We start from the raw sequence: 56,764 nt of genomic DNA on the forward strand, positions 1-56,764 counted from the left end.
GGGTGGCGGGGGGGGGGGTTGGGGTGGCGGGGGGGCCGGGGGGGGGGGGGGCCGGGGGGGGGGGTGTGCCCGGCGGGGCGCCCCCGGCGCGGGGGGCCGTGGGTGCCCGCTCGGGCACCTACGGCACCGCCCGGTCTCAGGTGCCGTAGGTGACCTTCACCTCCGTGAAGCCGAGCGAGCGCAGCAGGCCGTCGAGCATGGCGGTGGTGTTCTCCTCGGCCCGCGCCGTGAGGCGGCTGTCCTTCGCCGCCTCGCCGATGTGCCGGGCCGCGAGGCGCTGCACGGCCCGTTCGTCGTTCGGGTTGTCCGAGAAGACGTCACCGAGCCGGTCGAGGAGACCGCGCTGTTTGGAGACGGCGTAGGAGTGGTCGGGGTCGAGGGCGGGTCTGCCCAGTGCCGCGTGCGGCAGACGGAGCGTGGCCGACGTGCGGTCGTCGTCGACCGTCACGTCCTCCCGGCCGACGCGTCCGAGGTCCACGTAGGCGTCGACGGTGCCGGCCCCCACGTACAGGGTGCGGGTGCCGCGGATCGCGTCGGGCAGGTACTTCGCGTCCTTCTCCAGGTCCACGACCACCTGGAAGTTGCCCGAGGCGGCGTCGTAACGGCTCATGTCCTGGATGGATTCGAGCAGCGCAGGGCCCGAGTTGTCATGGGTCTCCGTGCCGAACACATCGCGCAGCCCCGGCAGAACGGCCAGCCGCAGCCCGGCGAACAGCACCACGAGCACCAGCGCGAAGGCGGAGACGACCTTCGCCCAGCCGGGCAGGCGTTTGATGGACGTCGTCATGTCGACGGTCCTCCTTTCGCCTGTCCGTCTACCCGCCGAGTCCCCTGACAGGCCGTCGGCCCGTGGCGTCCGGCGCGTGACCCCCCGGTGCGCGACGCGCGGGGCCCGCCGTCCGTCGCGGGGAGACCCGGTACGGTGCCGCCGCCGGGCGGATCCGAGGTCCGCCCGGCATCTCGCGGTCGGATCCGCAACCGGAAAATCCCCGGTCGAAGGCCCGAAAGGTGCCCAGTAGCATGAGGTGCGCACTCCGGGCCGATCTTGCGCCCGGCGACGCAATCCCCTTCGATCATGCGAGGAGCGGACGTGCGTGACATCGCCGTGTTCAGCGGTAGTGCCCATCCGGAGCTCGCGGCCGAGCTCTGTGCGCACCTCGGTGTGCCCCTCAGCCCGACCCGTGTCAGCCGGTTCGCCAACGACTGTCTGGAGGTCCAGCTCCAGGCCAACTGTCGCGAGCGTGATGTCTTCCTGGTGCAGCCCCTCGTCACTCCGGTGCAGGAACACCTGGTCGAGCTGCTGATGATGTGCGACGCGGCCCGTGGTGCCTCCGCCGGACGGATCACCGTGGTCATGCCGCATTATTCGTATGCGCGTTCGGACAAGAAGGACATGCCCCGGATCTCCCTGGGCGGCCGGCTCGTGGCGGACCTGCTGGTGGCGGCCGGTGCGGGCCGCGTCCTCGCGATGACGCTGCACTCCCCGCAGGTGCACGCCTTCTTCTCGGTGCCCGTCGACCACCTGCACGCCCTGAGGGAGCTCGCGGTGCACTTCCGGGCCAACGACCTGTCGCGTACGACGGTGGTCTCGCCCGACCTCGGCAACGCGAAGGAGGCCGCCGCGTTCGCGCGGCTGATCGGGGCCCAGGTGGCCGCCGGTGCCAAGCAGCGGTTCGCCGACGACCGGGTGAACATCAACTCGGTCATCGGCGAGGTCTCCGGGCGCGATGTCATCGTGCTGGACGACGAGATAGCCAAGGGCAGCACGGTCCTCGAACTCCTCGACAGGCTCCGCGAGTTGGGTCCGCGATCGATCCGGGTCGCCTGCACCCACGGGCTGTTCGCGGCGGGAGCGCTCAAGCGGCTCAGCGAACAGCCCGACGTGCTGGAGATCGTCTGCACGAACACCGTGCCGGTCCCGGTCGAGGAGCACACCGAGAAGCTGACCGTCCTGTCCATCGCCCCGGCGCTCGCCGAGGCGGTGCGGCGCATTCACAACGGTGAGTCCGTCAGCGCCCTGTTCGACGCGCCGCAGAACCAATAGACAGGAAGGAGCGGACCTTCCCTCCCCACCGCTCGGTCACCAGGAGCGGCTGCCGTGCCCGGCCGGGAAGCCGCGGAGCAACGCTCGGCGTCACCCAGGTGATCAGGAGGGCTCGCAGTGGCCAAGGCGAAATTCGAGCGGACCAAGCCGCACGTGAACATCGGCACCATCGGGCACATCGACCACGGCAAGACGACACTGACGGCGGCCGTCACCAAGGTGCTGCACGACCGCTTCCCCGACCTGAACCCGTTCACGCCGTTCGACCAGATCGACAAGGCGCCCGAGGAGCGGCAGCGCGGCATCACGATCTCGATCGCCCATGTCGAGTACCAGACGGAGAACCGGCACTACGCGCACGTGGACTGCCCGGGGCACGCGGACTACATCAAGAACATGATCACGGGGGCCGCGCAGATGGACGGCGCGATCCTCGTCGTCGCGGCGACCGACGGGCCGATGCCGCAGACGAAGGAACACGTCCTGCTGGCACGGCAGGTCGGCGTCCCGTACATCGTGGTCGCGCTCAACAAGACCGACATGGTGGACGACGAGGAGATCCTGGAACTCGTCGAACTCGAGGTGCGCGAACTGCTCACCGAGTACGAGTTCCCGGGCGACGACGTCCCGGTCGTCCGGGTCTCCGCGCTGAAGGCGCTGGAGGGCGACCCGGAGTGGAGCGCGACGGTCCTCGAACTCCTCGCGGCCGTCGACGCGTTCGTGCCGGAGCCGGTGCGCGATGTGGACCGGCCCTTCCTGCTGCCGATCGAGGACGTCTTCACCATCACGGGCCGGGGCACGGTCGTCACCGGCCGGATCGAGCGCGGGGTCCTGAAGGTCAACAGCGAGGTCGAGATCATCGGCATCCACGAGCGGAAGACCCGGACCACCGTCACCGGCGTCGAGATGTTCCGCAAGCTCCTCGACGAGGGCCGGGCGGGCGAGAACGTCGGGCTGTTGCTGCGGGGCGTGAAGCGCGAGGACGTCGAGCGGGGGCAGGTCGTCATCAAGCCGGGTTCGGTGACCCCGCACACCCGGTTCGAGACGCGTGCCTACATCCTCTCCAAGGACGAGGGCGGCCGGCACACGCCCTTCTTCGACAACTACCGCCCGCAGTTCTACTTCCGCACGACGGACGTGACCGGGGTCGTGACCCTGCCCAGGGGCACGGAGATGGTCATGCCGGGCGACAACGTGACCATGGAGGTGCAACTGATCCAGCCGATCGCCATGGAGGAAGGGCTGAAGTTCGCCATCCGGGAGGGCGGCCGGACGGTCGGCGCCGGACAGGTCACGAGGATCCGGGAGTAGGCACCGTGCTCGCGGGGCTCTCCGGCGGGTTCGCGACCGGGTCCGGGCGGCTCAGCGCCTCCTCCGTCGAGGCCGAGGGCGGCAGGAGGCGCGAGAGCCCCGTCAGCCGGAACATGCGGAGGGTCAGCGGGTGGGTGCAGACCAGGTGCAGCCGGCCGCCCCGGTCGAGGACGCGGCGTCTGGCGCGGTACAGCAGCCGCAGGCCCGAGCAGTCGAAGAACTCGACGCGCCGCAGGTCGATCACGACCCGCGGCGCGGGTTCCGAGGTCACCGCGTCCAGGAGCGGGGTTATCTCCGTCGTGGAGAGCAGATCGATCTCCCCGCGCAGTTCCAGCACCACATGACCGTGGTCATGGTGGATCCGCAGATGCCTGGTGCGCGGTGCGAAGTCGCTCGCCACGCGGACAACACCTCCAGCCGGCTGTCGGCCCGCTCCCCGTGACGGGGGAGCGGGCTCACCGGAGGCCGGGGCGACGACACGTCAGGCGATCACAGGGCACGACCCGGGCACCGGTTCGATGTGAAACCGTTTCCTGCCCTGCAAGCTACCCCCGTTGGGGTGAATCTCAGCATGTTCGATTGACATATGTCTTTGTCGTGGGTGCGGAGTTGGCCGGATGTGTTCCGACCGTCAGGCTTCCCGCCGCCCGGACCGCCGGGCGTCAGTCGACCACCAGCACGAGCTTCCCCGTGGTCCGGCCCGTGTCGCCCAGGGCGTGTGCCTTGGCGGCGTCGGCGAGCGGGAAGGTCTCGGCGACCGTGGCGCGCAGCGCGCCCCTCTCGACGAGATCCGCGACCGCCCGCATTCCCGCCCGGTCGGCGTCGACGAGCATCCGTACCGCCCGGACCCCGAGCCGTTCGGCCTCCTCGTGGAACGCGTCGGGCCCGATCGGCAGGATGGAGACGACGATGCCTCCGGGGCGCAGGACGCGCAGCGAGCGCAGCCCCGTCTCGCCGCCGATGGTGTCCAGGACGGCGTCGACGTCACGCACGGCCTCGGCGAAGTCGACGCTGGTGTAGTCGACCGGCTCGTCCACGCCGATGGACCGCAGGAAGTCGTGCTTGCCCGCGCTCGCGGTGCCGATCACGTACGCGCCGAGGGACTTCGCGATCTGGACGGCCACGTGGCCGACCCCGCCGGCCGCCGCGTGGATCAGCACCCGCTGTCCGGGCCGCACGCCGGCGCGCTCGGCCAGTGCCTGCCAGGCGGTCAGGGAGACCAGCGGGAGGGCCGCGGCCTGCGTGTGGTCGATCGCCGAGGGCTTGAGGGTGAAGGCGCGGGCCGGACCGGTCACGTACTCGGCGTGCGAGCCGTGGCCGTAGGGGTAGGGCAGCATGCCGAAGACCTCGTCCCCGGGCCGGAAGTCGGCGACGCCGATCCCGGTCGCCTCGACCACGCCGGAGACGTCCCAGCCGAGGACGAAGGGCGGCCGGCCGAGGAACCCCCCGGTCGCGCGGTGCTTCCAGTCGGTCGGGTTGACGCCCGCGGCCCGTACCCGGACCAGGATCTCGTTCGGCCGCGGCGAGGGCCGCTCCAGGGTCACTTCCTCAAGGACCTCGGGGCCGCCGAGGACGGTCTGGCTGATGGCTCGCATCGTGTTCACAGTGCTCATGGTGAACCAGCCTGCCCGGAGGAGTTCCGGCAGAAAATGGCACGATTGCCAACCTTCGATAGAATCGTGCCATGGATGAGACGGGGCATGAACCGGAGCGCGAGCCGGAACGGGAAACGGAACGAGCCGGGCGGGCGGACCACGTGGAGCGTGTCGTGGTTCTGGCGCTCGACGGCGTCTACCCCTTCGAACTGGGGATGCCCAGCCGGATCCTGGGCGCGGCGGACGGCCGCTACGAGGTGGTGACCTGCACCCTCGACGGAGGGCCGGTCCGCACCGCCGCCGACTTCTCCGTCACCGTCGACCACGGTCCAAAGGCCCTGGGCACGGCGGACACGGTGGTGGTCGCCGCGGTCACCCCGGCCGCGCTCCCCGTCGGCCGTCCCGACGAGGTCGCCGCGGCCCTCGCGCACATCCGTCCGGGCACGCGCATCGTCTCCATCTGCACGGGCGCGTTCGTGCTGGCCGCCGCCGGTCTGCTGGACGGACGCCCGGCGACCACGCACTGGTGCGTGGCCGACGAGTTCCGGCGCCTGTTCCCGCGGGTCCACCTGGACCCGGACGTCCTGTTCGTGGACGACGGCGACCTACTCACCTCCGCCGGAGCCGCGTCCGGCATCGACGTCTGCCTGCACATCGTCCGCCGCGACCACGGCAGCGAACTGGCCAACAAGGTGGCCCGGCGCTGCGTGGTCCCGCCGTTGCGCGAGGGCGGCCAGGCCCAGTTCATCGAACAGCCCGTCCCGGAGCCCTCGGTCGCGAGCACCGCCGCCACCCGGGACTGGGCGCTCACGCGCCTCGGCGACCCGCTGACCCTGACCGATCTCGCCGCCCACGCCGGAATGAGCCTGCGCACCTTCGCCCGCCGCTTCAACGACGAGGTGGGCCTCAGCCCCGGCCGCTGGCTCATCCAGCAGCGGCTCTCCCGGGCCCGCCATCTGCTGGAGGCCAGCGATCTGCCGGTGGACCGGATCGCGGGCGAGGTCGGCTTCGCGACGGGCGCCTCGCTGCGCCAGCACCTCCAGGCGACGATCGGCGTCTCGCCCCAGACGTACCGCCGGACCTTCCAGACCACGCGCTGACCGGCGAACGAACCTCCACGCCCGTGCGTCGTAGGAGCACGGACGACGGACGGAGGGACAGTGGTGGGCAAGCGCAGGGGGATCGTGGCCGCGGTGGTGCTGGCGGGGCTCGCGGCGGCGGGGTGCGGCGGGGGCGGGCACGACGGGGTGGTGGTGACCGGCGCGGCCCCCGTCACCCCGTACTCGGGGCGGCTGGACCTTCCGTACACGGTGGGGGACGAGGGGGACGCGGAGGAGAGCTCGGGCGCGGCCGGCCGGGCGCTGGAGTGCGACGGGGCGATCCGGGCGGGCGACGCGGGCGACCGGTGGAGCAAGGGCGACGGCGGGTCGACGCCCGAGGAGGGGCTGGAGGCGTACTTCGAGATCTACCAGCCTCAATTGCCGGAGCGGGGCTACCGGGTGGAGCGCGAGGAAGGGGGCCGCGTCCTGTTCTCGTACGACGTCAGGGGCAGGACCAAGGTCGCCGTCGTCGTCGCGAAGGACCAGCCGCGGCGGCCGGGCTGGGGTCCGGAGACCAGCGCGTCCTGCGACCCCTCCGAGTTCCCGGAGAGCTGGACGAAGACGAACGGGTACGAGATCTGGACGGACCGGGACGGCCGGCGCGTGCCGACCACCGAGGTGTCCAGCTCGGTCGGTGCCGAGCACTGCGACTGGCAGAGCGCGCACTTCCTCGACCTCGGCCGGTCCGGCCGCCTGTACGCGCGCGATCCCCGCGGGGTCCTGCCGCCCGGGGCCCTCGCCGCCGCGTACGACGGGGACGTCCGCATGCCCGCCGACGCGCGTGACACCGGCTACCGCTACGGCGACTGGAGGCTGTGGCTGACGCCGGACAGGTCCACGGCGTACGTCAGGACCTCCGACGGGGTGGAGGCGTGGCCGTCGACGGCATCGCGCTTCGGCTGCAAGTGAGGCGACCGGCCGGGCCGCCCGGCCCGGCGCGTCACCTGCTCGCGTGCAGGGCGACGAGGAGCTGCCAGACCTCGTCCGCGACGGTGTCCGGGGTGCCCTCCAGCAGGCCGTGCAGCCAGTCCGCGAGGACGCCCGCGAAGGTGGCGGCCACCGCGGAGGCGACGAGGGGGGCGTCCGGCGCCCCGGCCAGGGTGCGTTCGGCCAGGCTCCGGGCCCGCAGGTCGCGGTGGAGCACGAGGCCCAGCGGGCCGCCGCCGCCCGGACTCAGCAGCGCGCGGTAGAGGCCGGCGTGCGGGGCGAGCCCGGTGAAGAAGGCGCGCAGCGCGGGGGGCGCGGACACCGGGTCGGGCCGGCCGCGCCAGGCGTGCAGCGCCTCCACGGCCTCGCGTACGACATCGGCGCACGCGTCGACCGCCAGCGCCTCCAGGTCGGCGTAGTGCACGTAGAAGGTGGCCCGGCCGACCCCGGCCCGCCGCACCAGCGCGGCGACGCCGGTCTCCTCGAGGGAGTGCTCGGCGCACTCCTCCAGCAGTGCCTGCCGCAGCTTCGCGCGGGTCCGGGCGGCGCGCGGGTCGTCGGGCGTCATCCGGCGAGCAGGACGGCGGCCAGGGCGAGCGCCCCGGGCAGGGCCTGGGCGAAGAGGATGCGGCGGTTCGCGGTGACCGATCCGTACACGCCCGCGACCACGACGCAGCACAGGAAGAAGACCTGCGCGTCGTGTCCGGTCGGGTCCGCCGCGATCAGCCCCCACACCAGTCCCGCGGCGAGGAATCCGTTGTAGAGGCCCTGGTTCGCGGCGAGAGGCGCGGTCGCCCGTGCCATCGGCGCGTCGAACCCGTGGAGCCCCCGCCCGGGCTTCTTCTCCCACAGGAACATCTCCAGCACCAGGATGTACGCGTGCAGCGCGGCCACCAGGCCCACCAGCACGTTCGCGGCCGTTTCCATCGTCGGCGGGCTCCGATTCGTCTCGGCTTTTCTTGGACAGGTGTCCACTGTAGCTGGACACCTGTCCAAGAAGTAAGCCGTCAGCAGCTCAGGCAGCTCAGGCAGCTCAGGCGTCCGGTGCCGTGTACACGCGCTCCCCTCCGACGTAGGTGAGCGCGACCCGGGTCCCCCCGATCGCCTCCGGCGGGCCCGCGAAGGGGTCGCGGTCCAGGACGGCGAGATCCGCGAGGGCACCCGGCCGGACGGTCCCGGTGTCGTCGAGGTGGTTCACGTACGCCGATCCCGCGGTGTACGCCGTCAACGCGGCGGCCAGAGCGATGCGTTCGGCCGGCAGGAACACCGGCCCCGGCGCGTCCGGGCTCACCCGGTTGACCGCGACATGGACGCCCTGGAGCGGGTCGGGGCTGCTGACCGGCCAGTCGCTGCCCGCCGCCAGCCGCGCGCCGGAGCGCAGCAGGGACCCGAACGGGTACTGCCAGGAGGCCCGTTCGGGCCCGAGGAAGGGGATGGTCAGCTCGTCCATCTGCAGTTCGTGGACGGCCCACAGCGGCTGGACGTTCGCCGTGGCGCCGAGCGCCGCGAAGCGCGGGACGTCGTCGGGGTGCACGACCTGGAGGTGCGCCAGATGCGGCCGGGTGCCGCTCGGCCCGTTCGCCTTCCGCGCCGCCTCCACGGCGTCCAGGGCATGGCGTACGGCGCCGTCGCCGAGCGCGTGGAAGTGGCACTGGAACCCGAGCGCGTCCAGCTCGGTGACGTACGCGGGCAGACGGTCCGGGTCGATGAAGCTCTTGCCCCGGTTCGCCGTGGCGTGGCCGCACCTGTCGAGGTAGGGGCCGAGCAGCGCGGCGGTGCCGTTCTCCGCGATCCCGTCCAGCATCAGCTTCACGCCGGCGGCCCGGAACCTGCCGTGCCGCAACGCGGCCCGCCGCTCGATAAGTCCGGGGATCTGCTCGGCGCCCCGCTCACGGTCCCACCACAGCGCGCCGGCCACGCGCGCGGTCAGCGAACCCCCGCGGGCCGCCGTCATGTACGCCTCCGACGGATCGTCCATGCCGAGGTAGTCCCCGAGGATCGCGTCCTGCCAGGCGGTGATGCCCAGCGCGTGCAGATGACGCTGGGCGCGCAGCAGCGCGGCGACCCTGTCGGCGGGCGTGGCCGGGGGAACGAGCCGGCCCACCGACCGCGTGGCCCCCTCCTGCAGCATGCCGGTGGGCTCGCCCGACACGTCCCGCTCGAAGCGTCCGTCGGCGGGGTCGGGCGTGTCCCGGGTGACGCCGGCGAGTTCGAGGGCGCGGCTGTTGACCCAGGCGCCGTGATGGTCCCGGTTCGGCAGGTACACCGGCCGGTCCGGTACGACCGCGTCCAGGAGCTCCTTCGTCGGCGTACCGCCTGCGAAGGCGTCCAGGGACCAGCCGCCGCCCGTGATCCACTCCCGCTCGGGGTGGGCGTCGGCGTACGCGCGGACGGCGGCCACGGTGTCCTCCGCGGTCCTCGCGCCGGTCAGGTCGCACCGGGCGAGTTCCAGGCCCGCCGGGACCGGATGGACGTGCGCGTCCTGGAACCCGGGCAGCAGCAGCCGCCCGGCCAGGTCGACGACCTCGGTGCCCGGGCCGGCCAGGTCGTGGACCTCGGTGTTCCCGACGGCGGTGATCCGCCCGCCGGTGACGGCCACCGCGGTCGCGCCGCGGCCCTCGGGGGTGAACACCGGGCCGCCGGTGAAGAGAAGGTCGGCGTGCATGGTCCCGCTTCCTCGTCCGGGCGGCCGAGAACGTCCAGCCGAAAGCGTTCGGGCGGAAACGCTCGGCCGAAAGTGTCCGGGCGGAAACGCTCAGCAGGAGGGCACGGACCGCTCATGTGCCCGGGCCGCCGTCGTGTCGTCCGCGCGCCGCTCAGTCGCGGCCGGATTCGGTGGGGGAGGGCCACACACCCGTGGACCGTTCGATGGCCTTCGCACCCGAGCGGTCCACCGCGCTGCGGACGACGGCGAAGATCGCGCCCTGGAGGGCGGCGGCGAGCAGGATCTCGCCCCAGCCTCGGTCCCTGTCCAGGGCGTCGGGCGCGTCCTCCTCGTGGCGTATCGCCATCCAGGTCTTCTGGAAGGCGAGCCCGGCCAGGGCGCCCCCGGCCCAGCTCAGCACGAAGCCGACGGGCTTGTACGCCAGGGGCAGTTTGAGCTTCTTCTGTTTCCTGGACACCGAGGCTCCTTCTCGCTCACGAGGCCCGCCGACCCGCGCGGGCCTCCTCCGACCGGGTACGGGTGCCCTGTGTGCCGCCCGCGTACCCCTCGGTCCGATTCTCCCGGTCCGCCGGTGTGAGGCGCAGCCCCTGGGGAAACCGGCCGGGGTGAGCGGCGAAGAGACGAGGGAACCGGAGGGCCGCACCCCGGCGGCGCGGCAGCGGCCGAAGGAGAACGGTCCGGACGGCAGGACCAGGGTCACCGTGATGGTGGCGCTGGGCGCCAATCTGCTGATCGCCGTGGCCAAGGCGGTGGGCGGCCTGATCTCGGGATCGCCCGCTCTCCTCTCGGAGGCGGCCCACTCCGTGGCGGACAGCATGAACGAGGTGTTCCTGCTGGCGGCGCTGCGGCGCAGCCGCCGGCCCGCCGACCGGAGGCATCCGTTCGGCTACGGCAAGGAGCGGTTCTTCTGGTCCCTGCTCGCGGCCGTCGGCATCTTCGTCATGGGCGGCTGCTTCTCCTTCTTCCAGGGCTTCGAGGCGCTCCGCAACGGCGCCGACGAATCCTTCGGCGGCTATGTGACCGGGCTCGCCGTGCTCGGCGTGGCGCTGCTCGCGGAAGGCGCCTCGTTGCTGCGTGCCCTCTTCCAGGTCCGGGGCAAGGACGGCGACGGCATGCGCGATCCGGCCCTGCGGACGGTCGTCGCCGAGGACGGCACCGCGGTACTGGGCGTGAGCCTCGCGATCGTCGGCATGGCGCTCCACATGATCACGGGCCAGGTCGTGTGGGAGGCATGCGCCTCCTTCGCCATCGGACTGCTGCTCGTGTGCATCGCCTTCTGGCTCGGCAGCGACGCCCGCGAGCAGCTCATCGGGCGGGCGGTCGACGAGGAGCGGTGCGGCCGGATCCGCGAACTGTTGAAGGCACAGCCCGAGATCGACAGCGTCGAGGCGCTGCTGACCATGGAACTCGGCCTCGACTCGGCCCTGGTGGCCGCCCGGATCGACCTGGTCCCCGGGCTCGACAGCGAGGAGGTGGAGGAGGTCGCCGTCCGCATCAAGCGCTCGGTCGCCCACACCTTCCCCGAGGCCGGCCAGATCTTCCTCGACGTGACCGACGCCGGGGAGGCGGCGGCAGAGGACCCCACCACCGAGGGGAGCCCCGTCACGGAGGGAAGCCCCGCCGCGACGGGGGAGCGCGGCGGGGCCTGATGTGCGGGTGCCCGGCGTCCCCCGGGTTCATGCACGCCGGTACCGGGGAATTCCGGGTTCGGGTGGCCGGAGTCAGCCGGCCGGCTCCAGGACGAAGACGGGGATCACCCGGTCGGTCTTCTCCTGGTAGTCGGCGTACGGGGGGTACGCGGCGACCGCGCGCTCCCACCACACGTCCTTCTCCTCGCCGGTGACCTCCCGGGCGGTGAACTCCTTGCGCTCGGGGCCGTCCTGGAGCTCGACGTGGGGGTCGGAGGTGACGTTGTGGTACCAGACCGGGTGCCTGGGAGCGCCGCCGAGCGAGGCGACCGCGGCGTACCGCCCGTCGTGCTCGACACGCATCAGCGGGGTCTTGCGGATCTTGCCGCTCCTCGCGCCGCGTGTCGTGAGGATGATGACGGGCATGCCGGTGTCCATCAGGGTCGTCCCCTCGGTCCCACCGGAACCCTCGTACAACTCCACCTGCTCCCGGACCCACCGGGTGGGGCTGGGCTCGTACTCGCCCTCAAGAGGCATGGCTTCCGTCCCGTCGTCGCGTCGGACTGGTCGTGTTCCGGCATGATTCAACACCGGTGCGCACGCGAATCTTCCGTACCGCGGCCCGCGTGGCCCCCGGTCGGGCGGCTCCCCCTGTGGGGTGTGCCGGGCACACACGGTCCAGGGGGCCGGGCCCTCATGACGGGGCCGCCAGCACACGTACGGCCAACAGCATGATCACGCCGCTCGACGCGAGTCCCGTCACCAGCCGTCCCCGGTGACCCGTCAGGGTCCGGCCCAGCAGGGCGCCGCCCCCGGCGATCATGAGCTGCCAGCTCGCGGACGCGGCGAACGCGGCGAGCACGAACACCCCCTGGTCCAGCGGACGTACGGCCTCGGCCGTCCGGCTGCCGAGCACCAGAGCGGTGAAGTAGACGACGGTCGTGGGGTTGAGCAGGGTGATCCCCAGCAGCGTCAGGTAGGCGCGGACGGGACGCGGGGGGTCCTGTCCGGTCCGCTCGGCGAGCCGGCGCTCGCGGTACCGGCGGACCGCGCCGACCGCGCCGTGGACCGCCAGGGCGGCCAGGACCAGCGCGGAGACCCGGCTCAGCGGGAGCATCACCGGCTGGAGCGCGGCGGCGAGCACCGTACCGCCGAGGGTGGCGGCCAGGGCGTACAGCCCGTCGGCGGTCGCGACGCCGAGCGCGGCCGAGGCGCCGATCCGCAGGGACGTACGAGCGGTGAGGGAGACGAGGTAGGTCGCGACCGCTCCGACGGGCATGGCGATGCCGTAGCCCGCGAGGAGCCCCGCGACGAGCGCGGCCGTCACGACCGGGGAAGCCCGGGCCTCCGGGGTCGGCCGGGCTGCTGCTGGACCCGCACCGGACGGTCGGCGGCGGAGGTCGGCGGCAGGAAGGCTTCGATCGTGGACATGGGGCAGATGTTCGGGCCACCGGACGCAGCCGCGCAAGCCCTTTTCGCCGAGGGGCGCCCTGCCCCGCGGTCTCGCGCCGATGCCGACCGCGCCGATGCCGGGCCGCGCGGAGGCGAGGTCGCACGGACGGAGGTGGCCCGGCGCGGGGAGAAGGGCTACGGGCCTGCCGGGTCCGCTCCGTCACGATGGCGGAGCACACCGGGTGAACCCGTGGCCCGACCCCTACCCGTCCGCCTCCAGCAGGAGCCGTGCGGCGGCGCGCGCCTGCGCGGCGGGTTCGGCGCTCCCGTCGACGCCCGCCGTGACCATGGCGCCCTCGGCGAGGAGGAAGAGCTGGTCACCCAGGGCGGGCGGTCGCCCCGCCGCGCTCACGAGTCCAGCCAGGTACGCCCGGAACGCGGCTTTGTGCGCACGGGCCCGTGCGGCCACCCGTTCCGAGCCGGCACCGAGTTCGCCGTACGCGTTGATCCACGCGCAGCCGCGGAAGCCGGGCTCCGTGAACCACAGGCCCAGCCAGTCGAAGACGGCGAGGACTCTCTCCCCGGGGTCCCGTCTGGTGTCGACGTGCTCGGCCAGCCGTGCCCGCCAGCGGATGTCACGCCGTTCCAGGTAGGCGTCCACCAGGTGTTCCTTCGCCGGGAAGAGCTGGTAGAGCCGCTTGAGCGAGACCTGCGAGGCGGTCCGGATGTCGTCCATCCCCACGGCCTGGATCCCGCGGCCGTAGAACAGGTGCTCGGCGGCGTCGAGCGCCTGTTCGCGGGCGAGAGCGAGGGCCTGGTCCCGGCTCGGGGAGGGGGGCCGGTCCCGGGCGGTCGTGCTGTCCATGCGGTGGGCTCCTTGACGCGAGAACGAACGTTCTCTACGTTAGCGGCCGGAATGGGAGAACGTACGTTCTCCCATTGCTCTCGCCCGGGTCCGTGCCCGTGTTCCTGTGTCTGTTCCTGTTCGCGTGCCGAGGAGTCCTCATGGCCGACCGTCCGCCCCTGCCGCCCTTCACCCGCGAGACCGCGCTCCAGAAGGTCCAGGCCGCAGAGGACGCCTGGAACACCCGTGACCCGCACAAGGTCTCGCTCGCCTATTCCGAGGACTCGGTCTGGCGCAACCGGGACACCTTCGTCAGGGGTCGCGCGGAGATCGTCGAGTTCCTCACCGGCAAGTGGGCCCGGGAGCACGAGTACGCCCTGCGCAAGGACCTGTGGGCCTTCGACGGCAACCGCATCGCGGTCCGTTTCCAGTACGAGTCACGGGACGCCGACGGCCGGTGGTGGCGCTCGTACGGCAACGAACTGTGGGAGTTCGACGAGCACGGGCTGATGGCCAGGCGGGAGGCGTCCATCGACGACGTGCCGATCGAGGAGGCGGAGCGCCGGATCCTCGGCCCGCGCCCGGGGTCCGAACGCGGACAGGGCTTCCCGCTCCGGTAGGGCGGACCGGAGAACCGCCCCCGCCCGGAGGGGAGCGCCCGGCGTCGGGACGGGGCGAAGGTCGCCCGCTGTGGACAGCCCTTAGGGTTCGCGTGTGAGCGAACCCAGCGGAAAACCCTTCCTCTACGTCGTCGTCTGCGCGGCGGGGGTGGCCGAGGGCGTCGGCACGTTGATCGGCGCGGCCCGGGAACGGGGCTGGGAGGTCGGCGTCATCGCCACGCCCCAGGGCCTCGGCTTCATCGACGCGGCGGCGGTCGAGGCGCAGACCGGCCGTCCGATCCGTTCCGCCTGGCGGGCCCCCGGCGACCCCCGCCCCTTTCCCGCCCCGGACGCGGTGGCCCTCGCTCCGGCCACCTTCAACACCGTCAACAAGTGGGCGGCCGGAATATCCGACACCCTCGCCCTCGGAACACTGTGCGAGGCATGCGGACTTGGCGTCCCCGTCGCCGTACTGCCCTGCGTGAACGAGGCGTTGGCGGCCCACCCCGCCTACCGGGCCAGTGTCGAACGACTCCGCGAGATGGGCGTCCGCTTCGGCGACCCGTACGCCGGTGACGGCCAACAGGACGGCGGGCGCGGGGACTTCCGCTGGGAACGGGTGCTGGACCTGCTGACACCCGAGGCGGGCGCCGGTCTGTCGTAGGTCCGCCCTGGACGTGGGGTGCGGCGGCGGGCGCCACACGGTCGGGCGGGCGCCCCGTCCCGCTGTCCGCACATGACCGCAAGGGAGTTGAACATGTTCAAATTCGCTGGCAGGATGGCGGGCGCGTGATCGGCACCCGGCCGAACCGCAGCCATGGGTGGCTCCGCCACGGAAGGCCGGATCGTGAAGAACGACTCGCTCGGCCCGGCAGGGCGGATCGCGGCCCTCGTCGCCTGTCTGCTCCTCCTGGTGGGGTGTAATCCGCACATGTACGACGAGGTGCCCGCCGTACGTGACGCGAAGCGGGCGGAGATCGTGGACTCGTGGCGTTCCGTCGACGGCACGGAGGTCACCCTCCGCGCCGACGGAACGGCCGGCATCCGTCTCCTGGACGGGCAGGAGTTCGACTTCGACGACGGATGGCGGGTGTCGGGGACGGGAACGTGGAAGCTGACCGGCGAGCGCGCCGGGTGGAACGACGGCCAGCACGTCCGGCTGACCCTCACCTCGCGCACGGCGTCGACCACGCGCACCCCCGGCCCCGGTGAGCGCGCCGACCCACCGGACGGACTCCGGCCGGCACCCGACACCTACACGTGGACCTTCGAGCTGCAGCGGAACGACAAGAAGCGGTTGCTGCTGTACTTCTTCTTCGGCGACCCCGACTCCCGCAGCGCCTACGTCCTGGAGCGGGCGTAGGCGGGTCCGGCGGCCGCCTCACGGCCTGCGGAACACGGTGATCGAGTGGCCGACCTCGTCGATCCGTCTGCTCGTCGCGAGCAGCGCCCGCAAGCGGGCGTCGGCCTTGTCGATCGCGGTGTCGGAGACGACGAGGAGTCCGTGCACCCGGGCCGCGGGCACCGTGCGGGGGTCGGCCGCCTCGATGCCGTAGGCGGACGGTACGCCGGCGCCCTTGTAGACGAGCCACACCTCGTCGTGCGGGTAGTGCCTCCTCAGCCGGCCGGCCAGGCGGCCGAGGTCCTGGCCCCAGTCGACGTTCGAGTCGTGCAGCCGCAGATGGGTCTTCTCCGGCCCGCCGAACGCCTCGTTCGAGTACGGCAGGTAGTACGGGTACGTGAGCAGCGAACTGACGGCGACGAACAGGACCAGCCCCGCCGCCCCGGTCCCCGCCCACCCCGGCCGCCCTCGCCGCACGGTCCCCGCCCACCCCGGCCGGCCCCGCCGCACGGCCCCCGCCCGCTCCGGCCGGCGCCCGCGCGCGGTGACGGCGCAGCCCGCCGCGACCGCGAGGAACACCGGCACGAACAGGGCGTAGCGCACGCCGAGATCGCGGGAGCCGGTCATCGCCGAGGCCAGCAGCAGCGCCGGGGGGACCAGCAGGTAGGGGGCCGCGGGCCGCAGGCGGCGTACGGCCACGAGGGCGGCCGAACCGGCCGTCCACAGTGCCGTCGCGCCGAGCGGTGTCTTCACCAGCAGCGCGGCCGGCAGGTAGTACCAGAGCGAACCCCGGTAGAGCCGGCCGAACAGGAAGCCCTGCCAGGCCGTGTCCTCGAAACCGAACTGGACCCGCATGCCGTCCCGGTAGGGCCGGGGCAGGGGCAGGTGGTCCACGAGCAGCGCGCGCGGTCCGCGCAGGGCCGGGAGATCCGCGGGCGCCGTCCAGCGCAGCCGGGGATCGACGGCCAGGTACGTCGCCCACACCACGGCGACGGCCACCAAGGCCGTCCCTGCGGCGGCCGCGAAGGCGAGCCCGAGCAGCCGGGCCCTCGGCCACGCCCTGGCCCGCGCGCCGCCCGCCGGTGCCGTGTCCCGGCCGGTGCGGACCGCGTGCCGCACGGACGCCGTCGCGAGCAGCAGCACCACGGGAACGGCCGGCAGCATGCTCATCCTGGTCGCCACCGCCGCGCCGAGCGCCACGGCCGAGAGCGGCAGGTACGGGAACGGCCGCAGCCGGGCCCGCCACACCAGCCACACCGACGTCAGCAGGAAACCCGACGCCGGCGCGTCGAGCGTGGCCAGCGAGCCGTGCGCGATCACGTCGGGCGAGAACGCGTAGAGCGCGAGGGCCACCAGAGCGCCCGTACGGCCCGCGAGTTCACGGGCGAACGCGAGGACGACCAGGCCGGACAGCAGTGTCAGGGCGATCACCGGTAACCGCGCCCACAGCATCACCCGCCAGGGATCGTTCCCGGACTCGTACAGCACGTGCCGCCCCAGCTCGGCCTGGTCGCCCTCGAAGGCGGGGTCGAGGTGCGGGTGCGCGAACAGCAGCCCGGCCCCGATGACCAGCTTGCCCAGTGGCGGATGCTCGGGGTTGTGGCGCAGGTCGTGCCGCTGGACGTAGACCGTCGCGGTGCCCACGTACACGGGCTCGTCGATTGTCGGGGTCTGTTCCACGGCCGTGGTGACCATGGCGACCGCCATCTGGACCAGCAGCAGGGCCGCGGCCACGACGAACACGGCCCCTCGGCGCAGCCGCAGCCGCCCGGGGAGCGTGGGCGGCGGCACCGCGTTGTTCACCGGCACACGCCCATCGTGCCCTTCGCACGGTTCGGTGCCCCGCGGGCGCGGAGTGCCGGGCACCCGGCGTGTCGCCGGGCACCCGGCGTGTCCGGGCCGCTTCGGCCCCGTCCCTCCTCAGTACGGGGAGGCGGGGTCACGCGGTTCGGCGGAGAGCGCCCGGCGCAGGGCGGCCCGCCACGCGAAGGCGAGCGCGAGTTCGACGAGACCGATCAGCACCATCCACAGACCGAGCAGCCGGGTCAGGGCGCGGGCCGACTCGGTCGGCAGGGCCAGGACGACGATGCCCGCGATGATGCCGATCGCCGCCCCGCACAGGACGAAGCCGCGGTGCGGCAGGTCCTTCGTGGCGAGGGCGGTGTACGCGGTCAGCACGCCGGACACCAGCCAGACGACGCCGACGATCAGGGAGAGCGCGGCGATGGTCTGCAACGGGTTGCGCAGGCACAGGACGCCGGCCAGCACGTAGAGCACCGCGATCAGCAGCGTGGCGAACCGGCTTCCCTGCTCCCGGTGCCCGAACACGGACACGAAGCGGAACACGCCGATGACCAGCAGGTAGAGGCCGAGGAGGACCGCGAGGACGTGCAGGGTCTCCTCCGGCCAGACCAGGACCAGGATGCCGGGGACCAGCGTCGCGACGGCCGAGCCGAGGAGCCAGGTCCAGGAGGCGCCGACGCGGTCGAGGAGCACCACGGGGTCGCCCGGGGGCTCGGTGGCCGGACGGCCGGGCCCGGGCTCCGGCCCGGTGTGCGGTGCCGAACCGTACGGTTCCGTCATGGTCCCTCCTCACGCGGTCGAGCGGACCGGTCGCGGGCCGCCGACGGGACGGTGGGTGGATTCCCGTCGTCCACGCTCCCGTGCGACGGGTTCCGGCGGCTCACCCCCGGCGGGTGATCCTCACGGTCCCCCGGGCAGTTGGCGCATCTCCACGACGCGCAGGCCGAGCGACCGGCAGCGGGCCAGCAGCCCGTACAGGTGCGCCTCGTCGACGACCGGGCCGAACAGGATGGTCTGGCCCGAGATCAGCACGTGGTCCATCTCCGGGAACGCCTCGGAAAGCGTCTCCGAAAGATGTCCCTCGACACGGATCTCGTACTGCATGCGGGGCTCCCCGCGGCGGGCGGCCTGGGGCGGGCGGACGGCGCCCTTCCCCACGATCATCCGGCACCCCGCCCCGCCCGCCCTCACCCGCAGAAGGTGAACCTGGGCCCGGGGAACGCTCCGGAGCGCTCGCGCGGGGCGGGGGCGCCTTCGAGCCCAGCGCGGTCATGCCCGTACGGGCCCCGCGCGTCACGCCTGTCCGAGGGGGACGGCCGGGCTGCCCGGGCCGGGTTCCTTCCCGCGTCCCGCCCGTCCGGTCGGCAGATGCGTCGTGACCAGGAAGCTCGCCAGCGTGATGCCGCCGGCCGTGAGGATCCCCGCCTTCAGGCCGTTCAGCTGTGCCGTCGCGTAGGAGTCCGTGACGGCGTCGACCTCGGCCGGCGACAGCCCGGCCTGTTCGGCCGCCGAACGCACCTGGTCGGTGGGGACGAAGCTGATGCCCGCCTCCAGCGCGACGCCGGTCTTATCGCGTGCCTCCTGCGACACGTCCGGATGACTCGCCACCTGGGTGAGGAAGGCCTGTGCCAGGGCGCCGACGAGGATCGACCCGATCAGCGCCGTACCGAGCGCGGAACCCAGGTTCTGGGCGGTGAACTGGAGCCCGCCGACCTCGCTGCGCTCCTCCTCGCCGGCGCTGGACTGCACCACGTTGCCGAGCTGTGAGGCGAGCAGGCCCATGCCGACCCCCAGCAGGGCCATGGCCCCGGCGAACTGGGCGTCGTCGATGACCGGCTCGATGGTGGCCAGCAGCCATGTGATGGCTCCGAGCAGCGTCAGCAGGGCCAGTCTGACCACACGGCGCGGCCCCATCACCCGCCCCAGCCGGGAGGCCAGCACGGAGGCCACCAGCATGGTGACGGACACCGGGAGCAGCCGCAGCCCCGTCTGGAACGCGTCGAACCCCTGCACCACCTGGAGGTACAGCGGGATGGCGAAGAACAGCCCCAGCAGGATGAGGTTCTGGCTGACCAGCGTCAGCAGACCGGAGCGCAGGGGCGGCCGGTGCAGCAGCGACAGATGGACCAGCGGGTCGGTGCCGTGCGCCTCCCTGCGGCGCTCCCACTTGGCGAAGGCGGCCAGGACGAGCACACCGGCGGAGACGACGAACAGCGTCGGGGCGAAACCGAGGACGGTGAAGGGCGGGTTGCGGGGCTGCACCCACCCCCAGGTGCCGCTCTGGAGGACACCCAGCACGCCCAGTCCGAGCCCTGCCGCCGACAGGAAGGCGCCCACGCCGTCCAGCCGGGGGCGGGACTCCGGCCGGGGCCTGTCGGGGATCGCCCGGTGGAAGCACAGCATCGCGACGACGACCACGACCTCGCCCGCGAAGACCAGCCGCCAGGTGAGGTACGTCGTCACCCAGCCGCCCAGCAGCGGTCCGACCGCGATGCCGGCGCCGGCGAGCCCGCCGATGACGCCGTACGCGACGGCACGGTCCCGCCCGCTGTAGGACTCCGCCACGAGGGCCGCCATCGCCGGCAGCACCAGCGCGGCCCCGAGCCCCTCGACGACCGACCAGCCGAGCGCGAGCATCCACAGGGTGGGGGCCACCGCGGTCAGGCCCGACCCCACGCCGTAGACGACGAGTCCGACGAGGAACAGCCGACGGCGTCCGAGGATGTCGCCGAGCCGTCCGCCGGTGGCCATGAAGGCGGCCATGACCAGCGCGTAGAGCGTGATGACGGCCTGGATGGCGGTGACCTCGGTGTCGAAGTCCTCCACGAGCTGGCTGATGGAGACGTTCATGACGGACGTGTCCAGGACCATCAGGAACTGGGCCGTCCCGAGCACGGCCAGAGCGCGCCAGTGTTTCACCGGTGACCACCTCGTCGATTCGGCCCGCGCCGCCGTCGCGCCGGACGGCGGTGTCCGGTCCGGCCCCGCAGCCGCGGCACATCCATGGCACCCGGAGCTCCGCCTCCGCGCCATTCGGGGAGTCCGCTCCCATGGCACCCGAGGCGGACGCCTCGCGCCTCACCCGCGGCGGGGGAGCGGGGCCTGCCTTGCGGCATTCGGGGCATCGGGTGACGATCAGTGTGAAAAGGTCGCATTGGGGAGGGAGCCGTGGGCCCGGACCACATCGGATCCGACGCGTCGCCGTCGCCGTCGCCGAGACAACACGGAGGCAGGACCTCATGGCCGGGCTGCTGACCCCGGGCGGTGACCCCCTGCTCGCCGTCCGGTTCACCGTTCCGGACCTGACGGAGACCTTCGTGCGCAGGCCGAGGCTGGTCGGACGCCTCGACGAGGGTGTGCGGGGTCCCCTCACGCTGGTCAACGGGCCCGCGGGCGCGGGGAAGACGCTCCTGGTCGCCCACTGGATCTCCACGCGGGACCGTCCGGACGACGTGGCCTGGCTGACCGTGGAGCACGAGGACACCGGCCCCGGCATCTTCTGGACGTACGTCCTCGAATCCCTGCGGCGGCACGGAGCGGCCGTACCGGACGGCATCGGCAGCCCGTCGAGCCCGGGCGACGTGGACCACTCCCTGCTCACCCGGCTGGCGGCCTGGCTGAGCGAGCGCCCGGAACCCGTGATCCTGGTGCTCGACGAGTTCGACCGGGTGGGAGCCTCGACGGAGGTCGCCGACGAGCTCCAGTTCGTCCTGCGCCACGCGGGCGGCGGTCTGCGCCTGGTCGTCGTCAGCCGTACGGAGCCACAGCTCCCGCTGCACCGTTACCGCGCCGCCGGAGCGGTCGCCGAGGTCCGGGGCGCCGACCTGGCGTTCGTCCCGGGCGAGACGGCCGCCCTGCTGCACCGTCACGACATCCGCCTCTCGGACGACGGCGCCCGGTCGCTGACGGAGTGGACCGGGGGCTGGGCGGCCGGACTGCGCCTGTGCATCCTCGCGGCCCAGAACGTCGACGACCCGGACACCTTCATCAAGAACTTCGAGGCGGGCCAGAGCACGCTCGCGGACTTCCTGCTGGCCGAGGTCCTGGAGGCACAGGAGGAGGAGACCCAGGACCTGCTCCTGCGGTCGAGCGTCCTCGACCAGATCCACCCGGACCTGGCCAACGCCCTGACGGGCCGGGACGACGCGGACGCCATCCTGGCCGGGCTCCAGCACGCCAACGCCTTCGTCGAGGCGATCGGCCACTCGTGGTACCGGCTGCACCCCTTGTTCGCGGAGATCCTGCGGGTCCACCTGCGGGTCAGGCTTCCGGGTCTCGAACCGGAGCTGCACCGGCGGGCCGCCCGCTGGCTGAGCGAGCAGGGCCTGCTGGCGGAGGCCCTGCCGCACGCGGCGGGGGCGGGCGAGTGGGAGCTCGCGGCGGACCGGTTCGTCGACGAGCTGGCCATCGGCGAACTGCTGACGGGACTCGACGCCGAGCGCCTCGACGGACTCTTCGCCGCGATGCCCCCGGACGCGGCCGGGCCCGCCGCGTGTCTGGTGCGCGCCGCCCGCGAACTCGTCCGCCACGACGTCGACCGGGGCCTTGGGTATCTGCGCCGGGCGGGCGAGCACCTGGAGGGCGAGGGGGCCGACACGGCGGCCCTGCGGCTGAGCCACGCCCTGCTGAGGGTGTTCGCGGCCCGGCTGACCGGCTCGGCCGACCGGGCGCAGGCGGCCGCCGAGGACATGACGGCGGCCGAGCTGTCCCTTCCGGCCGAGCGGCTCGAACGGCACCCGGAGCTGCCGGCCCTGATGCTCACCGGCCTCGGTTCGGCCCAGCTCTGGGCAGGGCGGCTCGACGCGGCCCGGATCTCGCTGTCCGCCGCCGCACAGGTCGACGACGGACCCTCCACCGCCTCCCCCCGGCACGAATCCCTCGGCAGGCTCGCCCTGATCGACCTCCTGTGCGGGCGGCCGGGCCGCGCGGAGTCGCACGCGCGGGCGGCGGTCGCCGGGGCGGAGCGCTCCGGCCTGCCGCCCCCAGCCCGGACGGGCGTCGCCCAGCTCGTCCTGGCGGCGGTCGCCGTCGACCGCGACGATCTCGCCGCGGCGCAGACCCACCTGGACCAGGCGACCGTCTCCGGCGCGGCCGCGCACGATCCCGTCGCGACGGCGGGCCTGGCCCTGGTACGCGCCCGGACGCTGCTGGCCAAGGGCCATCCCAAGGAGGCGTTGCGCGTCCTTCGGGAACTGAGGCGCACGCCGCTCGGGGCCGAACCCTCGCCGTGGGTGAGCGACCGGGCCGCGGTGGCCATGGCCACCGCGTACCTGGCCCTGGGCGAACCGCTCGCCGCGGTGGACGTGCTGGCGCAGGAGGGGGCGGCCGGGCCGGAGGCCACGGCGGCCGCCGTCCGCGCCCGGCTCGCGACCGGCGACCGGGAGGCGGCGCGCGCCCTGCTCGGCGCGCTGTCCGCCGAGGTGGACGAGGGGCCGGCCGTCGCCGTCCGGGTGCTGCTCGCGCGGGCGCAGACCGCCGACGCGCTGGGCGACGACTCCACCGCCCAGCGGCTGGTGGCGCGGGCCCTGCGGACGGCCAGGCCGGAGCGTCTGAGACGGCCGTTCCTGGAGGCCGGGCCGTGGCTGCGGGGCTTCGTGCGGCACCGGCCCGTGCTGGCCCAGGGCCACGAGTGGCTTCCGGAGACGGCCGCGGTCCGGGGGACGGGCCCGGCCCGGGGGGCGGACCCGGAACCGGTGGCCGAGCCGGTGGTCGAACCGCTCAGCGAGCGCGAGCGCGAGGTGCTGGAGCGTCTGGCGCAGATGATGTCGAGGGACGAGATCGCCGCCGACATGCATCTGTCGGTCAACACGGTCAAGACCCACCTCAAGAGCGTCTACCGCAAGCTCGCCGCGACCCGCCGGGGCGAGGCCGTACGACGGGCCCGCGACCTGCACCTGCTGTGAGCCGCGGACCCGTCGTGCCGGATGCCGGCCGGTCCGGTCGGACCGGTCCGGCTCCGGCGTCGCCTGCGGACAGGTCCTAGGGCGTGTCCGTGTCCGACCGGGCCACGCAGAGAGCCCAGATGACGAATCCGTACAGGGCTATCAGCGTCAGCGACCAGACGGGGTAGTACGGGATGTCGAGGAAGTTGGCGATGATCAGCAGCGAGGCGATGCCCACGCCGATGACCCGTGCCCAGGTGGCCGCCGTGAACAGGCCGAGGCTCACGACCACGGCGAGCGCGCCGAGCGTCAGGTGGATCCAGCCCCAGCTGGTCAGGTCGAACTTGAAGACGTAGTTCTGGCCGGTGACGAAGACGTCGTCCTCGGCGATGGCCATGACACCCCGCAGGATGTCCAGGACGCCGGAGACGAACAGCATCACCGAGGCGAAGATCATCAGGCCGCTCGCGGCCGTCATCGTGGCTTTGGAGCGGGTGTGATGCTGGGTGGTTGCCATGGCGAGACCTCCGTTGCACGGCTGCGACCGCAGCCACTCACCACCGAGCCTGAGGCACCCGGGCCCCACCGGCCTCACCCCCTAAGGGTGACGGTGAACGGACATCCGCCCCCGCCCGGGCGGCCCGGAAGCCTCCTCCCGGGGCCGTGCCGGGGCTCGGCGGCCACTCGGCGCCGGTGCTCACGCCGTCTTCGTCAGCGCGTCCTGCGGACGTAGCCGGGGCTGTCGGGCGTCGAGACCTTCACGTCCCTGCGCACGATGCTCAGCCGGTCCCCGAACGCCGAACGCGCCTTGCGCAGACCGCTGTCGGTGTACTCGATCACCACCACCCGGTCGTCGAAGGCCTTCGCGTACTCACCGCACTCGTCGTACTCGCCGCACTCCTCCGCCACCGCGAAGTCCAGCCCGGTCCGCGACCTGAGTCCCGCCAGCTCGACGGTGTTCTTCTGCCCGATCGCCAGGTGCCGGGCGTGCGCGTGACGCGACAGCAGCGTGATGAACGCGGTGGCGTCGTCCGGGGTCAGCAGCTCCTCGGAGCGGGTGTAGCTGTCGTAGTTGTCGGGCTCGACCGCGTCGAACCCCTTGTCGGCGCACTCGTCGATCCACCGGCCGACCCGCTCGGCCACCCGTCTGCGCTTGTCGGGCGTCCGGATGTCCAGCAGCGCCTCGTTCCAGTCCCGGTCGACGACGACCTCGCCGTCCGCGTCCCGCAGCAGCAGGTCGGCGGGCCACTGCCCGCGTTCCCCGGGCTGGGCCTGGAAGGCGTTGACGTAGCAGATGTTGTACAGGCCGCGGGCCGGCGGGGACGAGCGGTCGCGGCTCACGACGCGGACGTCGGCGGCCGGGGGGTAGGCGCCGCCGATCTGGTAGTCGAACCCCGCGTGGAGCGGGGGCAGCCGGACGGCGGTCGCCGTCCGGCCCGGGCGGGGCGGTTTCGGCGAGGCGCTCGTGTCCCGGACCGCGTCACAGCCCACGAGGGCCAGGAGAACGGCCAGGGCCGTGCCCGTCACCGCGGTGCGCGGGGCACGTCCGAGGGGAGGCATGTCCGCTCCAACGATCGCGAGTACGTCCCCGCCTCGGACGCCTCGGCGGTCCTGGCGACTCTGGCCGGACTTGGACCTGGTCCGTCACCGGCTGGGCGCACCTCTGCGTGCCGGGTCGCGCCACGGCACGCAGAGGATCAAATCGCGCGTGCCCGACTTCGTCAAGTCGCGGCCCCCGCCGGGGACGGCGCCGGTACGCTGCCCCGCGCACCACTGATGTCCGGGCCCCGCCCCGCCCCGACCGAGGTCCCGACTCCCTTGTGGTGAGGCCGACTTGACCGGCCGGGTTCCGCCGGGCCGCGTTCAGTGCGGACCGGCCGCCGATGCGCCGGATGGAGCGGCCGACGCAGTGACCGATGAAGGAGCGGCGGAAACGGTCACGGCTGCGGTCGGGTCCGGAGCCGTGGACCAGGCTGCCGTCGAAGAACAGGACGTCACCCGGCTCCGTGTCGACGGGCACGGCGGTCAGACCGGCCGGCGGCGGCACGTACTCACGGGCGAAGGACAGCGCGGGGTCCGCCTCGTGCGGGCGGAACAGGTCCGTCCGATGGGTGCCGGGCACGACCTCGAGGCCGCCGTTCTCCCGGTCGATGACGTCGCAGGCGGTCCACGCGGCCACACAGGTGCCGGGTTCGACGCGGAGGTGGAAGCCGTCCTGGTGCAACGCCTGGCCGCGGGCCCCGGGCGGCTCGAAGCAGAACATGCTCCGGGCGGCCAGGACCTCTTCCCCCAGCAGGGTTTCGAGGACCTCCCGCACCCGCGGGTCGAGCAGCAGCCGCGGCGACGGGGCGTTGACCCGGTGCGGGTGCACGAAGCGGGGGAAGGCGTGCAGCGGGTCGGCCGGGGCGCCGGTCCCGATGCCGCCGGGCTCCGTGGCGCCGGTCCTCGGCACCCGCGGTGCGAAGTGCCCGGGGACCGGCCCGGCCGCGTGCAGCGCCGCGAACTCCGCGCACAGCGCGTCCGTCTCGCCCGGGGCGAACAGCCCGCGCAGCACGACGAAGCCGTCCTCCTCGAACCTCCCGAGCCCTCTTCCGTCCGTGACCGCCGTACGACCGTCTCCTCCCGGCGGGCCCGTCCCGCCTCCCCGGGGCGGTTACCCCGTACGGGGACTCGCCACCGCCGTCGGGCCGGTCGGTCCCGCGACGGCACGCGGCCCGGCCGGACGGCAGCCGAAGGCGTGCCCTCAGGGGCGCGGGTGGTCCGGACGGTCCGGGTGGTGCGGTGGGTGCGGGGGCGGGGGCGGCAACGTCGTGACGTCCGGTGCCGGTTCGGGCCACACGAGCAGCACCGGACAGGGGGCGTGGTCGACGACGAAGCGGCCGGCCGGCCCCAGGCTGTGCGGGCCGAGCCGGCCGCGGTCGCCGTCGCGGGCCAGGACGAGCAGTCCGGCGCCCTCGGCCGCCGCGACCACCTCCCGCTCCACCCGGCCGGTGCGCTCCACGAGGGTCGCCGGGCCTTCGAGCCGCCGGGCCGCCGCGTCGAGGAGCTCGGCCGCGGAGACCGTGCCGAGGGTCTCCAGGAGGTCGCCCGGATCGGGCTCGGCGCGTGCGCGTCCGAGGAGCCCCGCGAAGGCGCCGTGCGCGAGACCGGGCACGGCGGGGTCCGTGACGTGCAGCAGCACCACGTCCGTCGCGCCGGGAGCGTGCGTCCGTACGGCTTCCACGCACGCGGGCCATGTCCCCTCGACCAGCCAGACGACCACCCGCATGCCCATCAGCCTCCGATGACGTGGAGCGAGACCCACAGCGCCAGTACGGCGGGGACCAGCGCCGCGGGTACGGCGATCAGGCCCAGCCGGGTGAACTCCTTCAGGTCGACGCCGTGTTCGTGCTGATGCACGATACGCCGCCACAGCAGCGTCGCCAGCGAACCCGCGTACGTGAGATTGGGTCCGATGTTGACGCCGATCAGGACGGCCAGCACCGCGCCCGCGCCCGACTCGGCGGCCGGCGGCAGCAGCACGAGGACCGCGGGCAGGTTGTTGATCAGGTTGGCCAGGACCGCGGCGACCGCGGCGACACCGAGCAGCGCCGGCAGCGAACCGCCCTCCGGGAGGAGGCCGTCGAGGACGTCGGCCAGACCGTTGTCGACCACCGCGCGGACGACGATGCCGAGCGCGAGCACGAAGGCGAGGAAGGACGGCGCGGCGGCGCGCACGACGGTGAGCGGGGTGGCGCGACGGCGCAGGAGCGCCCGGCCGGCCAGGACGAGGGCCCCCGCGGCGGCGGACCAGGCCGGGTCGATCCCGACGGCCGAGGCGAGGACGAAACCGGCCAGGGTGCAGCCCACGGTGACCAGGGCGAACAGTGGCACGTCCGGCGGTTCCTCCGCGCGCCGGGAGGACGCGCCGACCGCGAGGTCACGGGCGAAGAACCGCCGGAAGACCAGGTACTCGGCGCCGATCGCGACCAGCCAGGGCAGCGTCATCAGCGCGGCGAACCGGGTGAAGCTCAGACCGCTGGCGGTGAACGCGAGCAGGTTGGTGAGGTTGGAGACCGGCAGGAGCAGCGAGGCGGTGTTCGACAGGTGGGTGCACGCGTACACGTGCGGCTTCGGGCGGGCTCCCATGCGTGCCGCCGTCGCGAACACGACGGGGGTGAGCAGGACGATCGTGGCGTCCAGGCTGAGCACCGCCGTGATCGCCGAGGCGAGCGCGAACACCGCGGTCAGCAGCCGGCCGGGCCGGTCCGCGGCCCAGCGGGCCGTCCAGGCGCCGCACGCCTGGAAGAGCCCTTCGTCGTCGCAGAACCTGGCCAGGACGAGGACCGCCGCCAGGAAGCCGATCACCGGACCCAGGTGGGCCGCCTCCGCGAGGGCGTGGTCCCAGGAGATCGCTCCGGTGGCCAGGACCAGTCCCGCGGCGGGCACGGCCACGACCGCCTCGGGCCAGTCGAACGGCCGGACGACCGCGGCCACGAGGACGGCGGCGAGCAGGGCGACGGACAGCGTCTCGGCGAGCGGGCCGCCGAGCGCGGCGGCTACGGGCACGGGGCACCGCCGGGGTGCGGCGAGGGGAGGCGGGCGCCGGGTCCGGCGGAGAGGACCTCGGCGGGCCGGTCGCCGGGTCCGGCGGAGAGCGTCCCGGCGAGCCGGGTACCGGCCGCTCCGGGGGCGCCTTGGACGAGCGGGCTGTTCGGGATGGTGTCCTCCGGGCGGTGATGGCGGCGCCCTCCATCTCATCAGACCCGGCCCCCCGCCCCGCGGACGCCCTCCCTCGCGCCGCCGTCCCGCCGCGTGGTCCGGACGACGGGCACCGGTCCCCGCGGGGGCCGTCACTCCTCGCCGGGGAGGGACAGCTCGGCCCAGATGGTCTTGCCCTCCGGGGTGTGCCGGCTGCCCCAGCGCCGGGTGAGCTGGGCGACCAGGAGCAGCCCGCGCCCGCCCTCGTCGAAGGTCTTCGCGCGGCGCGGGTGCGGCGCGGTGTGGCTGCTGTCCGAGACCTCGCAGATCAGGGTCTCGGCGTCGTGGACGAGCCGCAGCCGGATGGGCGGTTCGCCGTAGCGGATGGCGTTGGTGACCAGTTCGCTGACCACCAGTTCGGCCGTGAAGGCGGCCGCGGTCAGACCCCAGACCTCCAGCCGGCCGGTGACCTGTCTGCGGACCGGCGCGACGAGGGCGGGGTCGGCGGGGATGTCCCAGGTCGCCACGTCGGACGCCGCGAGGCCCTGGGTGCGGGCGAGCAGCAGCGCCACGTCGTCCGGCGCGCCGCCCGGCGGGAGCAGCGCCTGGAGGATCGCGTGGGCCGCCCCCTCCAGGTGCCCCGACGACTCCTGGAGGGCCCGGCAGAGCAGCCGTACCCCGGCCTCGGCGTCCCGGTCGTGGTTCTCCAGCAGACCGTCGGTGTACAGCGCGAGCACCGTGCCCTCGGCCAGGTCGAGTTCGACCGACTCGAAGGGCAGCCCGCCCAGGCCGAGCGCCGGACCGGGCGGCACGTCGATCTGCCGGGGCGGTCCGTCCGGCGGCAGGACGACGGGCGGCGGATGGCCCGCGCTGGCGAGCGCGCACCGCCGGGAGACCGGGTCGTACACCGCGTAGACGCAGGTGGCGCCCACCTCTCCGGTGGTCCCCTCGGTCCCGGCCTCGGCGGACAGCCGTACGACGAGGTCGTCGAGGTGGGTGAGCAGCTCGTCCGGGGCCAGGTCGATGTCGGCGAGCGTACGGACGGCGGTGCGCAGTCGGCCCATGGTCGCCGAGGCCTGGACGCCGTTGCCGATGACGTCGCCGACGACCAGGGCGACCCGCATCCCGGACAGCGGGATCACGTCGAACCAGTCGCCGCCGACCCCGGCGCGCGCCGCGGGCAGATAGCGCGACGCCGCCTCCAGGGCCGCCGTCCGGGGGAGGGACCGGGGCAGGAGGCTGCGCTGCAGGGCGAGCGCGGTCCGCCGCTCGCGGGAGAAGCGGCGGGCGTTGTCGATGCAGAGGGCGGCCCTGGCGGTGACCTCCTCGGCGAGCAGCACGTCGTCTGCGGTGAAGGGTTCGGGCCGCCGGAACCGGCTGAGGACGACGACCCCGAGGGTCCGGCCGCGGGCCCGGACGGGTACCGACAGGGTGGTGCGGACGCCGTGCCCGTCGCCCCGGCCCGGCCGTTCCTCCGGGGTGCCGGTCCCGTCCGGCGCGACGAGGGACCGCCCGGCGAGCAGCGAGCCGGCCTGTGGCGAGGACGCGGGATAGACGCCGACGCCGCCGGGTTCGACGACCGTCTCCGGGCCGTCCGCGCTCACGGACCGGTGGGCGGCGCGGCGGAGCGTGACCGGCGCGGCCAGCGGCCCGACGGCGTACTCGTCGCCGTTCTCCGGGGGGTCCAGCAGGTCGACGCTGACGAAGTCGGCGAGGGCGGGGACGCAGACGTCGGCCAGTTCCTGGGCCGTCCGGGTGACGTCGAGGGTGGTGCCGACGCGCACGCTCGCCTCGTTGACCAGCTGGAGCCGGCGGCGGGCACGGTACTGCTCGGTGACGTCGTGCGCGGCCACGCACACGCCGATCGTGCGGCCGTGGGTGTCGGTGAGCGGGGCGATCCGCGCGAGCCAGTGGCGCGCCCGGTCCCCGCCGCCGCGCGCGTACGTCTCCACGGAACGCGCCCGGCCGGTGGCGAGGGCCTCGGCCATCTCGCGCTCGAGCGGCTCGCCGTTCCGCGGGGAGACGGTCTCGGAGACCCGCAGGCCCCGGACGCGGTCCTCCGGGAGGCCGATCACCTCGGCCATCGCGTCGTTGAGGCCGTACAGCCGCAGCCGCTCGTCGTAGACGGCCATGGCGCAGGGCGCCTGCGCGAGGAAGGCACGGAGCAGCGGGTCCTCCGGGGCGCGCGGCTCCCGGACCTCCAGCGGGGTGAGTACGAGCCAGTCCCCGTCCCGCTCCAGGCGGTGGGCGAGCAGCCACACGGTGAGGACCCGGCCGTCGCGGTGGCGCAGGGCGAGCACTCCGCTCCGGCGGTCGCCGTCGGCCTCCGGGAGCGGGCCCGTGCTTCCGGAGGCCAGGAGATCCGCCGCCGGGCGGCCCTCGACCTCCTCGGAGGTGTGGCCGAGGAGCCGGCGGGCCCCCTCGTTCCAGTGGATCAGGGTGCCGTTCCCGTCGATGACCGCCCGCGCGGTGGCGGCCTCGTCGAGAGGGTGGACCGGGCTCATCGTCGCCGCTTTCCCTCGTGCGCACACTCACAGTGAACGAGCGTGCCGTCCGGGTTCCAGACTAGTGGCAGGCCGTCCCGCGCACCCTCGAACGAGGAAGGCCCGGACGGCCCGTGCGTACGGGGCGGTCCCGCGCGTGCCCGGACGGGCCGGGGGGTCCGTGCGCGGGGAACGTGCGTGAGGACCCGGTGGATGCGCGCGGTTCGCGCGGGGGCGCGCGGACCGGCGGACGCCGGGTGCGGCCCCGCCGGGCGGCCGATCGTTTTTGACATGTTTTCAATAAGGCTGATCTCGATCGTGCGCCTTGTTGGTGACGAGTGTGGTGTGCGAGGGTGAGCGTCCCGCGCTTGGTCAAGGGCCGGGTCTGAATCGCTGTTCGCCATCCCCGGCTGTCGACGAGCCCAACAGGCTCCCTGAGCGACGGTCGCCGCACGGCCTTCGTCCCCGGCCGTTCTCCCGGCGCTCCGTCAAAAGGTCCACACCAATCGGGATTCCCTTTCGACGGACAAGCACGTCCTGTGTGCCGCCTTGCACCTCGGAAGGAACCCGCTTTCGTGCGCACCCCCCACCCGCCGCTGCCCGACCGTCCGCCCGGCGGATACTTCGGCGAGTCCGACGACGAACTCGCCGCCGTGCTCAGAGGCGGGGCGGAGGCCGACGCCTCGCGCCCCGTCGCCCTGCTGACAGCCCGGCACTGGCGGCCGGCGTACGACTACGCGGTGATCTGCCTCGCCACGTCCTCACGGGTCGCCTCCATGGTCACCGAGGCGTCCTTCCAGCACGTCCTCGACCGTCTCGGCGAGGGCGAGCAGGCCCTCGCGCTGCGGCCCGAACTCCTCGTGACGGTGAGGGACACCGTCCGTGCCTGGGCGGCGGACGACCGGATGACCGAAGCCCTGCCGGCCCTGCGGAAACCCGCGGGGGGCCGCGGGATGCGCGCGGCGAAGTCCATGACGGCCGAGAACCGCAAGCTCGCCGAACACGCTTTCCTCGGTCTTCCGGGCGCCGCCCGGTGCCTGTTGTGGCACACCGAGGTGGAGGACGAGTCGCTGTCCGTTCCCGCCGGTCTCCTGGGCATGGACGAGCCCGTCGCGGTCGCCGCCTGGCAGCAGGCCCGTGAGCAGTTCCGCCAGGCCTGTCTGCGGGCCCATCTGGAACTCGCCCCGACCAGGGAATGCCGTTTCCACAACCGGCTCCTCGACACCCCGGGCCGGAGCGGCGGCGCCCTGCTGCCGGATGTCCAGCAGCATCTGTCGGAGTGCTCCTACTGCCGGCACGCGGCGGCTCAACTCAGCCATTTCGAGGGTGGGTTGGGGGTGCTGATAGCCGAGTCCGTGCTCGGCTGGGGCGCCCGTCGCTACTTCGACTCCCGTCGGTCGCGCGCACGGCAGGTGCTGCGGCAGCGAAGCGTCTCCCCGTTCCGCGGCGGGCGGCGGCGCGGCGGTGAGGCTTCCGGGAAGAGCGGACGCCTCAAGGGCCGGGGACGTCCGGCGGACGGTGAGCCGACCGGGAAGGACGCGCGCCCCGAGGACGAGGCGCGCGCGGAGAGCGGCGGGATCCCGGCGGGCGGTGAGCGGCGGTCCGGTTCCGGCGGACGCCCCGGCGGCAAGGGACGTCTCGGCGGCAAGAAGCGCCTCGAAGGCGGTACGGGCCCTGCGGGCGGCGGACGCCCGCAGGGCAAGGGGCGCCCCGACGGCGGCACGAGTCAGGCCGGTGGCGGGCGCCGCGGCACGGGCGGCCGGCGCCGTCCGCAGCCCCTGTTCGCGTCGACGGGACGCCGGGCCGCCCGGTCGGCGGAAGGGTCCCAGCAGGCACTGATCACCGGGGCCGGCCTGTCGGCCGCCCTGCTGGCGACCGTCCTCGCGGTCAGCCTGTGGCCGAACGAGGAGAGCGGCCCCGACTCCGCCGCCGCCATCGGAGCCAGCAGCAGCCGGTCGCTGTCGCCGGACCGGGACTCCACGGCCCCGCCCGTGTCCACGCCGTCCGCCGCGGTCGAACTCTCCGCCAGGGGCGAGCGGACCCGGCTGCGCAACGTGGACGCCGACCTGTGCCTCGATGTACGGGACGCCCGGGCCGTGGAGGGCGCCGAGGCCACGCTGGAGGCGTGCTCGTCCGCCCGGACCCAGCAGTGGGTGCACGAGCGGGAGGGACTGCTGCGCAGCGTCGCCGGTTCCGGGCTCTGCCTCGACGCGCGTGCCGACGACGGCGTCCTCCTCCTCGGCCGCTGCGCCGGCGGGGACGCGGAGCGGCGCGAGGACGTGCGCTACGACCTCACCGAGGAGGGCGAGCTGCTGTCCCGCGGGCGCGACGGACTGGCCGTCGCACCCGCGTCCCCGGAGCGCGGCGCCGACATCGTGGTCAAGGTCCGCGACCACTCCGCAGGCCAGCGCTGGCGGACCGAACGCCCCTAGGCAGACGGGGATTTGACGACAGGGCCCAGACGGGGCGGGACTTCCCGCGTGCAGGGATCCGTCGTCGCCCGTCGTCCCGCTACGAGACGACGTCCGTGGGCGGCTTGCCCTCGATGAAGTCCGCCGCGTTCCGGACCGCGGCCAGGGCTATCCGCACGAGGGTCTCGCGGGTGACACCGGCGACGTGCGGGGAGAGCACGACGTTCGGGGCCTTGAGCAACCGCAGGGCCGGGGTGGGCGGTTCGGGGTCGAAGACGTCGAGGCCCGCCCCGGCGAGGGCGCCCGCGTGCAGCGCGTCCGCGAGGGCTTCCTGGTCGATCAGGGCGCCCCGCGAGGTGTTGACGACGAACGCGGTCGGCTTGAGCAGCGCGAGCCGTTCGGCGTCCAGGAGGTGGCGGGTCGCGTCGGTCAGCGGCGCGTGCAGGCTCACGTAGTCCGACACGCGCAGCAGTTCCTCCAGTTCGACGTGGCGGGCGCCGAGCCGGTCCTCCGTCTCGGTGGACGCGCGCGTGGGACCGGCGTACACGACGTTCATGTCGAACGCGACCGCGCGCCGCGCGACCTCCTCGCCGATGTGGCCGAGCCCCACGATGCCGAGCGTCTTGCCGGACAGCTCCGTGATCGACTGCTGGAGCCGGGGCAGCGCCCAGTCCGCCTCCGTCAACGCGGTGTGGGCGGGCACCAGTTGCTTGGCCAGGGCGAGCATGAGGGCGAAGGTCTGCTCGGCCACGTTCTGCTTCTCGGCCCCGCTGGAGCCGATGTTGCACACCGGCACGCCCCGCTCGCGCGCCGCGTCCAGGTCGACGTAGTCGAAGCCGTGGCTCGCGCACTGGATGAGTTCCAACCCGGGTGCGGCCGCTATGTGTCCGGCGGTCACCGGGCCGAGGCCGGTCACCACGACGTGGGCCTCGCGCAGCGCGGCGGGGTCCTCGTCCGTGGTCTCGACGACGGTGACGCGGGCCTGCCCCGGGAAGAGCGTGGCGAGCGCCGCTCCGGCCGTACGGCCGCCCACGTGCGGGGAGACGACGGCGAGCACGTTCTTCGGGACGGTCATGCGGTCTCCTCGATGAGGTCGTCGGGGCCGAGCGAGGCCGGGCGGGAGTGTCCGGACAGGGCGAGGGTCAGGTCGAACTCGGCGAGCAGACAGCGGACGACGTGTTCGACGCCCGCCTGCCCGTCGAGGGCGAGACCGTAGGCGTAGGGACGCCCGACGAGCACCGCCCGCGCCCCGAGGGCGAGCGCCTTGAAGACGTCGTCGCCGGTCCGGACACCGCTGTCGAAGAGCACGGTGAGCCTCTCGCCCACCGCCGCCGCGACCCGGGGCAGCGCGTCGGCCGCCGCGACGGAGCCCGCCACCTGCCGGCCGCCGTGGTTGGAGACCACCACGCCGTCCATCCCGGCCTCGGCGGCCTCGCGGGCGTCGTCCGGGTGCAGGATGCCCTTGAGGACGATCGGCCCGTCCCAGTTCTCCCGCAGGAAGGCCAGGTCCGGCCAGGTCTTGCCGGGGTCCGCGAACATGCTCACGAAGTGCATAACGGCCGCGTTCGGGTCCTCGTGCACGGGCTTGGCGAGCCCCGCCCGGAACGCCGGGTCGGAGAAGTAGTTGGCGGTCCCCACGCCGTGCAGGAACGGCAGGTACGCCTGGTCGAGGTCGCGCGGGCGCCACGCCAGCAGGGGGGTGTCGAGCGTGACGAACAGCGCCGTGAACCCGGCCGCCTTCGCCCGCTCCAGGAAGCTGCGGGTGACCTCGCGGTCCTTCGCCCAGTACAGCTGGAACCAGCGCTCGCCGTCGCCCATGGCCTCGGCGACCTGCTCCATCGGGGTGCTGGAGGCGGAGGACAGGACGTACGGGACGCCCTGCGCGGCGGCGGCCCGCGCCGCGGCGCACTCCGCGTCCGGATGCATGATCGACAGCACGCCGATCGGGGCGAGCGCGAGCGGCGCGGGCAGCGGGCGCCCCAGCACCTCGACGGACAGGTCCCGCTCGTGGACGTCACGCAGCATGCGCGGCACGATCCGGCGCCGTGCGAGGGCCGCGCGATTGGCGCGCGCCGTGCTGCCGTCGCCCGCGCTCCCCGCCACGTAGCCGACCGGACCGGGGCCGAGCCGCCGCTCGGTCAGCTCCTCCAGCCGCGTCAGATCCGTGGGCAGCCGCGGCACGGCGCCCGTCATCCCGTTCAGGTAGATCTCGTACTGGAAGTCGGCCCAGTGCTTCGCCATCCGTACGTCCCGCCTCTCGTCCCCGTGACTCTCGTCCCCGCGACCGCGCTGTACGAGGCCGATCCTTGCGAGGGTGACAAGTCCCGTCCACCGGGGTGCGCACAACGTGCGGCTGGAATCATCACCCTGTGACAAACAAGCCGTCCGAGGACCGGGAACGCGTCCGGCAGGAGATAGCCGCCGACCCGCGGGTGGTGGAGGCGATCGTCGCGGCGGTGCACGAACAGGTCCCGGTGTACGCCGCGCTCGACGACAGCCGGCTGCCCGAGGTACGGGCCATCGCGGCCTGGGGCCTGGAGCGGCTGCTCCACCTGTGGGCCACCGACGGCGCCCTGGGACCGGCGGACCTGAGGCGTTTCCGGGGCATCGCGTCGGCCCGCGCGGCGGACGGGCGCCCGGTGCGGGCGGTGCTGCGCGCCTACCGGGTCGCCGGAACCGTCCTGACGGACGAGGTCGCCGCCCGCGCGCCCGGCCTCGGCGCCGCCGACGCCTTCGCGCTGGCCCGCATGCTCCTCGTCAGCCTCGACACCCTCTCCGAGGAGATGGCCACCGCCTACGCGGCCACCAGCGAGGACCTGGCCGGCGACCGGAGCCGGGCGCTGCGGCTGCTGCTCGACGACCTGATCGCCGGGCGGCACGCCTCGGTGGGCGCGCTGGCCGACCGTTCCGCCCGGCTGGCCGTCCGGCTTCCGGACCCCTGTGCCCTGCTGGTGGCCGAACCGGTCGCCGCGGACCGGCCGGATCCCGCCCATGGGACGGCCACGGACCTGCTCGACGCGCTGGCCGGCCCCGGCGGTGAGGTGACCTCCCTGGCGACGGTGCGGGGCTCACGGGCCGTCCTGCTGCTGCCGCTCGCCGCGTCGGCGCGGGTGGGGGCGGTCCTCGGCGAACGGTCCTGGCGAGGCTGTGTCATCACCGGCGAGGGCCTGGACCGGATCGCCCTCGCGCACCGGCTCGCCGCCGACGCGCTCGACACCGCCCCGGACCGTGCCCACCGGTCCGGGCACGTGCTGACCGACGCCGACGCGCAGGTCCTCGCCCTGCTCGCCGGGCGCCCGGCCGCCGCGCCCGACCACATCGCGCGGCTGGTGCTCGGGCCGCTCGCCGAAGCCGCGCGGCGGCATCTGCTGGACGCCCTCACGGCGTACATCGACTCGGGCTCGGCGAATGCCGCGGCGCGGGCGCTGCACCTCCATCCGCAGTCCCTGCGCTACCGCCTGCGCCGCGTGCGCGAGCTGACCGGCCGCGACCCCCGCGACCCCTGGCACCGGCTCACCCTGGACATCGCCCGGACGATCCGCGACTGAGGTTCCGGGGTGCAGCCGCGGTCGCCGAGGGGGCCTTCGGCGGCGCGGAGCGAGGCGGCGTGCCGGTTCAAGCGGAATGTTTCAAGCCTATTGCTGAGCCGTGTCTTTCCGGCCACCCGGCCGCCCGCGGTCATCGGCGGGCGCCCAGTCATGGGCCTCACGCGTTCGAATTCCGTGACTTCGAGCCACTGATTCAATACTCAAAGTTACTGAAATGTGTGGGGTCGATGTGTGTTTCCTGTGCGTTCTCGGCAGACTCGCGCTCGCCGAACCGGCACCGACCGAGCCGGTATCGCATTCGATCGAGCGGAAGGATGCACACAATGCCGAACACCGCGCGTTGGGCAGCGACTCTCACCCTGACGGCCACCGCCGTCTGCAGCCCCCTCGCCGGGTCCGCCCAAGCGGCCCCCTCCGGGCTCTACGCCCCCTCCGCCCTGGTGCTCACCACGGGCCACGGCCAGGCCGCCGCCGCCGCGACTCCGGAACGCGCGGTCACGCTCAACTGCGCCCCGACGGCCTCCGGGACCCATCCCGCCGCGGCCGACGCCTGCGCCGAACTGCGCGCGGCCGAGGGCGATCCCGCCGCGCTGACGCCGAGGAGCGACACCTTCTGTACCAGGCAGTACGACCCCGTGGTCGTCACGGTCGAAGGCGTCTGGCAGGGCAAGCGCCTCTCGTACGAGCACACCTTCGCCAACGAGTGCGTGAAGAACTCCTACGGGATGACGGTCTTCGCGTTCTGAGAGACCGGGATCGCGTGGCCGTCGTGGACATGGACCGGGATCCGTAGCTGGGGAGTGCGGACTCCGTCACGAGGTGCCATGTGATTTCGCACCGAGGGCCGGTCAGACGGAGTGGGGCCGTCGACCGGCCCTCGGCATGTCCGCGTGCGGCCGCCCGCTCGACGGCGGTGCGGGCGTCCCCCGCCGGAAGGCGCCGCCGCGGGCGCCCGTCCCGGGCCCGTGCCGTACCGGGACGGGACGGTCCGTGCGCCTCGCGGCCCACCGGCGTCACCGTTCCGGGGGACCCGGGATGCGGGAGTGCCCGGAGTGGGGTAGCGGTGGACCATGGGTGCACTCCTCGACTGGGACCAGCGGCTGTTCACACGGGTGGCCACCGCACGGGTGCCGGCAGCAGATCCGGCGCTGCGGCGGCTGAGCCACGCGGCCAACCACGGCCGCCTGTGGTTCGGCGCGGCCGCGGGGATCGGCCTCGTCGGAGGACCGGCCGGACGCCGGGCGGCGCTGCGGGGGATCGGCTCGCTGGCGCTGGCCTCGTTCACCGTCAACACGCTGCTGAAGTGGAGCACCCGGCGCCCCCGCCCGCTCCTCGAAGGCGTTCCCGCGATCCGGCACCTGACCCGTCAGCCGCACACCACCTCCTTCCCCTCGGGCCACTCCGCCTCCGCGGCGGCCTTCGCCACCGCCGTCGCCCTGGAGTCCAGGCGCTACGGACTGCTGGTCGCGCCCGTGGCCGCCGCCGTCGCCTTCTCCCGCGTCTACGTGGGTGTCCACTACCCGGGAGACGTCCTCGCCGGTGTGGCCATCGGCGCGGGCGCGGCCGCCCTCACCTGCCGCTGGTGGCCGCCGCGCCCCGTCCTGCCGGAGCGGGAGCGGCCCGCCGCGCGGGCGCCCGCACTGCCCCTCGGCAAAGGGCTGGTCGTCGTGGTCGACGCCCCGGCCGGTGCCGCGGCGCCCGGGGCACCGCTGTCGGCCGCCCGGCGGCTGAGCGCCCTGCTGCCCGAGGCCGAGGTGATCGAGCGGGGCCCCGACGACGACTTCACGGAACTGCTCGCCGCGGCCGCCGACCGGGCGGCGGAGACCGGCGGCGCGCTCGGCGTCCGGGGCGGTGACGCCGAGACCGGCGCCGCGGCCCGCGCGGCCGCCGAACGGGGGCTGGCGCTGGCCGTGTTCCCCGTCGGCGCCGCGGGCCGCTTCGCGCGGGACGTGGGCGTGGCGGACGCCGAGGACACCGCCCTGGCCCTCGCCCGCGGCGAGGCGGTGTCGGTGGACATCGGCGTCGCCCGTCCGGGGACGGGAGAGGACGTCTGGTTCCTCAACGAGTTCAGCGTCGGCCCCTACCCCGAACTCCTGCGGCTGCGGGAGCGGTCGGCGCGGCGACGGCCCGCCGCGCCGGCGACGGCCCTCGCCCTGCTCCGGGCGCTCGGCACCGCCCGCCCGGTCGAGGTGACCGTCAACGGCCGGTCCCGCCTCCTGTGGCTGCTGCTCGCGGGCAACGGCCGTTACGTGCCGGAGGGAGTGGCCCCGGCCTTCCGGCCGCGCCTGGACGACGACCTGCTCGATGTGCGCATGCTCGACGCGGGCCGTCGTCTCGCCCGCACCCGTGCCGTCGCCGCCACGGCCCTCGGGACCCTGGAGCACTCGCGGGTCTACGAGGCCGAGCGGGTTCCCTGGGTGGAGCTGGAGGGCGTCCTCGGCGCGGACGCCCTCGCGTCCGACGGTGAACCGCGCCCGCACGCGGCCGGGTTGAGGCTGGAGAAGAAGTACCGGGCGCTCGTCGTGTACCGGCCGGTCCGGGGGAGGGACGAGCCCGTCCGGGAGGTGCCCGGGACCGCCCGCCGCCGGACCGGGTGAGGGGCCGTCCTCCTGCGGACGGCGGCCCCTCGGCCTGACGGCGACCGGACCGGCGACCGGTCGTACCCGGACGTCGGACGCGGCGTCCGGGTCCTGGGCCGGCCGGCCGCGGCGGTGATGGCGGTGCGGCTCCCGACCGCCGGCCGGACCGGGGACCGGCCCCCGGTCCGCGGTGCCCCCGGTGGGAGCGGGCCGTGCGGAATTCCCGGATCCGGGATTGCGCCGCTCGTCGACAGGGCGCCACCCGACGGTCGGGTTCCGCGCCGGGTGCGAGGGCGGTGCCGGCGCCGCCCGGCCGGGCTCAGCCGAGGACCGCGTACACCGTGCTCGCCCGCGCGGCGATCTCCGCGGACCCCTCGGCGGTCATCGTGATGTCCGCGAAGGCCATGCGGCGGCCCAGCTTGGTGAGGACCGTCTCGACCAGCACGTCCGCGTCCGTCACCGCCCGCTGGAAACTGGTGGACTGCTGAACCGTCGTCATGGGGACGAAGGCGCCGCGGGCGGCCGAGACCGCGATCACCGTCGCCGTGTCCGCGGCGGCCATCAGGGCCTGGCCCGACAGGGATCCGCCCTCCCTGGCCAGTCGCGCGGACCACGGCAGCCGCAGGACCGCGCGGCGGTCGTCCAGCTCCACCACGGACAGGCCGAGATCGAGCACCCAGGGGGCGAAGTTGTCGGCGAGGATCTTGTCGGCTTCGACGAGGGTCAGTGTCATACGGCGCATTGTTCCCCCTCGGACCGCCGGATCCCTCGCGCGCCGGACCGCCGGATCCCCTCGTGCGACGGGCTCCCCACGAAGGAAATGGCCCGGTTGTCTCCGCAATCGACGCCTTTGGCGAAGTCAACTTCAGCAATTTGCAATGGCAGTTGAACACCCCTGGCGGCACACGCGTATCAACGGGCAAGCAGGCGCCCCCTAGTCAGCTGCCGGACGCGGCATCGACCCCGTCCCCAGGAGGTCAAGAGTTGAGTCACAAACGGATACCCAAGCGCAAGGCCGCCATCGCGGTAGGCGGTGTGGCGGCGCTCGGAGCGGCGGCCCTGCTGCTGCCCAGCGCCAACGCGTCGCAGTCGAACGGGGACGCCGCCACTCCGAGAACCTTCAAGTCGGGCGACGTCTCGAACGTCGCCTCCATGCTGGCCTCCCAGCTGGGTGAGGCGTTCGCCGGCTCGTACTACGACGCGGCGAACAAGCAGCTCGTCATCAACGTCGTCGGTAACAACAGCAACGTCGTCAACCAGATCGAACGGGCCGGTGCGGTGGCCCACCAGGTGCAGAACAGCACCGCCGAGCTGGAGGCCGCCGCCAAGACGCTCAAGGCCGACGCGACGATCCCGGGCACCGCGTGGTCCGTCGACCCGAAGACCAACGAGATCCGCGTGACCGCGGACTCCACCGTCACGGGCGACAAGTGGAACACCGTGGAGTCGACCGTCGAGAAACTCGGTTCCGACGTGGCGACCCTCAAGAAGTCCGCCGGCACCCTCAAGACCTTCGTCGACGGCGGTGACGCCATCTTCGGCGGCAACGCCCGCTGTTCGCTCGGCTTCAACGTCACGGCGGGCGACGGCAGCCCCGCCTTCCTCACCGCGGGCCACTGCGGTGTCGCGGTCGCCCAGTGGTCGGACTCGCAGGGCGGCGCCCCCATCGCCACCGTCGACCAGGCCACCTTCCCCGGCGACGGAGACTTCGCCCTCGTCAAGTACGACGACCCGGCCACGCAGACGAACAGCGCCGTCAACGTCGGCAACGGGCAGAGCGTCCAGATCAACCAGGTCGTCGAGGCCGCCGTGGGCCAGCAGGTCTTCCGGATGGGCAGCACCACGGGTCTGAACGACGGCAACGTGACCGGTCTCAACGCCACCGTGAACTACCCGGAGGGCACGGTCACGGGCCTCATCCAGACCGATGTGTGCGCCGAGCCGGGCGACAGCGGCGGCTCCCTGTTCACCCAGGACGGCGGCGCGGTCGGCCTGACCTCCGGCGGCAGCGGTGACTGCACGGCCGGCGGCGAGACCTTCTTCCAGCCCGTCACCACCGCGCTGGCGGCGACCGGCGCGACGCTGGGCGCCGGTGACGCCGGTGACGCCGGTGCGGGTGACGCGGGCGCGGGTGACGCCGGTGCCGGTGACGCGGGTGCCGGTGCGGGCGACGCGGGTGCCGGTGACGCGGGTGACGCCGGTGCGGGTGCGGGCGACGCGGGTGCCGGCGAAGCGGTGGACCCGAGCGAGAGCGCCGCGGACCCGGGCGCCGGTGAGGCGGCGGACGCGGGCGCCGGCCAGCAGGAGGGGACGCACCACAAGTCCCGCAAGAGGCACCAGTAGTCCGGTGCCGCGGCCGGGCAGCCGGCCGCGGCGACGGGTGACGGCCCGGACCTCGTGTCCATGCCGTACAGCCGGTGAATCCGGCGACCAGGGACCACCGACCGGCCAACGGAACAGGGAATTCCGGCCGGCGGTGGACAGGTCCGGCCCTCCGGCGGGAGGGCCGGACCGTTCCTCATGCGGCGCCGGTCCCGCCGTGCGGCCGTACCCGCAGCAGGAGCAGGGCGACGTCGTCCGGCCGCTCCCGCGTGGTCTCGCCGTCCTGCCGGAGCAGCGTGTCGGCCAGCTCGTCCAGGGGCTGGTGCCCGTTCGCGGCGAGCCGTCGCGCGAGGGCGGCGAGCGCGTCCTCGATGTCGACACCGGGGGATTCGATCAGACCGTCGGTGTACAGGGCGAGCACGGAACCGGGGACGAGCGGGACCTCGGTCGTCGGGTAGACGGCGTGGACGTCGATCCCCAGCAGCGGCCCGCCCGCCAGGTCGAGCGCCTTGACCTTGCCGTCCGGCCTGAGCAGCAGCGGCGGCGGATGCCCCGCCCGGGCCATCACGGCGACCCCGCGCGCCGGGTCCAGGCGCAGGTACAGACAACTGGCGAACAGCTCGGCGCCCAGGTCGAGCAGGAGCCGGTTGGTGCTCCCCATCACCTCCTCCGGCGCCTGGCCGACCGCCGTGTAGGCGCGTACCGCGGTACGGATCTGCCCCATCAGCCCCGCCGCCGTCACGTTGTGCCCCTGCACGTCCCCGATGACCGCCGCCGCCCGGCCGTTCGAGGTCACCATGTCGTAGAAGTCCCCGCCGATGTCCATTCCCTGGGTCGCCGGCAGATAGCGCGCGGCCGCCTCCACCGAGGCCAGCGGCGGCAGCGAGGCGGGCAGCAGCGCGGCCTGCAGGCCCTGGGCGAGCTGGAGCTTGGCGTCGTAGAGCAGGGCGCGCTCCAGCGCCTGGGCGATCAGCCCGCTCAGACTGGTCAGCACCGCCCGCTCGTCGGCCGCGAAGTGGTGGGACTGCGCGTACCCGAGGACGCAGGTGCCCACCGGCCGCCCGGAGGCCACCAGCGGCAGGTACGCCCACGCGCCCATGCCGTCGGGTGTGGCGTTCCGCGCCGGGTACAGCCGCTCCAGCTGCTCGCGCGAGTCGAAGAACGCGGGCACCCCGGTGTTCAGCGCCTGGGTGCCCGGGGTCTGCTCGCTCAGCGGCAGTCCGTTGAAGCGCTCCACGACGTGCGCGTCCGGATAGCCGCGGTGCCCGAGGACGTGCATGCGCCCGCCCCGGCTGGCGAGGACGACCAGCGACTGGCTGCCGACGGCGGGCGCGATCTCGTCCGCCACGAGCTGCACCACGTCCTGCACGCCCGCCGCCTCCGTCAGCGCGCTCGCCAGGCTCAGCACGTGGGAGATCGTCACCAGGCGGGGGCTGCCGTCGCGCCGCTGAGGTCCCGCCCGGGTCATCTCGGACACCGGCCGGGCCCGCGAGATCCGCACGCTCAGCCCGTTCGTGCTCGGGTACAGCCGGAACGACAGCCAGTCGCCGGGCGGGCGCAGCGCGACGAAGGAGGTCACGTGCTGGCTGATCAGCGCCGCCCGGTAGCGGTCCTCGTAGACCGGGTCGTTCAGCCAGGGCACGGCCGCCCACAGCTGCGTGCCCAGCAGACCGCTCACGGGCACCCCCAGCAGTTCGGCCGTCGCCGCGTTGGCGAACCCGACCCGCCCGTGCAGGTCCAGCGAGCACAGCCCGTACGGCAGCCTCCCCACCATCCGCGCGGCCTCCACCGAGCCGAGCGTGCCGCCGGGCGCCGCCGCGGACGGCGTGAGCAGATCCGGCTCGGGGCGCAGCGGGCGGTTCTCCGCGGCGGCCCGCTCCAGACGCAGCGCGAGCCGGTCGCAGGCCGCGGTGAGGCGGTCGCGTTCCCGGTCGGAGAGGTCCGGGGGGTGCGAGCCGGGCCAGGTCACGTAGACGGCGCCGTACACGGTGGCCGCCGTCGCCACCGGGAGCGCGGCGAGGGCGAAGGGGTACGGGAGCACCACCGCGATCCGGGGGAACCTGCGGGCCATCTCGTGCTCGCCCCCCACCCAGACCAGCCGCCGCTCCCGTACCGCCTCGGCGACCGGGATCGGCGCGCTGAGCCCCACGCGTTCCCACGGCGCGGCGAAGGCCCGGGGCAGCCCGGCGGAGACCGTCATCTCCAGCACCGGTTCCTGGGAGGCCAGCAGGTAGACGGCTCCCGAGTGGGCGTGCACGTCGTCCATCATGGAGGCCAGCGCCAGCGACAGCAGCGGACGTCCCACGGGGGTCGGCCCGCCGGCCGGCGCCTGCGCGGTCTCCTGTCCCTCGGACACGGCGACCACCTCCTCGCGGGGCCGTCCACGACCTGCGTACTTCCAGGGGACAAGGCTCCTCCCTGCGGGCCGATCACGCACGGCGAGCGGGCCCGCCCACGGCCCCGGGACCCGATGTCCCGGCCGGTCACGACACGAACCGTCACTTTCTGTCATGAGAGCACTGTGTGAAGCCCATGGACTACAACGGATCCGATTCCGTTCGATCGGCCGTCCCGCACGGACTTCACCGCAGGCCCGACGCGTTCGGAGCGGTCACAGGGGCTGCGCCCGAGCCCGGGAAGCGCTGTAATGACGGCGTGGTCAGTGAGGGTGCTGCGGAACGCGGAACGAGAACGTCGCGTGCCGAACTCGCCCTGAAGACGCTCACCGCGGATCTCGACCCGCGCGAACGGCTGCACCGCCTGCTGGAGCAGGCTCTCGTCTTCACCGGTGCGACCGTGGCCGCCGTGTACTCACCGAGTGCGAGCGGCGGTGAACTGCACCTGGCCGAGTCCGCGGGGGTGCCCAGGACGCTGTACGGGCTCCGCGACGGCTACCCCCTGTCCGGCGGCTCCCCGGCCGCCGAGGCCCTGCGCTCGGGACGGCCCCGCTGGCTCGGCCCCGAGGAGCTCGCCCGCTGCGCCGACGCGGGCCGGCCGGCCTTCCAGGGCTTCTCGCTGGCCGCACTGCCCCTGCGGGACGACGGCTGCCTGGTCGCCGTCAGCGAGAGCCCCGCCGGCTTCGGCACCGAGGACCGGGCCTGCCTCGGGCTGATCGCCGACGCCGTCGTCTGTCCGCCCCCGTCGCCGGACGCGCCGGCGGACCTGCCCGCCAACCGCTTCAGCCTCGCCATGGACACCGGGCACGTCGAGGTCGACCACGAGGTGCTCGACCTGTTCGGACTGTCCCCCACCGCCTTCGACGGCAAGGTCGAGACCCTGCTGTCGATGGCCGTGCCCGAGGACCTCCCGGCGCTGATGTCCGCGGTCGAACCGGACCACACGTCCGTCGGCGACCGCGAACTGGAGTTCCGCATCCTCCAGCCGTCCGGCGGACACAAGTGGCTCCGGCTGCGCGCCCGGCTGCTGCCCTCCGCGGAGGGCAGGCCCGCACGGCTCGTGGGCACCGTCTCCGACGCCTCCAAGCTGCGCTCCGGCCTGAACGACGTGGGCCGCGTCCAGCGCCTCGCCGCCTCCCTCGCCACCGCCGGCACCGTCCGCGACGTCGGCCAGGCCGTCGTCGCCGCCCTGCGCAAGCCCCTCCAGGCCGACCGGATCGCCGTCGCCGAGCTGGAGGGCGACCGGCTCGTCGTCACGCTCCTGGACCCGCCGGAGCCCGAGTTCTGGCCCGAGCTGTGGCGCAGCGAGTGGCGCTCGGAGTGGCCCGACGCGCCCGTCCGGGCCATGCCCACGCTCGCCGCGGCCCTCAACGAGGGGCGGCCCGCCATCTGGCCCGCCGGCGCGGACCTGGAACCCGCGCTCGCCGAGGTCGGCCCCGGGGGGCTCGCCGTCCTGCCGCTGCCCGCGGGCGGCCGCATGGCGGGCGCCTGCCTGATCGGCTGGGACACCCCGCACGAGTTCGGCCCCGAGGAGCGAGCGCTGCTCACCGCCTCCGCCGGTCTCGCCGGCCAGGCGCTGGTGCGCGCCCACGCCTTCGACGCCGAGCACGAACTGATCAGCATGCTCCAGCGGACCCTGCTCCCGCGCCGGCTGCCCGGGCTGCCCGGCGCGGCCGCCGTCGCCCGCTATCTGCCCACCACCTCGGGCCTCGACGTCGGCGGCGACTGGTACGACGTCATCCCGCTGCCCGACAACCACGTCGCCCTCGTCATCGGTGACGTCCAGGGGCACAACGCCTCGGCCGCGACCGTCATGGGCCAGATGCGCACCGCCCTGCGCGCCTACGCCGTCGAGGGCCACCCGCCGGACGTGGTGGTGTCGCACGCCAACCGGCTCCTGCTCGACATGGAGACCGACCTCTTCGCCACCTGCTGCTACGTCGACGTCGACATGGAGGAAGGGGCCGCCTGGTACGTGCGGGCCGGACACATCCCGCCCGTGCTGCGTCACGCGAACGGCCGAACGGAGGTTCCCGAGTCGGAGACCGGGCCGCCCCTCGGCGTCATCCGGCAGACCGACTTCCCCATGAGCTCGCTGAGGCTCCAGCCCGGCACCATCGTCGCGCTGACCACCGACGGCCTGGTCGAGTCCGTCGAGGTCGACGTGGAGGACGGTCTGAAGCGGCTCGCCGAGGGCCTGGCCGGGGCCGACCCCGCCCACCTCGGTCTCGTCGCCGACGAACTGCTCACGGGGGCCAACCGCAGCGACGACGTGGCCCTCCTGCTGATGCGCTACGACGGCATGGACGTGCTGCCGCTCCGCGAGAGCTGGACCGTCTGGCGGGTCCCCGAGGCGGTGCGGCACGCCCGCCGCTACACCCGGCGCGCCCTGCGCAGCTGGGGCGTCGGCCAGTACACGGACGCCGCCCTGCTGATCGTCTCGGAGCTCGTCACCAACGCCCTGGTGCACACCGACGGCCAGGTCAGGCTCGACCTCACCCTCGTCAACCACCGCCTGCGCATCGCGGTCGCCGACAACTCGCCCCGTACGCCGATCAAGCCCACCAGCATCGGCTGGGAGGCCACCGGGGGCCGGGGCATCCTGCTAGTCGAGGCGATGTCGGCGACCTGGGGCACGGTGCCGGTGAGCGGCGGGAAGCAGGTCTGGAGCGAGATCACGCTCGACTGACGGGGCGAAGCCGCCGCTCGTGGTGCGGGCCCGTCGAACGGGGGCGCGTCGCCGGCCCCCGTGCGGCGGCGGGTGAAACGAGAAACTTACTCATGAGTCAGAGGTGTTGACGGCTCCGGACACCGGCAGGACTGTTGTGGACATGCCAAAGTTACGTGCGCGTCTGCTCGGCGTCCTCGTACTCCTCACCGGTTTCCTCACGACGACGGGCACCCGGCCCGCCGCCGCGGACGGACTCCCCGACTCCCTCTGGTTCGACCAGCCGGCCGCGGCCCTCACGGTCGCGAACGGCCGCTTCACCGACGGTCTCGGCCGAGAGGTCGTCCTGCGCGGCTACAACGTCTCCGGCGAGACCAAGCTGGAGGAGAACGGCGGACTTCCCTTCGCCTCGGCCGCCGACGCGACGAAGTCCGCGACCGCGCTGCGCGCCCTCGGCGGCGGCAACTCCGTGCGCTTCCTGCTGTCCTGGGCACACGCCGAGCCGGTCCGCGGCCAGGTCGACACCGCCTACCTCGCCGCGGTCACCGACCAGATGCGCGCCTTCCTCGACGTGGGGATCCGCGTCTTCCCCGACTTCCACCAGGACCTCCACTCCCGGTACCTCTTCAACTCGGGAAGCTGGTACTCGGGCGACGGCGCCCCCGAGTGGGCGGTGGCCGCGGGCGGTTACCCGCAGGAGTCCTGCGGCATCTGCCTCTTCTGGGGCCAGAACATCACCCAGAACAACGCCGTCAAGGCCGCGCAGTACGACTTCTGGCACAACTCCCACGGGCTCCAGGACGCCTTCCTCGTCACGGCCCAGGCCGTCATGACGTACGTCCGGCAGCACCTCACCGCGGCCGAGTTCGCGGGCGTCGTCGGCTTCGACCCGTACAACGAGCCCTACGCGGGCAGTTACGACTCCGGCCAGACCAGCCGCACCTGGGAGCGCGACCTGCTCTGGCCGTTCTACGGGAAGTTCCGCGCCCGCATGGACGCGGCCGGCTGGCAGGACAAGCCCGCCTTCGTGGAGCCGAACCTCTTCTGGAACGCCAACATCGCCTCCCAGAGACAGGAGGGCGGACTGCTCGACGCGGGCACCCTCGGCCCGCGCTACGTGTTCAACACCCACTTCTACGACCAGAAGGCCATCTCGGGCGTCCTCATGTGGGGCAAGGCGTCGGACGGCCAGTACACGAGCGACTTCGCGGCCGTCCGGGACCGGGCCTCGGCCGCCGGGACCGCGGCGGTCGTCGGCGAGTTCGGCCACCCGCTCTCCGGCACGGTCTCGGACAAGGCCCCGACCGTGGACAAGGCGATGTACCAGGCCCTCGACTCCCGCCTGAAGGGCTCCGGTTGGTGGTCCGGGGCGGCCTCGTCCGGGCCGGTCCTGTCCGGTACCCAGTGGCAGTGGGACATCTACAGCGGCCGTCACCACGAGCTGATGAACGACAACCCGGGCAAGGTGCTGACCTCGGGTGACGCCTGGAACGACGAGGACCTGTCCGCCGTGCGCCTCGACGACTCGGGCACGGCCGTACTGCGCCAGGACGCCCGGCTCCTCGACCGCCTCTACCCCGGCGCCACCGCGGGCTCCACCCTCGCCTTCACCTACGAGGACCGCTCCCGCGACGGCTCCACCACGCTGACCTGGAACCCGGTGCCCTCCAGCCTTCCCCAGGTCTCCCAACTGGTGGGAACGGGCCAGTACGGCCTGCTCGTCTGGCGTTCCGACGGCGGCTCCGCCCCGACGGAACTCCATCTGCCGGCCTCGTTCCCCGCCGCGGTCACGACGGTGGTGTCCGATCTCGGCGCGCTCGTCTCGCCGCCCGTCTACACCCCGGCCACGCCCGTCGCCGTGGCTCCCGAACCGGGCGGCACCGGAAGCCGCCGCCTCCTGCTCACCGCGTCCGGCCCGGGAACCGTGCACTACGCGCTGGTCACGAACGGGGCGAGCGCCCCGTCCGCCGCCCTGCTGAACGGCGCCAGGACCGAACTCGCCGCCTGGGCCGCCGCGCGGTTCGGCTGATCCCCGGTCAGTTCCCGGACGGACCGCTCCAGTTCGCCTCGACATGGCCGATCCTGACCCGCTGGGGGTGGTCGCCGACCGGCACCGACACCGTCTTCCGCCCGGTGGCGAAGTCGATGGCGGTGACCTGGTCGGCGCCGCTCTCGGAGACGACGCAGTCCTTGCCGTCGCCGCTCACGGTCGCCCAGTACGGCTTGGAGGCGGGGACCAGCGGCCCCTCCTGGAGGGTCGCGCGGTCGACGACCGTCGCGTAGTCGTCCATCGTCCCCGCGACGCACAGCGCGGTGCCCGAGGGGTTCATCGAAATGCCGTGGTGGCGCGAGTCGTTGACCCAGGTCGTACGGTCGCTGCTGGTGGCGGGGTTCTTCGGGAGGGTCTTCACCCGGGTGATCCTGTCGGTCGCCACGTCGTACTCCAGGAAGCCGTTGAAGAACGACACCTGGAAGTACAGCTTGGACTCGTCCGGCGAGAAGACGGCCGGGCGCACGGCGTCCGAGTAGTCCCTGAGGCCGATGGCGTCGAGGCGCTGGCGCATGTCGATCACCTTCACCTGCCTGAAGGTGGCCGCGTCGACGACGGTGATCTTCCGGTCACCCTTCGTCCAGTCCAGCCAGGGCTCGTCGAGAGCGGTGGTCACGTCACCGATGGCCATGTTCCAGATGTACTTGCCGTCGCGGGTGAAGACGTTCTCGTGCGGTTTGTCGCCGGTGGCGAACGAACCGAGCTGCCGGCCGGTCGCGATGTCGAGCACGTGCACGGTGTTCGCGGTGGAGGCCGACACCGCCACCCGGGTGCCGTCGGGCGAGACGGCCATGTGGTCCGAGCGGTAACCCGACACGGGGAAACGCCAGTTGATCCGCCCGGTGGCGAGGTCGATCGAGACCACGTCGGCGAAACTCGGGCGCGAGACCACCACCGACCTGCCGTCGGGCGTGGAGTACATGTCGTCGACGAACTGGTCGTGCCCCTCGCCCACGCCGTTGCGGATGCCCATGAAATAGGCCCACTTGATGGGATCGGCGTTGATCGCCGCCATCCGTTCGGCCTTGTCCGGGATGACGTCGATCCGGCCGACCTTCGCGAAGTCCCCGGAGGACGCGATGACGTCCGAGGTGCCTTCCCAGTTGTTGCCGACGAACATCACCTCGCGCAGATCGGCGGCGGCCCGCCCGCCGGCGGCGGAGGCGGCGGTCGCCGTGCCGCCGAGGGTGAGCGTGAGGGCCGCGGCGAGAGTGCAGAGGTGTCTGGCTCTGAGCACGGACATGGAGGGTCCCTGTCGTAGTGGGGGCGTGCGGGTGAGGGCACGGTGAACCAGGAGCGTGCTGTGCGTGCGCGACGTGCGTGGATGCCGGGGCATGACCGTCGGAGATCTGAACATGCCCGCTTTCAAAATGCACTTACTGGAAAGTAAGGAGTGGGGGAGCCTCTTCACAAGGGTCGGGGAGCGAGAAAATCGCCGGAGGGGCGAACGCCGGTTCGGCCCTGGGGAGGAACACGTGGCGGGCAGGCTCAGACAGCCCACCGGCCGGTACGGCGGCAGGACTGCGGAGGAACGGCAGGCGGAACGCCGCCGCCGTTTCCTCGACGCGGGGCTCGAACTCTTCGGCGCCGGACCCGGGTACCGGTCCACGACCGTGGCGGCCCTCAGCGAGGCCGCCGGACTGTCCACGCGCCAGTTCTACGAGGCGTTCCGTGGCCTCGAGGACGTCCTGGCGGCGCTCCACCTCCAGGTCAACGACTGGGCCGAACGAGCCGCTCTCGACGCGCTCGCCGAGGCCCGGGACCTGCCGCTCGCCGAGCGTGCCACCGCCCTCTTCCGTGCCTACGCCGCGAACGTGACGGGTGATCCGCGCCGTATCCGCATCACCTTCGTGGAGATCATCGGCGTGAGCGAGCGGCTGGAGGAGCAGCGGCTCGCCCGCCGGGCCCGCTGGGTGGAGTTCATCTGCGGTGAGGCTGCGGGCGCCGTCGCCCGGGGCGAGGCGGCGCCGCGCGACTACCGGCTGGCCGCCACGGCCTTCATCGGCAGTGTGAACGGCCTGCTGCACGACTGGAACGCCGGCTGGGTGGACGCGACCCTGGACGAGGTGGTGGAGGAACTGGTCCGCCAGCTGCTCGCGATCCTGCGCCCCGCCGACTGGGGCACGGAGGGGGCCACGAGCCCGTAGACGGACACGACCGGTTCGGTGCGGGGCCGCCGGGGCGGCCGGAGCCGTTGGAGTCGCCGGAGCCGTCAGGGCCGCCGGGCCCCCTGGGGCTGCCCGGGCGGTCAGGTCGGTCGGAGTCGCGGAGGCCGTGGGACGGTCGGGGCCGCCAGGGCTGCCGGGCCCGCCGGGGCCATCAGGGCTGCCGGGGTCATCGGTCCGGAGGCGGGGGCGTCCCGGTGGCCCTCAGGGGCGTCCGGGGTGTTCGAGCCGGATGAGCGCCCTCGCGACCGGGGCCACCCCGTCCTCCGTGCCGAGGCGCTCCGCCAGATCCCGTGCGTTCCGCCGGTACGCGGGATCCGTGGTCGCCCGGACCAGGGCCGGCGCCAGCCGCTCGGCGCGCAGTCCGCCGGGCGGCAGGCTGCCGGGCGCGACGCCGAGCGCGACGAGCCGCGCCGCCCAGAAACCCTCGTCGAACTGGACCGGCACGGGCACGGCGGGGACCCCGGCCCGCAGCCCCGCCGCCGTCGTGCCGGCCCCGGCGTGATGCACCACCGCCGCCACGCGGGGGAACAGGAGGGAGTGCGGCACCTCGCCGACGGTGAACATGTCGTCGCCCTCGGCGCACAGCCCGCCCCAGCCCCGCTGGATCACCCCGCGCAGCCCGGCGGCCCGCAGGGCCCGTACGATCTCGCCGCTCAGCCGCCCGGGATCGGGGACGGTCGCGCTGCCCAGGCCCACGAAGACCGGAGCGGGACCCGCGCCGAGGAAGTCCTCCAGCGCGTCGGGGAGCGGGGTGTCCTCGCCGTCCCAGGGCCACCAGTAACCGCAGACGTCGAGCCCGCGTCTCCAGTCCCGCGGCCGGGGCACCACCAGGGGGCTGAACCCGTGGTGCACCGGCCAGGCCCGCCGCTCGCGGGCGCGACGGGCCGCGACGGGACCGACGGGCGGCAGGCCGAACCCCTCGCGCAGCTCCCGCACCGTCTCGGCGAAGACCCGCTCGACGGCCAGGTTCACCCCGTACCCGGCCGCGCGGTTGACCGCGGGTCCCCAGGAGCCGGCGCCGGCCACCGGTGGCGCGAACTCCCCGGTCGGTTCCAGTGGCTGGAGGTGCACTCCCATGCTGGGCAGGCCCAGCCCCTCCGCCACGGCGTACCCGAGCGGTCCCACCGAACCGGACAGCAGCAGGACGTCGCAGGCGCGGGCGGCCGCGACCATGCCGTCGGCCAGCCGCCCGGCGAGCGACCGGGCCAGCCCGGCGAGCCCGATGATCTTCCCGGCGCCCGTGACGCTCCGGTGGAGCCGCCGCCCCCGGACGGACTCCAGCTCGGCCCGCGGATCGACGGGCAGGGCGTGGAACCCCACCCCGGAACCCGGCACCAGGTCCGCGAAGCATCCGTGCGTCACCAGGGTCACCTCGTGCCCGGCCCGCACCAGGCCGTGCCCGAGCCCGGTGAACGGCGCCACGTCGCCCCGTGAACCCGCGGTCATGATCGCTACTCGCACGGGATCCAGTATGGCGAGGACCGCGCCCCGTGGCCCGCCCTCGACCGGTGGAGGGGCGGGGGAGTTCTCAACAAACCGGCCATGGCGCAAAGTTGCTCTGGCTCGTCATCATGGCGAATGATCGAATCGGCGCTCGAAACAACTGGGGTGGGGTGGGCTGCGTGCGGGTGAAGTCGTACATGGATCTGCATCGGGAGATGGCCGCGGACATCGAGGCGGAGCGGAACCGGGCGCTCGACATGCTGGGCCCGTCGGCCGGGTCCGTCCGGGCGGCGGTCGCCGAACTCCTGGCGCACCGGACCTTCGCCTATCCCCATTCCGTGCTGCCGATGATCGTCCACGCCGTGGAGACGGGGGCACCCGGACCGGCCGTCCCGCTGGCCGTCGTCCATGAGCTGTGGTGGACCTCCGCGTGCTACCTGGACGACCTCGCCGACGGCCAGGTCGTCTTCGCCGCCGGCGCTCTGGGCGAGAGCGAAGCGCTGCTCGCCACGGTCATCGGCGGAATTCCCCTTCCCCTGCTCGTCGTCCAGTCGCCCCGTATCCCGCGGAAGGCGCGCGGCCCGCTGTCGGCCGAGGTCGTACGGTGCTGGATCGGCGCGGTCGAGGGGCAGTTGAGGGACCTTCGCGCGGACGTGGGCGCGGCCACGCGCGACGCCGTCGTCGCGGCGTACCTCGGGAAGTCCGGCGCGCCGTACAGCATGGTCACCGCCATGGCCGCACGACTGGCCGGCTGCTCGGAGGAGAAGGTCGAACTCTGGCGGGAGTTCGGCAACGTCTTCGGCGTCCTGTGGCAGTTGTTCAACGACCAGCAGGACATCCTGACCGGCCGCAACGAGGACCTGGCGAACGGCACGGTGACGTATCTGCTGGCGTGCGCGGTGGAGAACGCCGACCACGGTTCCGCGGGCCACATTCTGGAACTGCACGCCGCCGCCCGCAGCTCTCCCGCCGCCGAGGCGGCGCTCACCGACGTCCTCCTCGCACCGGAGGTGCTGCGCCTGTTCGAGGACGGCATCGGCGCCTTCCGCGACCGCGCTCACCGCCTCCTGCGCGAACTCGGGGGCGACACGGCCCATTCGGCGGTCCTGCACGACTTCGTGGACCGGGCCTCCCCGATGCTCCTGAGGACGGCACCCGTCGCCGGGGCGGTCATGACCCAGCTCTGAAGGGCGGCCCGCCCGCCCCGGGAACGGGCGCGCACCGGCCGGGCACGACGGGGCCCCGTCGCCGCGCCCACGGAGAAGGTCCAGGTCGGACGGACGTGACCTGGACCTTCGGCCGGTTCCTCCCTACTCGTCCCATGCCTGTACCAGCGTCTGTTCGACGATCTTGCCGTCGCGCAACGACATCATCGACGTGCTCAGCACCCGGACACCGTCCGCGTACACGCAGGTCTCGGTGTAGGCGACGTGGTCGCCCTCGACGACGCACCGGTCCATCTTGTGCGTCATGTCCCGGCTGTAGACGTCCTCGAGCATCTCCGCGATCTCGGTGCGGCCGTGTTTGACCATCGGGTGACTGGGCTGGGTGTTGCGGTCGACGATGCGCAGTTCGGCGTCGTCCGCGTAGAGCGACAGCAGATCTGCCGCAGTGTGTCCTTCGATGCCCCGGCGCAGCGCCTCTACGTCGAAGGCGGGGGCTGCCGTTGTGCCCATGGGTGACCTCCTCAGGAAGGCGCGGGCCGGCCACGAGCCGACCGCGAGGCGCCTCAGTATCGAGCGTCCTCCGCCTCGGGGCGCACGGCAAACGCAGCTGCCCTGCGCGCCTTCCGGCCACGGCGCTAGGTTCTGTCGGCGGCGGCATCCCGTCCGTCCCGTGCCGGGGGGACGGCCGCGCCCCGGCCGCGTACCGCCGTGCGGAACGCGATGGGGGCCTGCCCCGCACGCTGGTGGAAGTACTTGGCGAAGTTCGTGGCGCTGGAGAAGCCGAGCCGGTCGGCGATGCGGGCGGCGGCCAGGTCGGTGTGGGCGAGCAGCCGCTTGGCCTCCAGGACCACCCGGCGGTCGATGAACTCCTTGGCGCCGGTCCCCGCCGATTCGAGGGTGGCCCGGGAGAGCGTACGGGCCGAGTAACCGAGGGCGAGGGCGTAGTCGTCCACCCGGCGGGTGCGCGCGAAGTCCCGCTCGACGGTCGCACGGAAGCGAAGAAAGGTTTCTCTGGTCCCGGCGGGACGGACGTCCGCCCCCTCCAGGTGGGCCAGGCGCAGGATCAGCACGTCCAGCAGGTGACGCAGTACGGCGTCGTGCGCGTCGTGCGGCAGTCCGGGTGCCCGGAACTCGTGCTCCAAGTGCTCGGCGGCCACCCGCAACGAGGCGGCGGCCTCGCCCTTCGGAGTGGACAGCACGCGGGCGTGCGGATCGTCGAGACGGGCCGCGTGGACGGTGGCCGCGCCCGGGAAATCCCGCTCGAACGCGATCAGCGTCCCCTCGGCCCGCCCGAGATCCCCCCACTGCACGACCTGCCCGGGGCGCGTCCACAGCCAGGAGTCCCGCTCGACGTCGTGGGCGGTGAAGTCCACGGTCTGGCGCAGTCCGCCGGAGGCCAGCGTGAGGACCTGATGGAAGCCGGGGCGCTGCGGTGCGCCGGGATCGGTGCCGTGGGCCCGGACCCGGGCGCGCAGCGCGGCCAGCGAGATCACTTCCAGGCCCGCGCACGGGCCGACGGGGGCCGCGGAGATGGTCCCGGGGGCGGTCTGCCCGGCCGGGTGTCGGTTCTTGACCATGATCAGTCGCCTGCGTATCCGGATGGGACGTGCCTCACCGCCCGGCCGGGCGCGGCCGCGCACGCACGGCCGCCCCCGAGGCGGAAAGAAGGCATCACCATAGAGGAGAGCCGGGCCGTCGCCAAGGAACCGCCACGGGCTTCCTTGCCGGAGCGGCACCGACTGCCCCGGATCCGCGGGGACTTCAGGACACGCGCTCCTCGAGTGCCGCGAGGGTCGCGTCGAGGTCCGCCGGGCGGGGCCGGTTGTGCGGGAGCCTGGAGAGCAGCGCGGCCATGCCGCAGGTGTTCGTGAGCGCCGAGAAGACCAGTCCGCCCGCGACCCCGGCGGAGAGCAACTGCCAGGCGGGGTGCAGGAGTCCGAGGCCGAGACCGGTGAGGACGACGGTCCCGGCGGTGAACCGGACCTGGCGCTCCATGGACCAGCCGGCCCGCACGGTGGTGGCCGGACGGTGCAGTTCGTGTCCGCGCTCCGCCCAGGCGCCGGTGCCGCCGGTGAGCGTGGCCGCCGTCACGCCGTGCTCGGCCAGCAGGGCGCAGGCGCTCGCCGAGCGGTTGCCGGAGGCGCAGACCATGAGCAGCCCGGCGCGGGTCCTCCCGAGCACGGGCAGCGCACGGCGGAGCCGGTCCAGCGGAACGTTCAGGGCGCCCGGGAGGTGGCCGGAGGCGTACTCGCCGGGGGTGCGGACGTCGATGACGGTCAGCTCGGCGAGACGGTCGCGGGCCTGGTCGACGTCGAGGGAGACGGGAGTGTTCATGCGGAGTGTCATCCTTGGCTTTTCGGGGGCGCCCCGCGGAAGCGGAGTACGATACCCCTAGGGGTATGGATTGAGGAGTGTTCGTGGAACTGGAACTCGCGGGTGACGAACTGAAGTCGGTGCTGAACCGGCTGCGCCGGGCGCAGGGACAGATCTCCGGCGTGATCCGGATGATCGAGGAGGGGCGCGACTGCGAGGACGTGGTCACCCAGCTCGCCGCCGCCTCCCGCGCCCTGGACCGGGCCGGCTTCGCGATCATCGCCACCGGGCTCCAGCAGTGTCTGACCGACGCCGAGAAGGGCTCGAAGAACGGGGAGACCACGGAGCAGATGCGGGCCCGGCTGGAGAAGCTCTTCCTGTCGCTGGCCTGAGCCTCACGGCACGACGTCCAGCAGCATCAGCGCGGCCACGGCCAGCAGGGCCCAGGCGAAGATCCGCCGGAGCGCGCCGCCGGACACCCGGGCCGCGAGCCGCTTGCCGTCCCACGCGCCGAGGACGGCCGCCGCGGCGAACGGCCCGACGACCGCCCAGTCGAGGTTCTGCGCCGTTCCCGCGCGGGCGAGCAGCGCGGTGAGCGAGTTCGCCGTGATCACCAGCAGGCTGGTGCCGACGGCGGCACGCATCCGCAGACCCACGACGTTCACCAGGGCCGGTACGGCGAGGAAGCCGCCGCCCACCCCCAGGACCCCGGTGACCGCGCCGAGGCCGGCGCCGGTCCCGGTGATCAGGCCGGTCCCCGCCGGCGCCGCCTCCGCCGCGCGGGCCGCGGGCCGGAGCATCCGGAACGCCGCGAGGCCCGCGACCAGTGCGAACGCGCCGGTCAGCACGGCCGGAGGCAGCAGTCCGGAGACCGCCCCGCCCAGTGCCGCCGGGATCAGCCCGGCCGCCGCGAACAGCGCTCCGGCACGCCAGCGGACGGTGCCCTGCCGGGCGTGCGCCGACAGGGCGGCCGCCGAGGTGAGGGTGACGATGACCAGGCTCGCGGTGGTGGCCGCCGAGGGGGTGAAACCGAGCAGGTAGATCAGGGCGGGCACGGCCAGCACGCTCCCGCCGCCCCCGAGCGCCCCGAGAGCGAGCCCGGTCACGGCCCCGGCGACGAGAGCGAGCACCAGAGCACTCATGCCGCGGGGTCCCCGGGCACGCTGCGGACCGTGCCGAGGCCGGCGGGGCCGACAGGGCTGACGGGGACGGCAGGGGCGGTGGGGTCGGCGGGGCGAGCGGGAGTGGCGGGGTCGGCGGCCGGGCCGACAGGACCCGTGGCAGCGGCGAGGCCGACGGGAACGGCCGGACCTGTGGAGTCCGCCGGACCTGCGGAGTCCGTGGGACCTGTGGCGGCGGTGGGGTCTGCGGGAGCGGCAGGGGAGGCCGGACCCGCGGAGCCCGT

General features: G+C 73.7%; 48 protein-coding genes and 1 pseudogene. 19 read left to right on the top strand and 30 right to left on the bottom strand.

The window, feature by feature from the left end:
* Positions 1-136 precede the first annotated feature (136 nt).
* The gene (locus ACFW6B_RS24730) at positions 137-787 is read right to left on the bottom strand and encodes a DUF4230 domain-containing protein (protein ID WP_386598825.1); all 651 of its coding nucleotides are present in this window, start codon (positions 785-787) and stop codon (positions 137-139) included.
* Positions 788-1,090: 303 nt separating this feature from the next.
* Here ACFW6B_RS24730 and ACFW6B_RS24735 point away from each other — a divergent pair, with 303 nt between their 5' ends.
* Positions 1,091-2,044, top strand: coding sequence for a ribose-phosphate diphosphokinase (locus ACFW6B_RS24735; RefSeq protein WP_386598827.1), 954 nt, complete (start codon positions 1,091-1,093; stop codon positions 2,042-2,044).
* A gap of 117 nt (positions 2,045-2,161) precedes the next feature.
* Positions 2,162-3,355 carry an elongation factor Tu gene (tuf, locus tag ACFW6B_RS24740; RefSeq protein WP_386598829.1) on the top strand — a complete coding sequence of 398 codons (1,194 nt, stop codon included), beginning with the start codon at positions 2,162-2,164 and terminating at the stop codon, positions 3,353-3,355.
* Here the strand turns inward: tuf and ACFW6B_RS24745 are convergent.
* Both ACFW6B_RS24745 and ACFW6B_RS24750 read right to left on the bottom strand, forming a co-directional pair.
* Positions 3,336-3,755: an anti-sigma factor antagonist gene (locus tag ACFW6B_RS24745; RefSeq protein ID WP_386598831.1), complete on the bottom strand. Its 420-nt coding sequence runs from the start codon at positions 3,753-3,755 to the stop codon at positions 3,336-3,338. The two genes, tuf and ACFW6B_RS24745, sit on opposite strands and share 20 nt — an antisense overlap.
* Positions 3,756-4,017: 262 nt before the next feature.
* A complete protein-coding gene (locus ACFW6B_RS24750; RefSeq protein ID WP_386598833.1) occupies positions 4,018-4,968 on the bottom strand; it encodes an NADP-dependent oxidoreductase in 951 nt (316 codons plus the stop codon).
* A 71-nt stretch (positions 4,969-5,039) separates the two neighbouring features.
* On the opposite strand from ACFW6B_RS24750, the gene ACFW6B_RS24755 reads away from it, so the two are divergent.
* Both ACFW6B_RS24755 and ACFW6B_RS24760 read left to right on the top strand, forming a co-directional pair.
* The gene (locus tag ACFW6B_RS24755) at positions 5,040-6,050 is read left to right on the top strand and encodes a GlxA family transcriptional regulator (RefSeq protein WP_386598835.1); all 1,011 of its coding nucleotides are present in this window, start codon (positions 5,040-5,042) and stop codon (positions 6,048-6,050) included.
* A 63-nt stretch (positions 6,051-6,113) separates the two neighbouring features.
* Positions 6,114-6,959: a hypothetical protein gene (locus tag ACFW6B_RS24760; protein WP_386598837.1), complete on the top strand. Its 846-nt coding sequence runs from the start codon at positions 6,114-6,116 to the stop codon at positions 6,957-6,959.
* 31 nt (positions 6,960-6,990) lie between these two features.
* Here ACFW6B_RS24760 and ACFW6B_RS24765 read toward each other — a convergent pair whose 3' ends face one another.
* From ACFW6B_RS24765 to ACFW6B_RS24780, 4 genes are all read right to left on the bottom strand, one after another.
* Positions 6,991-7,545, bottom strand: a complete 555-nt coding sequence (locus ACFW6B_RS24765; protein WP_386598838.1) for a TetR/AcrR family transcriptional regulator — start codon at positions 7,543-7,545, stop codon at positions 6,991-6,993.
* A complete protein-coding gene (locus ACFW6B_RS24770) occupies positions 7,542-7,904 on the bottom strand; it encodes a DUF1304 domain-containing protein (protein WP_386598840.1) in 363 nt (120 codons plus the stop codon). The genes ACFW6B_RS24765 and ACFW6B_RS24770 overlap by 4 nt, the downstream gene beginning before the upstream one ends.
* Before the next feature lie 106 nt (positions 7,905-8,010).
* Entirely contained in the window at positions 8,011-9,642 is a 1,632-nt protein-coding gene (locus tag ACFW6B_RS24775) for an amidohydrolase (protein ID WP_386598842.1), read from the bottom strand.
* Between the two features lie 151 nt (positions 9,643-9,793).
* The gene (locus ACFW6B_RS24780) at positions 9,794-10,099 is read right to left on the bottom strand and encodes a DUF4235 domain-containing protein (protein WP_386598844.1); all 306 of its coding nucleotides are present in this window, start codon (positions 10,097-10,099) and stop codon (positions 9,794-9,796) included.
* A 244-nt stretch (positions 10,100-10,343) separates the two neighbouring features.
* On the opposite strand from ACFW6B_RS24780, the gene ACFW6B_RS24785 reads away from it, so the two are divergent.
* A complete protein-coding gene (locus ACFW6B_RS24785) occupies positions 10,344-11,291 on the top strand; it encodes a cation diffusion facilitator family transporter (protein WP_386599018.1) in 948 nt (315 codons plus the stop codon).
* 72 nt (positions 11,292-11,363) lie between these two features.
* Here the strand turns inward: ACFW6B_RS24785 and ACFW6B_RS24790 are convergent, their stop codons facing one another.
* From ACFW6B_RS24790 to ACFW6B_RS24800, 3 genes are all read right to left on the bottom strand, one after another.
* On the bottom strand, positions 11,364-11,807 hold the full coding sequence (locus ACFW6B_RS24790; protein WP_386598846.1) for a nitroreductase family deazaflavin-dependent oxidoreductase: 444 nt from the start codon (positions 11,805-11,807) through the stop codon (positions 11,364-11,366).
* Positions 11,808-11,964: 157 nt separating this feature from the next.
* Positions 11,965-12,597, bottom strand: coding sequence for a LysE/ArgO family amino acid transporter (locus ACFW6B_RS24795; protein WP_386598848.1), 633 nt, complete (start codon positions 12,595-12,597; stop codon positions 11,965-11,967).
* A gap of 327 nt (positions 12,598-12,924) precedes the next feature.
* Positions 12,925-13,527 carry a TetR/AcrR family transcriptional regulator gene (locus tag ACFW6B_RS24800; protein ID WP_386598850.1) on the bottom strand — a complete coding sequence of 201 codons (603 nt, stop codon included), beginning with the start codon at positions 13,525-13,527 and terminating at the stop codon, positions 12,925-12,927.
* 140 nt (positions 13,528-13,667) lie between these two features.
* On the opposite strand from ACFW6B_RS24800, the gene ACFW6B_RS24805 reads away from it, so the two are divergent.
* The 3 genes from ACFW6B_RS24805 to ACFW6B_RS24815 all read left to right on the top strand — a co-directional run bounded on the left by ACFW6B_RS24805 (position 13,668) and on the right by ACFW6B_RS24815 (position 15,468).
* Positions 13,668-14,126 carry a nuclear transport factor 2 family protein gene (locus ACFW6B_RS24805; protein WP_386598852.1) on the top strand — a complete coding sequence of 153 codons (459 nt, stop codon included), beginning with the start codon at positions 13,668-13,670 and terminating at the stop codon, positions 14,124-14,126.
* A gap of 94 nt (positions 14,127-14,220) precedes the next feature.
* Positions 14,221-14,769 (top strand): flavoprotein, encoded by a 549-nt coding sequence (locus tag ACFW6B_RS24810; RefSeq protein ID WP_386598854.1) that lies wholly within the window; start codon positions 14,221-14,223, stop codon positions 14,767-14,769.
* 183 nt (positions 14,770-14,952) lie between these two features.
* Positions 14,953-15,468, top strand: a complete 516-nt coding sequence (locus ACFW6B_RS24815; protein WP_386598856.1) for a hypothetical protein — start codon at positions 14,953-14,955, stop codon at positions 15,466-15,468.
* Positions 15,469-15,486: 18 nt separating this feature from the next.
* On the opposite strand, the gene ACFW6B_RS24820 is transcribed toward ACFW6B_RS24815, so the two are convergent.
* The 4 genes from ACFW6B_RS24820 to ACFW6B_RS24835 all read right to left on the bottom strand — a co-directional run bounded on the left by ACFW6B_RS24820 (position 15,487) and on the right by ACFW6B_RS24835 (position 20,169).
* On the bottom strand, positions 15,487-17,256 hold the full coding sequence (locus tag ACFW6B_RS24820; protein WP_386598858.1) for an ArnT family glycosyltransferase: 1,770 nt from the start codon (positions 17,254-17,256) through the stop codon (positions 15,487-15,489).
* A gap of 111 nt (positions 17,257-17,367) precedes the next feature.
* Complete coding sequence (locus tag ACFW6B_RS24825) at positions 17,368-18,030, bottom strand: HdeD family acid-resistance protein (RefSeq protein ID WP_386598860.1); 663 nt, start codon at positions 18,028-18,030, stop codon at positions 17,368-17,370.
* A gap of 120 nt (positions 18,031-18,150) precedes the next feature.
* Positions 18,151-18,354 (bottom strand): hypothetical protein, encoded by a 204-nt coding sequence (locus ACFW6B_RS24830; protein ID WP_386598862.1) that lies wholly within the window; start codon positions 18,352-18,354, stop codon positions 18,151-18,153.
* 189 nt (positions 18,355-18,543) lie between these two features.
* On the bottom strand, positions 18,544-20,169 hold the full coding sequence (locus ACFW6B_RS24835) for an MFS transporter (protein WP_386598864.1): 1,626 nt from the start codon (positions 20,167-20,169) through the stop codon (positions 18,544-18,546).
* A gap of 320 nt (positions 20,170-20,489) precedes the next feature.
* Here ACFW6B_RS24835 and ACFW6B_RS24840 point away from each other — a divergent pair, with 320 nt between their 5' ends.
* A complete protein-coding gene (locus ACFW6B_RS24840; RefSeq protein WP_386598866.1) occupies positions 20,490-23,153 on the top strand; it encodes a LuxR C-terminal-related transcriptional regulator in 2,664 nt (887 codons plus the stop codon).
* A gap of 76 nt (positions 23,154-23,229) precedes the next feature.
* Here ACFW6B_RS24840 and ACFW6B_RS24845 read toward each other — a convergent pair whose 3' ends face one another.
* The 6 genes and pseudogenes from ACFW6B_RS24845 to ACFW6B_RS24870 form a co-directional block, all read right to left on the bottom strand.
* Positions 23,230-23,649, bottom strand: a complete 420-nt coding sequence (locus tag ACFW6B_RS24845; protein ID WP_386598867.1) for a hypothetical protein — start codon at positions 23,647-23,649, stop codon at positions 23,230-23,232.
* Between the two features lie 194 nt (positions 23,650-23,843).
* Positions 23,844-24,692, bottom strand: a complete 849-nt coding sequence (locus tag ACFW6B_RS24850) for an endo alpha-1,4 polygalactosaminidase (protein ID WP_386598869.1) — start codon at positions 24,690-24,692, stop codon at positions 23,844-23,846.
* Positions 24,693-25,011: 319 nt separating this feature from the next.
* Positions 25,012-25,719: pseudogene (locus ACFW6B_RS24855) on the bottom strand (phytanoyl-CoA dioxygenase family protein); the annotation flags it as partial.
* A 156-nt stretch (positions 25,720-25,875) separates the two neighbouring features.
* A complete protein-coding gene (locus ACFW6B_RS24860; RefSeq protein WP_386598871.1) occupies positions 25,876-26,400 on the bottom strand; it encodes a universal stress protein in 525 nt (174 codons plus the stop codon).
* 5 nt (positions 26,401-26,405) lie between these two features.
* Positions 26,406-27,680, bottom strand: coding sequence for an arsenic transporter (locus ACFW6B_RS24865; RefSeq protein WP_386598873.1), 1,275 nt, complete (start codon positions 27,678-27,680; stop codon positions 26,406-26,408).
* A 284-nt stretch (positions 27,681-27,964) separates the two neighbouring features.
* Positions 27,965-30,316: a SpoIIE family protein phosphatase gene (locus tag ACFW6B_RS24870; protein ID WP_386598874.1), complete on the bottom strand. Its 2,352-nt coding sequence runs from the start codon at positions 30,314-30,316 to the stop codon at positions 27,965-27,967.
* Positions 30,317-30,870: 554 nt separating this feature from the next.
* On the opposite strand from ACFW6B_RS24870, the gene ACFW6B_RS24875 reads away from it, so the two are divergent.
* Positions 30,871-32,727 (top strand): RICIN domain-containing protein, encoded by a 1,857-nt coding sequence (locus ACFW6B_RS24875; protein ID WP_386598876.1) that lies wholly within the window; start codon positions 30,871-30,873, stop codon positions 32,725-32,727.
* A 79-nt stretch (positions 32,728-32,806) separates the two neighbouring features.
* Here ACFW6B_RS24875 and ACFW6B_RS24880 read toward each other — a convergent pair whose 3' ends face one another.
* Both ACFW6B_RS24880 and ACFW6B_RS24885 read right to left on the bottom strand, forming a co-directional pair.
* Positions 32,807-33,781, bottom strand: coding sequence for a 2-hydroxyacid dehydrogenase (locus ACFW6B_RS24880; RefSeq protein WP_386598878.1), 975 nt, complete (start codon positions 33,779-33,781; stop codon positions 32,807-32,809).
* Positions 33,778-34,947, bottom strand: coding sequence for a lactate 2-monooxygenase (locus ACFW6B_RS24885; protein ID WP_386598880.1), 1,170 nt, complete (start codon positions 34,945-34,947; stop codon positions 33,778-33,780). Before ACFW6B_RS24885 ends, ACFW6B_RS24880 begins: the two co-directional genes overlap by 4 nt.
* A gap of 128 nt (positions 34,948-35,075) precedes the next feature.
* Between ACFW6B_RS24885 and ACFW6B_RS24890 the strand changes: the two genes are divergently transcribed.
* The 3 genes from ACFW6B_RS24890 (at position 35,076) to ACFW6B_RS24900 (ending at position 38,851) form a co-directional block, all read left to right on the top strand.
* Positions 35,076-36,254, top strand: a complete 1,179-nt coding sequence (locus tag ACFW6B_RS24890) for a PucR family transcriptional regulator (protein ID WP_386598882.1) — start codon at positions 35,076-35,078, stop codon at positions 36,252-36,254.
* Between the two features lie 323 nt (positions 36,255-36,577).
* Positions 36,578-37,000 carry a protease inhibitor gene (locus tag ACFW6B_RS24895; protein ID WP_386598884.1) on the top strand — a complete coding sequence of 141 codons (423 nt, stop codon included), beginning with the start codon at positions 36,578-36,580 and terminating at the stop codon, positions 36,998-37,000.
* Between the two features lie 324 nt (positions 37,001-37,324).
* Positions 37,325-38,851 carry a phosphatase PAP2 family protein gene (locus tag ACFW6B_RS24900; RefSeq protein WP_386598886.1) on the top strand — a complete coding sequence of 509 codons (1,527 nt, stop codon included), beginning with the start codon at positions 37,325-37,327 and terminating at the stop codon, positions 38,849-38,851.
* A gap of 301 nt (positions 38,852-39,152) precedes the next feature.
* Here ACFW6B_RS24900 and ACFW6B_RS24905 read toward each other — a convergent pair whose 3' ends face one another.
* Positions 39,153-39,566 (bottom strand): PaaI family thioesterase, encoded by a 414-nt coding sequence (locus ACFW6B_RS24905; protein WP_386598888.1) that lies wholly within the window; start codon positions 39,564-39,566, stop codon positions 39,153-39,155.
* A 251-nt stretch (positions 39,567-39,817) separates the two neighbouring features.
* On the opposite strand from ACFW6B_RS24905, the gene ACFW6B_RS24910 reads away from it, so the two are divergent.
* On the top strand, positions 39,818-41,176 hold the full coding sequence (locus ACFW6B_RS24910; protein WP_386598890.1) for a S1 family peptidase: 1,359 nt from the start codon (positions 39,818-39,820) through the stop codon (positions 41,174-41,176).
* 175 nt (positions 41,177-41,351) lie between these two features.
* Here the strand turns inward: ACFW6B_RS24910 and ACFW6B_RS24915 are convergent, their stop codons facing one another.
* Positions 41,352-43,520, bottom strand: coding sequence for a SpoIIE family protein phosphatase (locus tag ACFW6B_RS24915; protein WP_386598892.1), 2,169 nt, complete (start codon positions 43,518-43,520; stop codon positions 41,352-41,354).
* Between the two features lie 290 nt (positions 43,521-43,810).
* Here ACFW6B_RS24915 and ACFW6B_RS24920 point away from each other — a divergent pair, with 290 nt between their 5' ends.
* Both ACFW6B_RS24920 and ACFW6B_RS24925 read left to right on the top strand, forming a co-directional pair.
* Positions 43,811-46,240 (top strand): SpoIIE family protein phosphatase, encoded by a 2,430-nt coding sequence (locus ACFW6B_RS24920; protein ID WP_386598894.1) that lies wholly within the window; start codon positions 43,811-43,813, stop codon positions 46,238-46,240.
* Between the two features lie 142 nt (positions 46,241-46,382).
* Positions 46,383-48,248 (top strand): cellulase family glycosylhydrolase, encoded by a 1,866-nt coding sequence (locus ACFW6B_RS24925; protein WP_386598896.1) that lies wholly within the window; start codon positions 46,383-46,385, stop codon positions 48,246-48,248.
* A 7-nt stretch (positions 48,249-48,255) separates the two neighbouring features.
* On the opposite strand, the gene ACFW6B_RS24930 is transcribed toward ACFW6B_RS24925, so the two are convergent.
* The gene (locus ACFW6B_RS24930) at positions 48,256-49,512 is read right to left on the bottom strand and encodes a YncE family protein (protein ID WP_386598898.1); all 1,257 of its coding nucleotides are present in this window, start codon (positions 49,510-49,512) and stop codon (positions 48,256-48,258) included.
* A 232-nt stretch (positions 49,513-49,744) separates the two neighbouring features.
* Here ACFW6B_RS24930 and ACFW6B_RS24935 point away from each other — a divergent pair, with 232 nt between their 5' ends.
* A complete protein-coding gene (locus tag ACFW6B_RS24935; RefSeq protein ID WP_386598900.1) occupies positions 49,745-50,416 on the top strand; it encodes a TetR/AcrR family transcriptional regulator in 672 nt (223 codons plus the stop codon).
* A 222-nt stretch (positions 50,417-50,638) separates the two neighbouring features.
* Here ACFW6B_RS24935 and ACFW6B_RS24940 read toward each other — a convergent pair whose 3' ends face one another.
* Positions 50,639-51,883 (bottom strand): glycosyltransferase, encoded by a 1,245-nt coding sequence (locus ACFW6B_RS24940; protein ID WP_386599020.1) that lies wholly within the window; start codon positions 51,881-51,883, stop codon positions 50,639-50,641.
* 194 nt (positions 51,884-52,077) lie between these two features.
* Here ACFW6B_RS24940 and ACFW6B_RS24945 point away from each other — a divergent pair, with 194 nt between their 5' ends.
* Positions 52,078-53,067, top strand: a complete 990-nt coding sequence (locus ACFW6B_RS24945) for a polyprenyl synthetase family protein (RefSeq protein WP_386598902.1) — start codon at positions 52,078-52,080, stop codon at positions 53,065-53,067.
* 123 nt (positions 53,068-53,190) lie between these two features.
* On the opposite strand, the gene ACFW6B_RS24950 is transcribed toward ACFW6B_RS24945, so the two are convergent.
* The 3 genes from ACFW6B_RS24950 to ACFW6B_RS24960 form a co-directional block, all read right to left on the bottom strand.
* Complete coding sequence (locus ACFW6B_RS24950; protein WP_386598904.1) at positions 53,191-53,556, bottom strand: nuclear transport factor 2 family protein; 366 nt, start codon at positions 53,554-53,556, stop codon at positions 53,191-53,193.
* A 125-nt stretch (positions 53,557-53,681) separates the two neighbouring features.
* A complete protein-coding gene (locus ACFW6B_RS24955; protein WP_386598906.1) occupies positions 53,682-54,623 on the bottom strand; it encodes a helix-turn-helix transcriptional regulator in 942 nt (313 codons plus the stop codon).
* Between the two features lie 184 nt (positions 54,624-54,807).
* Complete coding sequence (locus ACFW6B_RS24960) at positions 54,808-55,380, bottom strand: rhodanese-like domain-containing protein (RefSeq protein ID WP_386598908.1); 573 nt, start codon at positions 55,378-55,380, stop codon at positions 54,808-54,810.
* Between the two features lie 83 nt (positions 55,381-55,463).
* On the opposite strand from ACFW6B_RS24960, the gene ACFW6B_RS24965 reads away from it, so the two are divergent.
* Positions 55,464-55,751: a metal-sensitive transcriptional regulator gene (locus ACFW6B_RS24965; protein WP_386598910.1), complete on the top strand. Its 288-nt coding sequence runs from the start codon at positions 55,464-55,466 to the stop codon at positions 55,749-55,751.
* 3 nt (positions 55,752-55,754) lie between these two features.
* Here the strand turns inward: ACFW6B_RS24965 and ACFW6B_RS24970 are convergent, their stop codons facing one another.
* Entirely contained in the window at positions 55,755-56,501 is a 747-nt protein-coding gene (locus tag ACFW6B_RS24970; RefSeq protein ID WP_386598912.1) for a sulfite exporter TauE/SafE family protein, read from the bottom strand.
* Between the last annotated feature and the right edge of the window lie 263 nt (positions 56,502-56,764).

It is taken from the genome of Streptomyces sp. NPDC058751 (assembly GCF_042746485.1).
GTDB lineage: Bacteria > Actinomycetota > Actinomycetes > Streptomycetales > Streptomycetaceae > Streptomyces.

Bases quoted from the DNA above. Each gene is read 5' to 3' on its own strand.
- ACFW6B_RS24730 (WP_386598825.1), bottom strand. From the start codon at position 787: ATGACGACGTCCATCAAACGCCTGCCCGGCTGGGCGAAGGTCGTCTCC.
- ACFW6B_RS24750 (WP_386598833.1), bottom strand. From the start codon at position 4,968: ATGAGCACTGTGAACACGATGCGAGCCATCAGCCAGACCGTCCTCGGC.
- ACFW6B_RS24755 (WP_386598835.1), top strand. From the start codon at position 5,040: ATGGATGAGACGGGGCATGAACCGGAGCGCGAGCCGGAACGGGAAACG.
- ACFW6B_RS24765 (WP_386598838.1), bottom strand. From the start codon at position 7,545: ATGACGCCCGACGACCCGCGCGCCGCCCGGACCCGCGCGAAGCTGCGG.
- ACFW6B_RS24770 (WP_386598840.1), bottom strand. From the start codon at position 7,904: ATGGAAACGGCCGCGAACGTGCTGGTGGGCCTGGTGGCCGCGCTGCAC.
- ACFW6B_RS24775 (WP_386598842.1), bottom strand. From the start codon at position 9,642: ATGCACGCCGACCTTCTCTTCACCGGCGGCCCGGTGTTCACCCCCGAG.
- ACFW6B_RS24790 (WP_386598846.1), bottom strand. From the start codon at position 11,807: ATGCCTCTTGAGGGCGAGTACGAGCCCAGCCCCACCCGGTGGGTCCGG.
- ACFW6B_RS24800 (WP_386598850.1), bottom strand. From the start codon at position 13,527: ATGGACAGCACGACCGCCCGGGACCGGCCCCCCTCCCCGAGCCGGGAC.
- ACFW6B_RS24805 (WP_386598852.1), top strand. From the start codon at position 13,668: ATGGCCGACCGTCCGCCCCTGCCGCCCTTCACCCGCGAGACCGCGCTC.
- ACFW6B_RS24825 (WP_386598860.1), bottom strand. From the start codon at position 18,030: ATGACGGAACCGTACGGTTCGGCACCGCACACCGGGCCGGAGCCCGGG.
- ACFW6B_RS24830 (WP_386598862.1), bottom strand. From the start codon at position 18,354: ATGCAGTACGAGATCCGTGTCGAGGGACATCTTTCGGAGACGCTTTCC.
- ACFW6B_RS24840 (WP_386598866.1), top strand. From the start codon at position 20,490: ATGGCCGGGCTGCTGACCCCGGGCGGTGACCCCCTGCTCGCCGTCCGG.
- ACFW6B_RS24845 (WP_386598867.1), bottom strand. From the start codon at position 23,649: ATGGCAACCACCCAGCATCACACCCGCTCCAAAGCCACGATGACGGCC.
- ACFW6B_RS24850 (WP_386598869.1), bottom strand. From the start codon at position 24,692: ATGCCTCCCCTCGGACGTGCCCCGCGCACCGCGGTGACGGGCACGGCC.
- ACFW6B_RS24860 (WP_386598871.1), bottom strand. From the start codon at position 26,400: ATGCGGGTGGTCGTCTGGCTGGTCGAGGGGACATGGCCCGCGTGCGTG.
- ACFW6B_RS24870 (WP_386598874.1), bottom strand. From the start codon at position 30,316: ATGAGCCCGGTCCACCCTCTCGACGAGGCCGCCACCGCGCGGGCGGTC.
- ACFW6B_RS24880 (WP_386598878.1), bottom strand. From the start codon at position 33,781: ATGACCGTCCCGAAGAACGTGCTCGCCGTCGTCTCCCCGCACGTGGGC.
- ACFW6B_RS24885 (WP_386598880.1), bottom strand. From the start codon at position 34,947: ATGGCGAAGCACTGGGCCGACTTCCAGTACGAGATCTACCTGAACGGG.
- ACFW6B_RS24895 (WP_386598884.1), top strand. From the start codon at position 36,578: ATGCCGAACACCGCGCGTTGGGCAGCGACTCTCACCCTGACGGCCACC.
- ACFW6B_RS24900 (WP_386598886.1), top strand. From the start codon at position 37,325: ATGGGTGCACTCCTCGACTGGGACCAGCGGCTGTTCACACGGGTGGCC.
- ACFW6B_RS24905 (WP_386598888.1), bottom strand. From the start codon at position 39,566: ATGACACTGACCCTCGTCGAAGCCGACAAGATCCTCGCCGACAACTTC.
- ACFW6B_RS24925 (WP_386598896.1), top strand. From the start codon at position 46,383: ATGCCAAAGTTACGTGCGCGTCTGCTCGGCGTCCTCGTACTCCTCACC.
- ACFW6B_RS24930 (WP_386598898.1), bottom strand. From the start codon at position 49,512: ATGTCCGTGCTCAGAGCCAGACACCTCTGCACTCTCGCCGCGGCCCTC.
- ACFW6B_RS24940 (WP_386599020.1), bottom strand. From the start codon at position 51,883: ATGACCGCGGGTTCACGGGGCGACGTGGCGCCGTTCACCGGGCTCGGG.
- ACFW6B_RS24945 (WP_386598902.1), top strand. From the start codon at position 52,078: ATGGATCTGCATCGGGAGATGGCCGCGGACATCGAGGCGGAGCGGAAC.
- ACFW6B_RS24950 (WP_386598904.1), bottom strand. From the start codon at position 53,556: ATGGGCACAACGGCAGCCCCCGCCTTCGACGTAGAGGCGCTGCGCCGG.
- ACFW6B_RS24955 (WP_386598906.1), bottom strand. From the start codon at position 54,623: ATGGTCAAGAACCGACACCCGGCCGGGCAGACCGCCCCCGGGACCATC.
- ACFW6B_RS24960 (WP_386598908.1), bottom strand. From the start codon at position 55,380: ATGAACACTCCCGTCTCCCTCGACGTCGACCAGGCCCGCGACCGTCTC.
- ACFW6B_RS24970 (WP_386598912.1), bottom strand. From the start codon at position 56,501: ATGAGTGCTCTGGTGCTCGCTCTCGTCGCCGGGGCCGTGACCGGGCTC.